This window comes from Rhodococcus sp. NPDC059179 (assembly GCF_042754885.1).
GTDB lineage: Bacteria > Actinomycetota > Actinomycetes > Mycobacteriales > Mycobacteriaceae > Rhodococcus_G.
This window is the reverse complement of record NZ_JBHZBV010000006.1, coordinates 141520-197144: the sequence shown is the minus strand read 5'-3', so window position 1 is coordinate 197144 and position 55625 is coordinate 141520. Positions and strand designations below refer to the sequence as shown.

Here is a 55625-nt window from a genome sequence, read left to right as displayed (position 1 = left end):
GGTGGCCTCGGGAGCGAGACGGGCGACCAACTCGGCCGTGTGATCGACACCGTCGACCGTCCAGTCCAGATCGAAAAGCACCGACACACTCGACATTCCCGAGTGTCCGGGCCGCGACAGGTTGTACACGCGCGGCTCACTGCCCACGCCGAGCTGTTTGCTCAACCATCCGACCAGTCGAGCCCGAAGATCATCCAGGTTCGTCTCGGTGGTCGTGATGTTCGCCTCGACACCTTCTGGCATCACACTTTCGGCGGTCATGCTGATACCTCCGTTCTTCTCGTTGTGTATTGACGGCCTCGGCCTCGGCTGAGTCACTGTCCCGGCCCGGCTGAGGCGTCGAGATCGGGTGACGGTCAGCTAGCGAGACCACTGCTGCAGCGCAGCGTTCTTTCGGAAGTCCCAGCTGACGATCTCGTCGGCCTTGATTCGTAGCCACGCGTGTCGGCCGTCGGCCATGAAGTGATCGCCGCCCATGTACTTGCGGGCAAAGAGCAACTCCGCATTCGCCACCCGATCGTCGGGCTCGGACGAACGGGGCACCTCGCCAACGACCTCGGCGTTGCCGCTGATCTCTACGCCGCGCAGCTCGTGGAACTGCTCGCCTGCGTCGATCACGATCGCGACCCGCGCGTCACGACGCAGGTCGGCCCACCGCTTGCTCCGCACGATGGAATTGAGCCACAGGGATTCTCCGTCCCAGACGAACCACAGCGGCGCCACGTGCGGGCGTCCGTCCGGCGCGGTGGTCGCCACCCGACATGTTCGCTCGGCCGCGAGGAACTCGTTCGCCTCGTCGACGCTCATCGCGATGGCCCTACCTCTACGTTGCGTCATCCCGACCTCTCGAAAGATGTTGTTTCCACTGCCTGTTTCGAGCTCACCGCCCCCGCCAGACCGGCCTACGCCGTTCGGCGAACGCCTCGATGCCCTCTCGAAAGTCGTCTGAGCTCATCACCTCGCCGAGCGCCTCCTCGGTGACCTTCCAACCGACGGAATCGATTTCCGCGCCGAGCGCACGCAACGCACTCAGGCTCGCGCGCACCGCGACAGGAGACGCCTCGCACACCCGCCCCGCCAGCACGATCGCCTCGTCGAGGGCGCGACCGGGCTCGGCGACGGTGTTGACGACGCCGAAGTGGTGCGCGCGATCGGCATCAAGCGTCCGACCCGTGATCAACAGTTCACGGGCCACGTTCACGGGGAGGGCGCGCGGCGCGCGGAACAGCGCGCCCGAGCTGGCGACCAGTCCCCGGCTGGTTTCCGGCAGTCCGAACTGCGCGGTGCGTCCGGCGACGATCAGGTCGCACGCCAGGGCCAGTTCGAAGCCACCTCCGAGTGCATAGCCCTCGACGGCGGCGATCAGCGGCTTGTTCCGCGGCCGTCGAATGAGGCCATACTCGCCTCCGTGAGGCATCCGTAGGTCCGCTCGCTCCCGGATGTCCGTGCCGGCCGAGAAGATGCCTCGGGTACCTGTCAGCACGCCGACCCACAGATCGGGGTCGTCCTCGAGCAGGTCGAATGCGGCTTCCAACCCCTCGGCGACCTCGAGGTTGATCGCGTTGCGCCGCTCCTCACGCTCGATGCGTACGACCAGGATTCGACCATTGCGCTGCCACTCGACTACGCCCACAGCATCCTCCATTCGAGATTTCCGCGCTGTTCCTCACCCCGACGAATCGTTCGTCATCGGAGGACGTTGCGTTGCAATTTATAGACTCGAAGCTAAAGATAGACGCTAGTCTATGAATTCGGGGGGATTCGCGGATCCCGGCTTGCCGACCCCGGAGTCCGGACGCAGGGCATCCAACCCACCGACAGATAGGGTCGCTGTGGAGTCACGAAGCGCGGCGGTGCCGGGAAACAACACAGTGGAGTCACGGGAGTCGATGGACGAGTACAAGGCGCTCAGCCGCCGCGAGCGGAACAAGCACGAGACACGCGTTCGCTTGATCACCGCGGCCCGCACGCTGTTTGCCGAACGTGGCGTCGGCGGGACCACGATCGATGACATCGCCGAGACCGCGGACGTCTCCCGTGCGACGTTCTTCAACTACTTCCAGAGCAAGGACTCGGTCCTCGCGGCGCTGCACGCCAGTCACATGACGGCGTTGTCGGGCGTGATCGACCGCATCCTCGATCAGGACCTGACGACCGCGGAAAGGATCCGCCTCGTCTTCGACGACGTCGTCCAGGCGACATACCGGTTCCCCGGCTACCTACGGGCCGTGACCGGGGAACTCGAGCGAGACCTGGCGAGTCCGGAAGTGAGCGTCGAACGAACCGAGCGTTTCAACGACGAGATCCTGCGCATCCTCGAGCCGGGCCTGCATCGCGGCGAGGTCCGCACCGACTACCCGCTCCGGTTCCTGGCGCAAATGGTCGCCGCGGTCTATGTGTCGGTGATCCGGTACTGGCGACAAGATCCCGACTACGAGCTCGAGGTCGGCTTCGGAAACGCCGCACGGTTCGTGGCCGAAGCCCTCGCCCCACGCTGACCCCAGGGTCAGCGGCCGCACGGGTCGGCGGGCGACACCCCAGGCGCTCCCGACGTTCCCGGTGCCCCCGGCACACCCGACGCGCCGGGCCCACGGGTCGACGGCCGTTCCGCCGGCTCCGGCTGCGACGGGTCGGGGTCACTGACCAACCGCACCGAATACCGGAGCTCGCCCGCACGCCAGGCCGCCGGCGCGGTGGTGGGTCCGGGCGAGGGCGCGCCGACCCGCGCACACGGATCGCCGGGATGTCCGGGCGGGCCGGGCGACGTCAGCTCGGCGACGTCGATCGGTTCGGGTGTGGTCGGCGCGACCGGTCCCTGCGTCGACGTCGGCGTCGCCACCACGGCCGCGAGACCGGTGAGCAGGACGGCGACGACCGCGGCCGCGCCTGCGAGCAGCCGGCCCTTGGGGAGTGCCTTCGCCTCCCCCTGCGGCGACGCGAACGCGGCAGGCACGGAGGTCTGGTCCGCCGCCGCGCTGATCGCCGCGCCGGTCGCGAGATGCCATCGACCGGCATACGGAACGACGGCGGCCAGGCCCAGCGCGCCTGCCGCGGTACGGATCACGCTCGCGTCGGAGGGCCGGATCCCGAGCACGACGACGACGGCTCGGCCGCGCGGGGCACCCGACCGCATCTCCTCCAGCAGCGCGGTGGTGGCGGCCACGTCGGTGAACGTCCCCGCGGTCACCCGCTCGACGCCTGCCTGTGCCGCACCGGACCGCAGGTCGACCGCGTGGGCGAGGACCTCGCCCGGCCACTCGGCCAGGACGAGCGCGGTCCTGGCGGCGGCCAACTCCGGCATCGAGCGCAGGAAGGCCAGCCGGGCCTCGGCCGCACCGACCACCGCGACGGGGGGCAGTCCGTCGCGGCGCAGCTGCGCCTCGATCGCGACCGCCGCCGCCGGGTCCGCCGCGACGACGCCGACCGCCACCGGATCCAGGCCGATGTGCCTGGCCCGGTCCACCATCTGGCCGACGGCCGAGGTTGCCCGCCCGACATCGTCGCCACCGCGGTCCTCGAAGCGGCTGTCCACCGGCCCGAGGCCGGGCACGTCGGCGTCGACGAGGACCGCCCGCACGCCCTCCTTGCCGAGGGTCACACCCACCGACTCCCGCACACGTCCTCCACTGGGTCCCGTCGACAGCGGCTCGCAGGTAACGGAAGTGACGCATGTGGTTTGCGGCCCCCCGAACTTCCTCACGCAGTCCGTCGAATCGAGGTCACCGTAGCGGACCGAACCCTTGGCCCGCAGCCGCACCCCGCCACGGGCGAGCGATCCGCTAACTCGCGACGCTCACCGGCACCGTGTCGGCCTCGACCCGACCGCCCCACCGCCCGAGCGCGGATCCCGGCGCGGCGAAGAAGCTCGCGTAGAAGGCGACCACCACCACGGCCATCACGCCGAGGATCAGCGGACCGAAAAGCACGGGGTACTCGGCGATCTCGACCGCCAGGTACCGGTAGCCGAGGAGCAGTGCGGCGAACGCGACCGCCCCGCCGACCACGAGCCGCACCCGGAAGCGCGCCCAGCCGCGCTCGGGATCGCGCAGCGCCGCCTCCAGGGTCAGGCAGAGCACCACACCCGCGACCAGGTCGACGCCGTAGTGGTAGCCGAAGCCGAGCGTGGCCATCAGCGTGCCCACCAGCCAGAAGGCGCCGCCCCAGCGCAGCCACCTCGGGCCACCCCTGGAATGGATGAAGATCGCCAGGGCCCAGGCGGTGTGCAGGCTCGGCATGCAGTTGCGTGGCGCGGGACTGTCGAACGGGATCGCCGCCGGGTCGACGATGGACGGCACCACGTTCGGCCAGTAGTTGCCGAGCTGGGAACCCTCACCGGCGGTGCCGAACGCGAAGTCCGGGCCGACCACCGGGAAGAGCACGTAGAACAGCGGGCCGATGAGCCCGATCAACAGGAAGGTGCGCACCAGGTAGTGCGACGGCCAGCCGCCTCGCAGCTGATACAGCGCGACCACGATCGCCGCGACCGGCAGCTCGATATAGACCCAGTGCAGCACCCCGTAGCCGACGCCGCCGAGCGAGTCGACCACGCCGCCCATCACCCAGGACGGATTGCCCAGTGCCCGGTCCGCCAGCAGCAGGTACTCGTCGAGCACCAGCGGCCTGGTCAGCACGGTGATCTGCAGCCAGACGTCGCCGACCTTGGTGGCCAGGATCAGCAGGGCGCCGAGCCCGACGCCGTGCAGCGCGCTGCGACGCTGCTCGCCGGTCCAGCGCACCGCCGCGTAGAGCCCGATCCCGGTCAGCACGAGGGTGGGGCCGTTCCCGATGGCCACCGGACCGTCGAGCAGCAGCCGGCCGACGGCGAAGATCAGATCGAGGGCGACCGCGATGACCAGCGCGCGGATCCGCTGCCGGTTCGTGAGCCCGACCAGGGCGAGCGCGAACCCCGCCCACGGCAGCGACATCGACTTGGGGGTACCGACGAAATCCTTGGCCAGGCTGTGCAGCGGGCCCTCGAAGCCGAACCGCAGCGCGACCAGTTGCAGTGCGATCAGCGTCGCGACGAGCACGACGCCTGCCGAGATGAGGATGGGGTGCGACCGCAGCGAGTATCGACCGGCCCCGGGGACCGGCGAGTCGTTGATCAGCACCGGTACATAGTAAACGGAGCGTGAACGGGGTCTTACGTGTCGAGCTCGTTCACCAGCGAATCGACGACCAGCGTCAGGTCGCCGTCGGACGCCGCGGCCACCTGACGCTGCCGGAGGTAGGACGCGCCGCGTCGGGGGATGTCGGCCACCCGCGCCAGCTCGTCGGCGCAGCCGAGCGACCTCGCCACCGGCGCCAATTGCTCGAGCAGATCGTCCAGGTCATCGGTGACGAGCCGCTCGTTGCTGTCGGCGTCGAGGATGATCTCCGCGTCGAGCCCGTACCGCGCGGCCCGCCACTTGTTCTCCTGCACGTGCCACGGCGGCATCCCCGGCAGCTCGTCGCCTGCATCGAGCCTGCGGTCGAAATACACCACCAGGCAGTGAATGAGGGCCACAATTGCGCCGAGCTCGGTCCTGGTGGAGATGCCGTCACAGACCCGCACCTCGATGGTGCCCCACTGCGGCGCGGGCCTGATGTCCCAGTGCAGCCCGCCGAGCTTGTCGATGACACCCGTCTTGAGCTGGTCGTGGGCGAATCCCTCGAACTGCGACCAGGTTTCGAACTGGAACGGCAGTCCGGCAGTGGGCAACTGCTGAAACATCAACGCGCGGTTGCTGGCGTACCCGGTGTCCACGCCGGTCCACATCGGCGACGAGGCCGAAAGTGCAAGCAGGTGAGGGTACTTCACGAGAAGTGCGTTGAGGATCGGGAAGACTCGCTCGGCCGAGGACACCCCGACGTGCACGTGCACGCCCCAGATCAGCATCTGCCTGCCCCACCACTGGGTGCGCTCGATCATCTCGTCGTAGTGCGGGCTGCGGGTCAGCTGCTGGGTGGACCACTCCGCGAACGGGTGCGTGCCCGCGCAGAACAGGTCGACGCCGAGCGGATCGGAGACCCTGCGCACCAGGTGCAGGGTCTCGCTCAGGTCGTCGATCGCCTCGCCGACGGTGTCGCAGATCCCGGTGACCAACTCGACGGTGTTGCGCAACAACTCCTTGTGCAGGCGGGGTGTCTCACCGCCCGCGAGGGAATGCGCCGCGTCAAATATCTGCCCCGCGGTGTTCGAGAGATCGCGCGTGGTCTTGTCGACCAGGGCGATCTCCCACTCCACGCCGATTGTCGGCCGGGGTGAACCGGCGAAGTGGACTCCCACGCTACGAATCCAACCACAGCAAACGGACCGTCGCCGCCACGGGGACCCGGCGCCGGAAACGAGACGAACCCCCACCGCGACGGTGAGGGTTCGTGTCGAGTTGCGGGTCCTACTCGATGATGCCGCAGGCGACGCGGCCGCCGGCGTCACCGGTGGCCAGCGTGGTCTGATCCGGAACCGGAGCGTTGTCCGGCAGGGTGTAGCGGTTCGGGATGTTGCCGAAGTTGTCCGCGCCGGCGTGCACGACGATCGCGGTGCCCTTGCCGTGGTTGCGCAGGTCCTCGAGGGTGAAGGCGTCGGTGCTGGTGACCAGCTCCGCGGAGCCGTCCTCGCGCACATGCAGGGAGGTCAGGTCGCCGCTCGCGGGGTGCCCGGTGTGCCCCTCCGCCTGGAAATGTCCACCCGCGGAAAGGAAGTCACCGGGCGCACCGCCGGACGGTGCCACCGAGTTCGCCTCACACTTGGCGACCTCGTGCACGTGCAGGCCGTGGAAGCCGGGTGTGAGGTGCTCCGCCTCGACGGAGACCTGGACGAACCCGTTGCCGTCGGTGAACCGGACGGTGCCGACCTCGGCACCCTTCGCGTCCTTGAGTTCGACGTCGACCTGGTCCTGCACGGCCGTCGACGCGCCGCCGTGGCCACCTTCAGCGGCTGCGCCGTGGCCTGCGGCCGGTGCGGCCGCGCCCGTCCACACCGCAGGCGTGGTGCCGGGGACATCGCTCGGCTCCTGACCGTTGGAGCACGCGGTGAGGCCAACGGCCGCTACCGCGACCATCGGGGCGACGACGCGCCAGGACGCGCGGGCGGGACGGCGTGCGTTCTCGGCACCGCCGAGGTGCGAGTCGCGTCGGGTAAGCAGGGCCATCAAACCGCTCCTTCTAGATGGGCTGGAAGTGAACTGATCATAGACAGGCGAGCGGATCGGCCGTCCGCCCCCTCGGACATGCCCTACGGGGCGGTGACGATCACGATGACGCCGGGCGAGGCGCTGACGATGCCCGCGAACCGCGGTTCGGCTGTCACTCCCAGCGTCGCGGCGATCTCCGTCGCGGCCTGCTTCTCCGCAGGCGACGAGGCCGAGTAGAAGACGGTGGTCGTGCTCACCGAGCCGTCGCTGTAGTTGCCGGTCTCGCCGACCGTCCAACCGTCGGACTCGAGCGTCGTCGCGGTCTTCGCGGCCAGGCCGCTCACCGTGCTGTTGTTGAGAACCCGGACCGGCACAGCCGACTTGTCCAGGATGGGCGCGGTCGTGCTGGTGACGGCGGTCGTGGTGGTCGCGGCGGCTGTGGTCGGCGCGATCGCGGCCGGCGGCCGCGCCGAGGTGACCGGGCTGGCGCCGTTGCCCGCCACCCGCGCCACGCTCGACGTGGTCTCGGGCTGCGGCGACTCGGAATCGGAATCGGAACCGGACAGCGACATGGCGCCGATGCCGGCGAAGGCGATCGCGAGCGCAATCAGGACCATCGCGAACGCACGAAGCGGCGGTCCGCTCGGCTGCTCGGGGGTGCTCACTCCAATGACCTTAGAGGCCGCGCCGCGTCCGTCGACACCTAGGTGATGTCGAATCCGAGGCGGCGGGCGGCGCGCGCCTTCTGCCTGCTCGCCCGCAGGCGGCGCAGCCGCTTGACCAACATCGGGTCGGCCGCGAGGGCCTCCGGACGGTCGACCAGCGCGTTCAGCACCTGGTAGTAGCGGGTCGCGGACATGTCGAAGAGTTCCTTGATGGCCTCTTCCTTGGCGCCCGCGTACTTCCACCACTGGCGCTCGAAGGACAGGATGTCGTGGTCCCGGCGGGTCAGTCCGTCCTCGCCGATCTCGTTCGCGTCCTGCGGGTCGGTCTGCTCGGAATTCCGGTTACGCGCCGCTGCCCCGTCCATCTCACTCCCTCAACTTCGAGCTCTCGCCCAACGCCACTGCTCATGCGTGATGCATCGAAACCAAAGTTCCCCGGCCACCCGGCTGGCTTCACATGACCGGGCAACGAATTACATATCTGTTCTTCTCAAGATTATTCAACCACGATCCGCTCGGGGCCGACCTGGTTGCGGTGCTGGCGCGTCGCGTCGGGCCGCCCCACTATCCTTGATCAAATGGCAATACTTCCGATCCGGATCGTGGGCGATCCGGTGCTCCACGAGCCCACGCGGCCCGTCACCCAATCGCCGGCGGAGATCGCCGAACTGATCGGTGACATGTACGAGACGATGGACGTCGCGAACGGTGTCGGCCTCGCGGCAAATCAGGTCGGTGTCGCGCTGCGTCTGTTCGTCTACGACTGCCCCGACATCGACGCCGACGGGAACTCGATCCGTCGGCGCGGCGCCGTGGTCAACCCGGTACTCGAGACCTCGGAGATCCCCGAGACCATGCCGGACCCCGACGACGACGAAGAGGGCTGCCTCTCCGTGCCCGGCGAGCAGTTCCCGACCGGCCGCGCCGAGTGGGCCAAGGTGACCGGTACCGAGGCCGACGGTTCGCCGGTCGAGATCGAGGGCACCGGGTTCTTCGCCCGGATGCTCCAGCACGAGGTCGGACACCTCGATGGGTTCCTCTACGTCGACATGCTGATCGGCCGCAACGCCAGGGCCGCGAAGAAGACCATCAAGCGCGCCGGCTGGGGCGTCCCGGGCCAGAGCTGGGTCCCGGGCACCGTCGAGGATCCGTTCGGCCACGATGACTGACATCGTGCTCGGAAGCCGGGTGGTGCTGCGATACAAGCTGCCGCCCGGCTATCCGCAGCCGCTGACCGACATCATCGGGGAGTTGGTGTCGCTCACCCCCGCCGTCGTCGTCCGCGCTCCGGACGGGCGGGTGGTCCAGGTCGTCCCCGACCAGGTCGTCGCGCTCAAGTCGATCGGTGCCCGGCCGATCCTGAGCCGGGAGATCCGCGCGCTCGAACTGGCAGCAGCCGACGGCTGGCCCGGCCTCGAGCAGAGCTGGATCAATGGGTGGCTGGCCCGCTCCGGTGGCGGGTTCACCGGCCGGGCCAACTCCGCGTCCCCGCTCGGCAAGGCGGACCGGATCGGCGACCTCTACAGCGGCGACACCCTCGAGAGACTGCAGAAGTGGTACGCCGACCGCGACCAGCCGCTGCGGCTGCTGCTGCCGGATCGGCTCGGCAACGCCCCCGACGACTGGGAGACCTCCGACGAGGTGCTGGTGATGGCCGCGGAAATCGCGAACCTCACGCTGCCCGACGGGGAATCGCTCGTCACCGTCTCCGGCGAACCGGACGATCAGTGGCTGCCGTTGTACGACCACAACGGTGCCGCTCTGCCGGACTGCGCGCCGGAGGTGCTCGGGGCGGTACGCGACGGTGAGCTCGGCTTCGGCCGGCTCGGCAGCCCGAGCACCGAACTGCTCGCGATCGCCCGCGCCGCCGTGACCGAGGCCCCCGACGGCAGGCGCTGGGTCGGCCTGAGCGCGGTGGAGGTGGCGGCCGCCCACCGTCGGCGCGGACTCGGGATGTTGATTTGCGCGGAGATGATCCGCTGGGGCCGGGACCGGGGCGCGACGCACGCGTACATCCAGGTGGTCGCCGACAACGAGGCGGCGATCGCGCTGTACCGGACCATGGGGATGCTCGACCACCACCGGTACCGCTACGCGGCCGCGCCTGGCACCGCCTGGTAACCCACCGGCATCCGCGCGACGACGGCGCCCTCCAGACCGACCGGAGGGCGCCGTTGCCGTCGCACTAGGCTGCCTTCAATGCGACTGGCGACGTGGAATGTGAACTCGGTGCGGGCCCGGACGGATCGGGTCGTGGACTGGCTGACGCGGACCGACACCGACGTGCTGGCGATCCAGGAAACCAAGTGCCGCGACGACCAGTTCCCCACGGAACGGTTCACCGACCTCGGCTACGAGGTGGCCCACGTCGGGCTTAGCCAGTGGAACGGCGTCGCGATCATCTCCCGCGTCGGGCTCGAGGACGTGCAGGTCGGCTTCGAGGGGCAGCCCGGCTTCGCCAAGCAGGCCGCCGACAGCCTGGACATCGCGACCCCGGTGGTCGAGGCCAGGGCCATCGGCGCCACCTGCGGCGGGGTCCGGGTGTGGAGCCTGTACGTGCCGAACGGCCGCGAGCTGAGCGATCCGCACTACGCGTACAAGCTGGACTGGCTGGCGACCTTGCGCGACGACGCCGCCAAGTGGCTGGCGCAGGACCCGAACGCGCAGATCGCGTTGGTCGGTGACTGGAACGTCGCGCCCACCGACGAGGACGTCTGGGACCCGGCGCTGTTCGAGGGCAAGACGCACACGTCGCAGCCGGAGCGGGACGCCTTCTTCGCCTTCGAGGAGGCCGGGTTCGTCGACGTCGCCCGTCCGTTCACCCCCGGCCCCGGCGTGTACACCTACTGGGACTACACCCAGCTGCGATTCCCCAAGCGTCAGGGCATGCGGATCGACTTCGCCCTCGGCTCCCCCGCGCTGGCCGAGCGGGTCTCCGGGGCCGCCATCGACCGCGAGGAGCGCAAGGGCAAGGGCGCAAGCGATCACGCCCCGGTCGTGGTCGAGCTGGACTAGCCGGAGACGCGGCGAGCGCGCAGCAGTTCGGCGGCCAGCCACAGCGCCCCCGCCGCCACGAGCACCCCGTGCGCGACCCGCATCCACGGGCTGCCGAAGAACTGCGGGATGAACAGGACGAACCCGACCGCGAGCGGGACCCCGCTCCATCGCGCCAGCACCCCGGAACGCCAGATCCCCACCGCCGCGGCGACCGCGCCCGCGGCGACCAGCAGCAGCCCCGTCGCGAACATGGTCATCTGGGTGCCGCCGCCACGAACGTTGTCGACCAGGTCGAGCAGCTCCGGGGTCCCCGCCGCGACCGCGCGTCCGCCGATCGCGTGCAACCCGAAGTCCTCGGCGCCGTAATAGGGCAGGGTCAGGCCGACCCCGACCCAGGTCAGTACCGTCGCGGCGACGCCTGCGCGATTCCCGTCAGTGCCGCGGAGGATCTCGCGTAGTGCCTGCACGGCGAGTCCGAGCAGCAGGAACCCGATCATCCCGAAGAAGTGCGCCGCGACCCACGCGCCGGACGCATAGGCCCGGGCGCCCTCCATGGTGGCCTGGTTCAGGTAGTCCGAGTAGGGCCGGACCGCGGGGTAGAGCAGGAACAGCACCCCTGCCGCTCCGAACGACGCCGCGGCCGCCGCCCGTGCGCGGTCGGTGCCCACCCGCTGTGCTGTGTCGACCATGTTCGCCTCCTCACTCGCGAGAGCAGCGCTCTCTCTTACGAGCAGTGTTCACCATGGCGGCCGAGAAAACAAGAGCAGTGCTCTCCAATTTCGGGGCGTTCGTCCGACCGGTCTACGATTCATCCACCGTGTCCGCCCGATCCGGGCGTGCTTCGCAGGCGTCGCGCCGCCCCCATCGCAAGGAGTCCGCCCGTGGAGACCCCGCGCGACCAGCTCGACCACATCGAGGTCGAATGGCTCGAGGACGGCGAACGCCGCTCGGCGCCGTGGCGGACCAACAGCAGCGGCAAGCCGCCGAAGAAGGTCGAGACCGCGGGCGACGAGCTGCGCGCCGACGACGCGCTGCGGCTGGCGTCCGAGGGCACCGCGATGCTCTGGCGCGGCGACTTCCTCGGCGCCAGGCAGCTCCTCGACGCGCTCAAGCGCCGGCTCGACCGCCTGCAGGTCAAGCCGGATCCCGACCTCGCCGTCACCTTCCACCGGCATCGGCAGGCCAAGGCGCACCGCACCCGCATCCTGAGCATGATCCTGATCGAGCTCGACGCGGACTTCGGCATCGATCTCCGCCGCGCCCCCGACATCCGGGAGGCGTGCCGTGAGGCGTACGGCGACGCGACCGGGCCGAGCGTGGTCTCGCTGCAGGAGCTGCTCGGGGCGGTCGGGGCGCACGAGTGGCGGCGGCGCGGCGTGATGATCCCGGCTCTGGACGCGCGGATCCACCCGCACTACGGCGTGTTCGCCCCCACCAGGAACGAGTACGTCGACCTGGTCGCGCAGGCGCAGTTACCCAGCACCGGAACGGCGTTCGACCTCGGCACCGGGACCGGTGTGCTCGCCGCCGTGCTGGCGCGGCGGGGCGTCGGACGGGTGGTCGCCACCGACATCGAACCGCGCGCGGTGGCCTGCGCGACGGACAACCTGCAGCGGCTCGGCCTCGCCGACCGGGTGGAGGTGATCCGCACCGACGTCTACCCGACGGGCCGGGCCGACCTGGTGGTGTGCAACCCGCCCTGGGTACCAGCCGCGCCGACGTCGTCAATCGAGCTGGGCGTGTTCGACCGCAAGGGGCACATGCTCACCGAATTCGTCCGGGGCCTGCCGGACCATCTCAACCCCGGCGGCGAGGGCTGGCTGGTGCTCTCCGATCTGGCCGAACGCCTCGGCCTGCGGACAAGGGCGCAGCTGACGGACCAGTTCGAGCGGGCCGGACTGACGGTGCTCGGCCGCGCCGACACCCGGCCGCGACACCCGCGCGCGAGCGGGGACCGCAACCCCGATGGTCCCGGCCGGCACGACCCGCTGGCCGCGGTCCGCGCGGCGGAGGTCGTCTCGCTCTGGCGACTCGGGGTCCGCGCGAACTGACTCCGCGCGGACCCGCGGACGCTATCGGACGAGTTGCTTGACCAGGCCGTCCGCGCAGCCACCGGCGAAGCCGGTCACCGCGCCCGAGGCGGCGCCTGCGGCCACCCCACCGACGAGGCCGGCCGGGCCCGCGGCCACTCCAGCGGCGGACGCCGCGGTCACCGCGCCGGTCAGCGCGCCCGCGATGGCGGGCTTCACCCCGGACTTCACGCACTCCTCGGCGAGGGCGCCCACCTGGTTGACGGCCTCCGATGCCACGACGCCGCCGATGGCGATCGTGGTGTCGATGACCGCCGACACCACCTTGCCGCCCTCGGAGATCGAGTAGGTGATGCCCTGGACCGCGCCGTCGACCTCGAGGCGCAGCGGCAGGTTCTCCAGGATCCGGCCCGCCTCGTTGACCGCGGCGATCGCGTTCGTCTGGGTGTCCCGGACGAAGCGCCCGGACTCGAGCTTGATCTGCGCGGTGCTCGCCTCGACCTGGGTCGCGACGAACTTCGCGAGCTCCCGGATCGGGCCCGCCTGCGCGGGCGGCGCGATGCCAACGGAGGCGATCCCGAAGGCCGCCACACCGAGCGCGACGGCCAGCGAGGCCGTCCCAGCCCTGACATCGGACGAGAGCCCGGCCACCCGAGCGGACTTGCACTGGGCGCCCTTGCGCGCAGCGACAACGATCGTCATTCTTCCCCCAGTTACACGGCGCGCCGACACGCGGAGCGATGGCATGCGCCCGTCACCGCCCGGGGCTGGGGAAGTCCAAACCTGTTCGAGATCCCCGTTTTCGAGCCCCGACCGCAACGGGTCAGGGGAAGCATAGGGGCAGTTGCCGCTTTACGGGTGGGCTACGTCGAATTCGGGAAGGGGCTGAAGTCGTCGTCGACGAGCAGGTCCAGTTCCTCGGGGTGGACACCCAGGTAACGCTGCACATATGTGCAGACCGGGCGCAGCCGCCAGCCGCGTTCCCTCGACAGCGCCAGCACGTCGCCGACCAGCACCGCGGCCCAGCCGCGACCGCCGAACTCCTCCTTGACGACCGTGTGCATGAGCGCGACCACCTCACCGCGGCCGCCGGCGAACTCGGTCGACTCCCCCACGCCGCGATAGCCGAGGATGCCGATCAGCTCGTCGCCGACCCAGAGGTCGAAGCGGGAATGCGAGGGGTTGTCCACGACGCGCGCCAGCGCCGGGTTCGCTGGGGCAGGGGCGGGCGCCGTCACCACCGCTGCCGGGACAGGATGCCGCTTGAAAATGTGAGACACCTCACCATGGAAGCAGTCCCGCCCCGGCTGGGTCGCCCGATTTGGGGCCGATGGGGCGATTTGTTGCCCAGTCACCATCCAATCGTGGCCTAATCGGCACCAGAAAGACTCACACCGGGACGATGAGGTCCCGGTACTCGGGGTTGTCGGCGACGAATCGCTGGAGATACGTGCAGACCGGCCGGACCTTCCAGCCGTAGCCGCGCGCCGCGTCGAGGGCGCGGCGCACCATCACCGCCGCGAGTCCCCGATGGCCGAAGTCCTCGACGATCACGGTGTGCATGAACGAGACGATCGGTGTCGCAGCCGATGGCCGCCTCGCCCCGCGCGTGTCCAAGTCGTAATAACCGAGGATGCCGACGAGGTCCCCGTTGAGCCGCAGCTCGAACCGGTTCTGACCTGCATTGTTCGTCACCTCTGCCGTCGGCGATTCCGTGATCATGTACCCGTCTCCTTGCCCGATCCGTAATCACAATGTGATTTCCGCCACTATAGGAGCGGGCCCCGTTCGCCGTGCCCGTTTGCGCCAAGAAGTCCCTGAGACGGATGCACCTGGTGAAACGATCGTCGTCCGGCAAGGCGGAAGAGGAGCCGTATACCGGGTTTGTATCGGCGACGATGACAACGCCGCCGGACGGCGATCGGGCGCCAGGCGCTAGGGTCATCGCGACAACTACACATCCCACGGGGGCTCGCACCAGCGGGCTGAGATGACGGCTAGCTCTTCGAGCGACAGGGCCGTCGACCGTTGAACCTGACCGGGTAATGCCGGCGTAGGGAGAGCACGCATGAGGGACACCTCTGTTTCCGGTACCACCGTCACCACCGGCCCGATCGAGGGCAGCTCCAAGCAGTACCTGAAAATCGATGGCCTGTCGGTGCCCGTCCGCCGAGTCCACCTGACCAATGGCGAGCACCTCGACCTGTACGACACGTCCGGCCCGTACACCGACGCCGACGCACACATCGACCTCGAGGCCGGCCTGCCGAAGACCCGCGACGACTGGGCCAAACCCGATGCGATCGACGGGGCCAGAACCCAGCTGGCCTGGGCCCGGGCCGGGGTCATCACCGCCGAGATGCGCTATTGCGCTGCCCGCGAAGGTGTTTCAGCCGAGATAGTGCGCGAGGAGGTGGCGGCCGGACGCGCCGTCATCCCAGCCAACCACAAGCATCCCGAGTCCGAGCCGATGATCATCGGCAAGCGGTTCCTGGTGAAGATCAACGCGAACATCGGCAATTCCGCGGTCACCTCCTCGATCGCCGAGGAGGTCGAGAAGATGGTCTGGGCCACCCGGTGGGGCGCGGACAACATCATGGACCTGTCAACCGGCAAGGACATCCACCAGACCCGCGAATGGATCCTGCGCAACTCGCCGGTGCCGGTCGGTACCGTGCCGATCTACCAGGCACTCGAGAAGGTCGGCGGCGACCCGACGGCGCTGACGTGGGAGATCTACCGCGACACCGTGATCGAGCAGTGCGAGCAGGGCGTCGACTACATGACCGTGCATGCAGGCGTGCTGCTGCGGTACGTGCCGCTGACCGCCAAGCGCGTCACCGGGATCGTCTCGCGCGGCGGCTCGATCATGGCGGCCTGGTGCCTCGCCCATCACCGAGAGTCGTTCCTGTACACGCACTTCGAGGAGCTTTGCGCGATCCTTCGCGAGTACGACGTGACCTTCTCGCTTGGCGACGGACTGCGCCCGGGGTCCATCGCGGACGCCAACGACGAGGCCCAGTTCGCCGAGCTGCGGACCCTCGGCGAGCTGACCAAGATCGCGAAATCCCATGGCGTGCAGGTGATGATCGAGGGCCCGGGCCACGTCCCGATGCACAAGATCGTGGAGAACGTGCGGCTCGAGGAGGAACTGTGCGAGGAGGCCCCGTTCTATACCCTCGGCCCGCTCGCCACCGACATCGCGCCCGCCTATGACCACATCACCTCGGCGATCGGCGCCGCCATGATCGCGCAGGCAGGCACCGCGATGCTCTGCTACGTGACACCGAAGGAACACCTCGGCCTGCCCAACCGGGACGACGTGAAGGTCGGCGTCATCACGTACAAGATCGCCGCGCACGCCGCCGATCTCGCCAAGCAGCACCCGCGGGCCCAGGAGCGCGACGATGCGCTGTCCAGGGCGCGATTCGAGTTCCGCTGGCGGGACCAGTTCGCGCTGTCGCTTGACCCGGACACCGCCCGCGAGTACCACGACGAGACGCTGCCCGCGGAGCCGGCGAAGACCGCGCACTTCTGCTCGATGTGCGGGCCGAAGTTCTGCTCCATGCGGATCTCCGCGGACGTGCGCGCCTACGCCGAGGAGCACGGCCTGACCGACGCCACCGCGATCGAGGCGGGCATGGCTGCGATGTCGGACGAGTTCACCCGCTCGGGCGCCCAGGTGTACCTGCCGGTCGTTCCGGCCGGTCGATAGGCTCTCACCCGTGAAATTGCTGCCCCTGACCCCGGACGGCCAGACCCCGATCCGCGTCCTCACCATCGCCGGAACCGACTCCGGCGGCGGCGCGGGCATCCAGGCCGACTCCCGCACGATGGCCATGTGCGGCGTGCACGCCTGCGTCGCCGTCGCCGCGGTGACCGTGCAGAACTCGGTCGGGGTGAGCGGGTTCCACGAGATCCCGCCGGAGATCGTCGCCGATCAGGTGCGGTCCGTGGTCGGCGACATCGGGGTCGGGGCGGCCAAGACGGGGATGCTCGCGTCGACCGCGATCATCGAGGCCGTCGCGCAGGTCTGCGGCGAGGTCGGCATCGGGCGTGGGCTGGCGGTGCCGCTGGTCGTCGACCCGGTGTGCGCGTCGATGCACGGCGATCCGCTGCTCCACGCCGAGGCGCTGGACGCCGTCCGGCACACGCTGATCCCGATCGCCTCGCTGGTGACGCCGAACCTCGACGAGGTCCGGCTCATCACCGGGATCGAGGTGGTCGACGACGCCTCGGCCCGCCGGGCGGCGGAGGCCCTGCACGGACTCGGGGCGCAGTGGTCGCTGGTCAAGGGCGGTCACCTGCGCACCTCGACGTCGAGTACCGACCTGCTGTTCGACGGGGACGTGTTCCACGAGTTCACCAGCGAGCGGATCGACACCGGCAACGACCACGGCGGCGGCGACACCCTGGCCGCGGCGATCGCATGCGCGCTGGCGAACGGCTACCCGATGCCCGAGGCCGTCGCGTTCGGCAAGGAGTGGGTGACGCGATGCCTGGCCGCGTCGTACGACCTGGGAGCGGGGCACGGTCCGGTGTCCCCGCTCTGGCGCCTGCACTGACGCGCCAGTGCGCGTCGCCCCTCAAACGGGGGGCGACGCGCACCGCATGCGCACCGTCAGCGCGAGTAGTCCCGGAATGTCATGACTCCGCCGACCAGCACAACCATCACCGCGAGGATGTAGACGGTGACGCGAAACCAGGCGGGCCCGTAGTAACTGACCGCCATCGCCGCACCGAGCGCCGCGAGAATCATCACGACCCCGTAGAAGGGCGTGCGTTGCTCCCTGTCAACCATTCCTCCAGTGTCCGCCGGTGGCACCACGGGTGGCAATGCCGCCGACCTCATTGCGCGTGGAGGGTGAAGATGCGCAGGCCTTCCGGAACCCCGCGCATCGGGGCGGCGAACAGCCCCCGACGGTAGGGCTTGGTCCTGACTCCGAGTTCCTCGATGAAGCCCGGCTCGAGCGCCGCGAGCGTGGCCTCGGAAACGATGACGTTGCCGTCCCCGCCGAGCTCCATCATCCGGGCCGCGACGTTCACGTCCACGCCCAGCCAGTCGGACGCCACCTGACGCGGCGACCCGGTGTGCACGCCGATCCGCATCCGCGGCCGATAGCCAGCCACCTCCACCTCCGCGAGTTGGGCGCGGGCGGCGAACATCGCCTCGAGGGCGCGGTCCGGGCGGGCGAAGACCGCCATCAGCCCGTCGCCCATCCGCTTGACCACCTGGCCGCCGCGGTCCACGATCGGCGCCTCGACCGCCTTCGCGACCTCGCGCAGCAGCTCGAGGGTGACCTCGTCGCCCGCGCCGAGCGACCAGCTCGAGAACCCGATCAGGTCGGTGAAGACGATGGTCACCTCGCGTGGTCCGCGACCGCGGCCGGTCCGCTCGAGCAGCGCCTGCCAGACCTGCAGCGCGCCGAGGCTCACCTCCCGTGAGGCGCCCGGGCCGTCGTCGAGGAACCGGTCCGCCGCCCTGGCCATCGCCCGCACCCCGCCCGGTCCCGCCGTGGACAGCGGGTCACCGAAGGACGGGTCGCCCGGCAGTGCCCGGCGGATCCGGCGGAACGCGTCGACCACCTGGGGTCGGGCGTTGACCCCGCGGATCCATTCGGCGACGGCCGCGGGCGTGCCGCGGCGCGTGGGGTCCCGGTCGCTCGCGTCGGTGGGTTCGACGCCCGGGGTCGAGGGGTCCTCGCTCACGAGCCGAAGTGTAACCCAGAGTTATAGATACAGGCCCGGTCCGTCACTGCCCGGCACCCGATCGCGCCCGTGCGCGGTCCGCGCGCTCGGGGACCCCGTCCGGGCCCTCGATGGAGTTCGCGTACGCGCCCACGCCGAACGCCACCGCGGCCGCGTTCTGCGCCAGCGCCTCCCGGTCCACGTTCGCCAGGGTGTCCTCCCGCGAGTGGTACCCGGGGTCGAAGTCCTCGCCCGCGGTGCCGCCCCACTTCTGCGCCTGCTCCTCGGACTTGCGGTCGTCCGCCCCGCTGTACACCCCGCCGGAGGGTATCCCCATCTCGATGAACGGGCCGTAGTCGGATCGGCCGTCGAAATCCGTTCCGTCCGCGATGATCCCGCGCCACGCCAGGTAGCCGCGGAGGGTTCGCTCGATCGCATCGGAGCCCTCCGGACCCGGCCCGGCACCGGCCAGGTCGGAGTCGTCGCCGTCGAGGGTCAGGTACCCCGCGTTCCGCGAGCCGATCATGTCGAAGTTCAGGTACAGCGCGATGTCCTCGCGTTCGCCTGCGTCGAGCCCCTCGGCGTACCGTTCCGACCCGACCAGGCCCAATTCCTCTGCGCCCCACCAGGCGAAGCGCACCGCGTTCGTCACGTTCGGCGCGCTGCCCAGCCGCAGCGCGGTCTCGAGCACCGCGGCCGACCCGGTGCCGTTGTCGTTGATCCCGGGGCCCTCCTCGACGCTGTCCAGGTGCGCGCCGACCAGGACCACGTTCTCGGTCGACCCGGTCGTGGTCTGGGCGATCACGTTGCGGCTCCTGGCGGTCTCGGTGGCGGCCTCGAGTGTCAGCGACAGCTCCGGCGCGGCCGCGAGCTCCGCGCCCTCGGAGCCGGGCGCACTCACCGCGGGGATCCGCGGATCCGAGTCCTCGCCCAGGGTGCCGCCCGCCAACGGGCCGTCCTCGTTGTTGAACACGACGAGGGCGGCGGCGCCGTGGTCGGCGGCCACCCGTTCCTTCGTCGAGAACGGGCAGACCCCGCGCCGGACCACCACGATCGCGCCGGTGGCGCCCCGCCCGTCATAGTCGGACGCCTCACAGCCGGGGCTCCCGTCGTCCGGCAGGGCGACGGTCCGCGCGGTGATCCCCTCCGGCGGCGTCGCGGGCGAGTACTGCAGGGTGCGCGGGGTGAACTTCCTGTCACCCGCCCTCAGCTCCACCGGTCCGGCGATGAAGCGGTCCAGCTCGAACTCGGGGGTGGACACCTCGAAGCCGGCATCCCGGAGCCGGCCTGCGACGTAGTCGACGCTGGCGTCGTAGCCCTCGGTGCCAGCGGCCCGATTGCCGCCGTGGTCCGTCGCGATCTGCTCGAGCGCCTCCAGGTGCGCGGCGACGGCGTCACCGTCGATGGCCGCCGCAAGCGACTGCCCGTCGACCGGCGGTGCGGGCGGCTGTTCCTCCTCGTCCCGGCCACAGCCGGATACCAGCAGGATCCCGGCCAGTACTGCGGCGGTCAACGCTCCGACTCGTGCCCGAATGGACTGTCGCATTTGCCGAGCGTACTTCGCTCGGGGTCCGGAACGACACAAAAGAACCGTGCGCGATCGGTACCCCGGTCGGGGTACCGATCGCGCACGTGCGGCGCAGCTGCCTCAGGCGTCGCGACGGTTCACCGTGAACAGCGCGAACCCGAAGATCACCGCCACGAAGAACGCGAAGTACGCCAGGCTGCCCCACGGGCCCCAGTGGAAGTCGACGCCCTGCGGCGCGCCGAGGAAGTTGTTCGCGTTCATGAAGGGCAGGAACGGCTTGACGTTCTCGCCGAACCGCCCGAACAGGCCGAACAGGTTCTCGATCAGCAGCGGCCAGAGCAGCAGCAGCGCGATCGCGCCAGCCGACTGCCGGAGCAGGGTGCCCACCGCCACCGCGAGCACCACGCACAGGAAGGCGTAGATCGGCACGCCGTAGATCGCCCGCCAGGCCTCGGCGCCGGAGAGCTTCAGCGCGGCGCCCGCGGCGGTTCCGGCGGTCGCCTTGGCGATCGCGTACGCACCGAAGGTGAGCACGAAGGTCAGCAGAGCGCCGAAGCCGCCGATCAGGCCGGCCTTGGTGATCAGCACCGAGTCACGCTTCGGCACCGCCTGGAAGGTGGTGCGGATGATGCCGAACCGGTACTCGCTGGTCACCGCGAGCGCCGCGAGGATCATCAGGATCAGCACACCGAATCCGGAGACCCCACCGACCGCGTCCGCGAGGGTGGGCAGGAAGGGCTCGAAGTCCGGCTTCTCCCCCTGCGCGACCTCGTCCGCAAAGGCGTTCAGGCTGGCCTTGGCGCTCAGCCCGATCACCGCGGCCAGTCCGAGGCCGAGCACGATGATCGCGACCGTGCACCACCAGGGCGACCTGGTCGAGGTGAGCTTGATCCGTTCTGCGTTCACGACACCCATCAGAGCGCCCCTCCCATCACGTCGTCGACGCCTGCGGCGTGGTACTGCACATCGTCCCCCGTCAGTTTCATGAATGCGTCCTCGAGCGAGCCCTGCTGAGCTGCCAACTCGTGCAGGACGATTCCGTTGCCGCCCGCGATCTGCCCGACGACGTCGGTGGTCGCCTCGAGCACGATGAGCGCGCCGCCGAGCTCGGAGGTGCCGTCCTCCCGGACCGTGAGCCCCTGCGAGGTCAGCGCGCTGCGCAGCGCGTCCAGCTGGGGACTGCGCACCCGCACCGTCGATTCGGACGACCGGTCGACGAAGGCCTTGACGGTCGTGTCCGAGATCAGCCGGCCGCGTCCGATCACCACGAGGTGCTCGGCCGTGAGCGCCATCTCGGAGAGCAGGTGGCTGGACACCAGCACCGTGCGCCCCTCGGCCGCCAAGCGCTGCATGAACTTTCGGATCCAGACGATGCCCTCGGGATCGAGCCCGTTGACCGGCTCGTCGAACAGCAGGACCTTCGGGTCGCCGAGCAGCGTGGCCGCCAGCCCGAGCCGCTGGGACATGCCGAGGGAGAAGCCGCCCGCCTTCTTTCCCGCGACCTCGGTGAGGCCGACCAGCCGCAGCACCTCGTCGACCCGGGACATCGGGATCCCGTTGGACGCCGCCATCCACTGCAGGTGCGCCTTCGCGGACCTGTTGGGGTGCACCCACTTCGCGTCCAGCAGCGCGCCGACGGTCCGGAGCGGCTGCTTCAGGTCGTGGTACGGCTTGCCGTCGATCAGCGCGGTTCCCGCGGTCGGCCGGTCCAGGCCGAGGATCATCCGCATCGTCGTGGACTTGCCCGCGCCGTTCGGTCCGAGGAAGCCGGTCACCATGCCGGGCTGGACCGTGAAGGTCAGGTCGCTGACCGCCTTCGTGGGCCCGAACTCTTTCGTCAAACCCCTCACTTCAATCATGAGGAGAAGGATTCCTCAATCCGCGGCGGCGCGCATCGCCCGCAGGTCGTGTCGGGTGTCATACCTGGGGATGACACGACCCTGAGAGGGCGCGGGCCATCCGTCGGGGTCGCACCCGGCGAAGGGTCAGAGGTCAGGCGAGGACGCCTGCGCCCAGAACCGCTTCGGGATCCGTCCGGCGCGGCGGGCCTGGTATCCCGCGGTCACCGCGGACGCCATCGCGGACGCCATCAGCGCCGGATCCTTGGCCCGCGTCACCGCGGTCGCGAGCAGGACGGCGTCGCAGCCGAGCTCCATCGCCAGCGCCGCGTCGCTGGCGGTGCCGATGCCCGCGTCGAGGATCACCGGAACCCCTGCGGCCGCCACGATCATCTCGATGTTGTGCGGGTTCGAGATACCGAGGCCGGTGCCGATCGGCGCACCGAGCGGCATCACCGCCGCGCATCCGACGTCCTCGAGCCGCCGCGCCAGCACCGGATCATCGGTCGTGTACGGCAGCACGGTGAAGCCGTCGTCGACGAGTTGTTCTGCGGCGGAGACCAATTCGATGGCATCGGGCAGGAGGGTGCGCTCGTCGGCAATGACCTCGAGCTTGACCCAGTCGGTCTCCAGCGCCTCCCGGCCGAGCTGCGCGGTGAGCACCGCCTCGGCGGCGCCGCGGCAGCCGGCGGTGTTGGGCAGCGGGGCGATGTCCAGCTTGCGCAGCAGGTCGAGCACCCCCGTGCCGCCGACCGCGTCGACGCGGCGCATCGCCACCGTGGTGAGCTCGGTGTCGGACGCGACGAGCGCCTCCTCCAGCACCGCGAGGTTCGCCGCGCCGCCGGTGCCCATGATCAGCCGGGAGCCGAAGCTGCGGCCCGCGATGGTCAGCCGGTCGGCGGTGAGGGGCTCAGCCACCCTGCACCGCCGTCAGGATCTCGATCTCCCAGCCCTTGCCGACCGGGGTGTCCCAGGACGCCCGCGGGAACACCGCGCCGTCGACCGCGACCGCGATGCCCTTGCACGGCAGGCCGAGGTGCTCCAGCAGCTGGGCCACGGTCAGCGGCTCGGACAGCTGATGGTCCTCGCCGTTGACGGTGATCCCGATGTTCACCGGTGTGTTCGTCATCGAGTCCTCACTCATCGTTGAAGTTGAACCGTTCCGGGGAGGCGCTCTTGGCCTCCGCCAAGGGTGCGCCGTCGAGCTCGGCGACCACCGCGTCGGCGGTCAGCGGGGTCAGCAGGACGCCGTTGCGCCCGTGCCCGGTCGCGAGCACCACCTTGTCCGACACCCGGCCGATGATCGGCAGGTTGTCGGGGCTCATCGGTCGCAGTCCCGCGGCGCATTCGTGCAGCTCGTACTCCCCGACGCTCGGCATCAGGGTCTGCGCGTCGGCGATCAGGTCGCGGACCCCGGCGACGGTGACCTGGGTGTCCTCCCCCGACTCGTGCTGGGTCGCGCCGACCACGAGACCGTCGCCGCGCGGCACCAGGTACACCGGCCGCCCGTGCACGCTGCCGCGGATGGTCATGGTCGGGGCGGGCGCGACGCCGGGACGGCGGTGCAGCCGCAGGATCTCGCCCTTGACCGGACGGACCGGCAGCCCCGGCCACAGCCGCGCGGACGCGGTACCGGCGGACAGCACCACCTGGTCCGTGTCCAGCGCCGCCGGGTCGGTGACGGCCTCGGCGACGAACGCCACCCCCGCCGCGACGCAGGCCGACCGCAGCGCCAGGACCAGGGCGCGGTTGTCGACCGCGGACTCGGTGGCGGCCAGCAGGGCCAGCCGGATGTTCGGGGCGAGCGACGGTTGCGCGGCGCGGATCTCGGTGCGCGAGAGCAGTTCCAGCCGGTAGCCCTGGCAGGCGATCCACTCGGCGACGGTCCGCAGGTCGGCGGCGTCGGCCGCGTCCAGCGCGACCGTGAGCGAACCCTGGGAGGTGAACAGTGTCTCGCCGGACAGGGCCTCGAGCTCGCCACCGAAGTCGGGCCAGCGGGCCAGCGAGTCCGCCCCGACCTGCAGCACCGCGTCCTCGCCCGGCCACCCCTCCGACAACGGTGCCAGCATCCCGCCCGCCACCCAGGACGCCCCGGACGCCGGTGCCGGATCGTGGACGGTGACCCGCCAGCCGGCCTGGGCGGCGCGCCACGCGACCGACAGCCCGATCGCGCCGCCGCCGATCACCGCGACAGTTCTGCTCACAATTCCACCTCACTCCCTGCGCCGGCATGATCCGGGTCAGGTATGACGGTCGGGGCTCGCGGCCCCCTCTCAGCCCCGCGCTCGCCGGGACTCCCGTGTCACTTCTCTATGCGTAGAGACTACCGTTGAGAGCGTGCACCCCTCGCATTCCGGTAAGCACCTCACCCCACGCGAACGCCTCGCGACCGCCCGTCTCTATCTCTGCACCGACGCCCGCCGCGACAAGGGCGACCTCGCGAAGTTCGCCGAGGCCGCGCTGTCCGGCGGCGTCGACATCATCCAGCTGCGCGACAAGGGATCGGCTGGCGAGAAGAAGCTCGGCCCGATGGAGACCCAGGAAGAGCTGGGCGCGCTGGCCGAGCTCTCCGCGGTCGCCCGCAGGCACGGCGCTCTGCTGGCCGTGAACGACCGCGCCGACCTGGCACTGGCCGCGGGCGCGGACGTCCTGCACCTGGGCCAGGGCGACCTGCCGGTGCACTACGCCCGCCGAATCCTCGGCCCGAACGTGGTGATCGGCCGCTCCACGCACAGCCGGGCGCAGGCCCAGCTCGCCTCGATCGCGGACGACGTCGACTACTTCTGCACCGGACCGGTGTGGGCGACGCCGACCAAGCCCGGCCGGACCGCGTCGGGCATCGACCTGGTCCGCTCGACCGCCGACTCGCACCCGACCCGGCCGTGGTTCGCGATCGGCGGCATCGACGAGGAGCGGCTGCCCGAGGTCCTCGAGGCGGGCGCCGACCGCATCGTGGTGGTGCGCGCGATCACCGAGGCGCGCGACCCGCAGGCCGCGGCGCGGTCACTGGCCGACGCCCTGGCCCGCAACGCCGACCGCCGCTGACCCCCGGCCAGCCCACCCTCCCCGCCCCGACCTCCCCGCCCCACCTCCCCAATGTCACATTGATTCGGCTCAGTCGAATCAATGTGACATTGGGGAGGTCGGGGCAGGGGTACAGACTGATCGGCGGGGGGTCAGTCCAGCCAGCCGAGGACCGTCGACGGCGACAGCTGCACGACCGTCTCCGGCAGGCGCTCGCGCAGCCCACGGTCCGCGGTGACCACGGCGGTGAGGTGCTCGTCGACGCCCCCGAAGGCCGGATGCCCGACGACGCCGCCCGCGGCCATCGCCAGCTCGGTGCCAGCGCCCGCCAGCAGCGCCAGCTCGTCGTCCCCGCTGCCCGCGGCGACGTGCACCGGAATCCTGGCGTCCACCTCGGCGACCGCGCGAGCCTGACCCTCGAGCACCGCCTCGATCCGCGACAGCCAGCCGAATCCGCCGTCCGGCAGCTCGATGGTCCGGGGCAGCGTCCCGGCCAGCGCCGCGAGCAGTTCGCCGGTCGCGCCCGCGCGGTCCCGCCACCAGCCGTTCGGCCGCGAGCCCAGCACGTTCGCGGTGTCCAGCAGCAACCGGACCGGGGTGCTCCGCAGCTCCGGCCAGCTCGCCGCGAAACCCGGATGCAGCAGCAGCCCCGACACCTGGTCCTCCGGCACCCAGCGCAGTTCCGTGCTCTCGCCGTTCGGCACCGTCGTGAGCGGGCCTGCCGCGTCGGCGATCACCGTCGTATACGTCCAGCCGCTGCTCGCCCGCGCGGTCACCCGTTCGGCGCGCACCCGCAGGTCGGAGCCGGGTATCCCGGCCTCCTCCTCGGCCTCGCGAACGGCGGCGTGGACTGTCGACTCGTGGCTGTCGCGGGCGCCGCCGGGCAACGCCCAGGTGCCGCCCTGATGGCTCCACTGCGCGCGGTGTTGCAAGAGCACGGTCGGGGTTCCGTCGGCCGCGGGGGCGCGCAGCAGCAGCCCGGCCGCGCCGAACTTGCCCCAATGCCGACTTCCGTCGTCGCTCTTGGCCCAGCCGTCCCCGTCACCGCGCATCGACTTCGTTCACCTGCCCCACATCCGGCCACGTCGCACCCCACGCGGTCCTTGCGCCTCGTCATCTTCTTCTCGACCGAACTTAGGCCAGTCGCGCACAACAAAGCTCAGTTACTGCTTATATGCTCCCCCTTGACTGGCATCCGGGCCAGCTGGGAAGGGTGCGTGGTGGCCGTTCGGGAAGCACCGTCGACGGAACCCCTCGGCGATGATCTCGCGCCGCGGTCCGTCGCGCCAGCCGATCGCCCTGGCCGGTACAGCCAGTTGTCGGAGTTCCTCGGGACGACCCCGGCCAAGCTGATCGGCCTCGGCGTCACGCTGATCGTGCTGGCACTGTTCGCGGGTACGGTCGCCGCGGTCCAGGTCGCGGACCGACAAAGCACCCTCGACACGCTGCTCAACCGGGTCGAACCCCAGGCCAACGCCACCCAGAATCTCTACAGTGCGCTCTCGATCGCGGATGCAGCCGCGACCACCGCCTTCATCTTCGGCGGCATCGAACCCGCCGCGGTCCGCGACCGGTACACGCAGTCGATCGGCGAGGCCGCGGCCGACCTGGTGGGCGCGTCGAGCGGCATCACCGACACGAACGCGCCTGCCCAGCGGCTGCTCACCGAGCTGTCCACCGGGCTGCCGGTGTACACCGGACTGATCGAGACGGCCCGCGCCTACAACCGCAGCGGCTACCCCGTCGGAACGGCCTATCTGCGCGAGGCCTCGTCCATGATGCAGTCCACCCTGCTGCCGATCGCCGAGGAGCTGCACGGTCAGCAGGCCGAGGCCGTCGTGCAGAACCAGGACGAGTTCGCGACCCCGCCCTGGCTGGCGATCGGGCTGCTCCTGCTGTCCCTGATCGCGCTCATCGCGGGTCTGGTCCTGCTGGCCGGGTGGACCCGACGGCTGCTGAACCCGGGACTGATCCTGTCCGCCGTCGCGGTCGCCGCGCTGCTGGGCTGGCTGCTGATCGCGGGCCTGATCTCCTCCACCTCCACCGGGCGGGCGCTCGAGCAGGGCGCCCGGCCGTTGTCGCAGCTGACCACCGGACGCATCCTCGCGCAGCAGGCCAGGGCCGACGAGACCCTCGGCCTGGTCCGCCGCGACATCACGGGCGGCTACGCGGACGCGTTCGGCAAGCACCTGACCCGCCTCGAATCGATCCTCGCCGACTATCCGGACGGCGGCCGCGTGAAGGTGGCGACCGACCTGGTCAGCGCGGCCGCCGAATCCGGAAGGGGCTGGTCCGCCGCGCACCAGCGGGTGCAGCGCCTGCTCGACAACGGCGACTGGGCGGGGGCCGCGGCGGTGGCGACCGGTCCGGGCGAGAAGGACTCCTCGGCGTTCTTCGCCCGCGCCGACGCCGCGCTCAGCGACGCCATCGTGGCGACCAGGACCGAACTGCGCGCCGACATCGACCGCGCCCACTCGACCCTGTACGGCCTCGGACCTGGCGCGCTGGTGCTGTCCGCGCTGGCCGCGGCTGGCGTCGGGGTCGGCCTGTGGCCACGGCTGCGGGAGTACCAGTGACGAGGGGCGGATCCACAGTGCCCGGGCTGCGGCTGCGCCGACCCGGATGGCGAACCGTCGGGTCCGCCCTGCTCGTCGCGGTGTCCCTCTTCGCGACCGGCTGCACGCAGACCGAGCCCGGCGCCGTCGCGGACAAGAGCGGCTACACCGAACCGCCCCTGCCTGAGGGCGCCACGGTCGCGCCGCCGCCGACCGGCCCGCCTGCGAACGAGGCGAACTGCGGGGACCCGACGGCGAGCCTGCGTCCCTTCCCAGGCGTCCCGCCCGAGCCGCCGCCGCCGAGCGCCTCCCTCGCCGAGATCCATGGCAGGGGCAGGCTCGTCGTCGGGCTCGACACCGGCAGCAACCTGTTCAGCTTCCGCGACCCGGCGACGGGCGAGATCGAGGGCTTCGACGCCGATATCGCCCGCGAACTGGCGCGCGACCTGGTCGGCGACCCGAACCGGGTGGAGTTCCGGATCCTGTCCTCCGCCGACCGCATCCCGGCGCTGATGAACAGCACGGTCGACGTGGTGGTCAAGACGATGACCATCACCTGCGAGCGCCGCGAGAAGGTGAACTTCTCCACGGTGTACTTCCAGGCCCAGCAGCGGGTGTTGGCGGTCAAGGGATCCGGCATCACGGGCACGGCCGACCTGGCTGGCAGGCGGGTCTGTGCGGCCGAGGGGACCACCTCGGTCGGGCGGATCCAGCAGGTGCAGCCCGACGCCACCGTGGTGACCGTCCAGAACTGGGGCGACTGCCTGGTGGTGTTGCAGCAGGGCCAGGTCGACGCGGTGAGCACCGACGACTCGATCCTCGCAGGCCTCGCGGCGCAGGACCCGTACCTGGAGATCGTGGGCGAGGGCCTGAGCGTGGAACCGTACGGAATCGGGATCAACAAGTCGGACCACGACCTGGTGCGGGTGGTCAACGGAAGCCTGGAGCGGATGCGTCAGGACGGCACCTGGACCCGGATCTACGATCGGTGGCTGCGGGTGCTCGGTCCGTCGCCGGGCCCGCCGGTCCCGCACTACCTGGACTGAGAGCGAGACAATGGCTGGAACGCAAGGACATCCGAGGCCGGAACCGTCGGTCCCGTCGCCGCCGTCCGCGTCGACCGAGGGGTCCGAACGCACCCAGGCCTCGGTACCGGAAGCCTCCGGCCGTACCCAGGCCTCGGTACCGGAAGCGTCCGGCCGCACCCAGGCGACGGCACCGGATCAGTCCGCGCCTGCCCGCACCACCGGCCGTGGGAGCCGCTCGCAACGGTCACGGACGAGCGTGCGACGCCGCCTCGGCGCCGGGCTCGTCGAGGTCCCGCCCGTCACCGCGATCGACCCGGCCACGGCGGTGATGGCGGATCCTGTTGTCGCGGAGAACAAGCGGTTCTGTTGGAAGTGCGGGAAGCCGGTCGGCCGCAAGGGCCCCACCGGTCCCGGATCGTCCGCGGGAACCTGCCCGTCCTGCGGCACCGTCTTCGACTTCACCCCGCTGCTCGAGTCCGGCGACATGGTCGGCGGGCAGTACGAGGTGCAGGGTTGCATCGCGCACGGCGGGCTCGGCTGGATCTACCTCGCGATCGACCGGAATGTGAGCGACCGCTGGGTCGTACTCAAGGGCCTGCTGCACTTCGGGGATGCCGAGGCGCAGGCCGTCGCGCTCGCCGAGCGGCAGTTCCTGGCGGAGGTCGCGCACCCCAGCATCGTGAAGATCTTCAATTTCGTCGAGCATCCACGGCCCGATGGCAGCCCGATGGGCTACATCGTCATGGAGTATGTCGCCGGGCACTCGCTCCGCGACGTGCTGAGCACTCATAAACGGCCGGAACGGATTCCGATCGAACAGGCGATCGCGTATGTCCTCGAGATCCTGCCCGCGCTCGGGTACCTGCATTCGGTCGGCCTCGTCTACAACGACCTCAAGCCGGAGAACATCATGGTCACCGACGATCAGCTCAAGCTGATCGACCTGGGCGCCGTTGCGGGCATCGAGGACTACGGCTACCTCTACGGCACGCCCGGTTACCAGGCGCCGGAGATCCTGAAGACCGGACCGACCATCGCCTCCGACGTCTACACGGTCGGCCGGACCCTCGCCGTTCTCACCCTCCAGATGCCTTCCGACAAAGGCAAATACCTCGACGGACTGCCCACCCCCGAGCAGGCACCGCTGCTCGCGGAGTACGAGTTCTTCCATCGACTGCTGCTGCGGGCAACCGCCGCCGATCCCGACCATCGATTCCGGTCAGCGGACGAGATGGCCAGCCAGCTCACCGGGGTGCTCCGCGAGATCCTGGCCCAACAGACCGACGAGGAGCGGCCAGGGCTCTCCGAACTGTTCAGCCCACAGCGCACCACATTCGGCACCGACGAGGCGGTGCTGCAGACCGATGTGTACGCCGACGGACGCCTTCACGAGCCGATCCTGTCCCCCCGCGACATCACTGCCGCGCTTGCCGTTCCGTTGATCAACCCGTCCGACCCGAGCGCCGTGCTGCTGGCTGCCGCGGTGCATGCGGAGCCGGACCAGACCCTGGACTCGATCCGCCATGCCAGGGCGAACGGACTCGAACGAACGGTCGACGGTGGCGCCGGGTTCACCGCGGAGATCGCGCTGGCCGAGGCGAAGGCACACCTCGACCTCGGCGACCCGATCGAGGCGGCCCGGGTGCTCGGCTCGCTGAGCGCCGCCAAGGGATCGAACTGGCGTGTCGACTGGTACAGCGGCATGGCTTCCCTGCTCGGCGCCGAGTACGAGCAGGCGATGGGCCACTTCGAGGCCGTCCTCCAGGCGCTCCCCGGCGAGGTGGCTCCGAAGCTGGCACTGGCGGCGACCGCGGAACTCATTCTCCAGCACTGGGACACCGATGAGCCCCAGCAGTGGCGTGAGTTCGCCGAAAAGTACTACCGGACCGTCTGGCGCACCGACCGCAGCCTGGTCAGTGCGGCGTTCGGGCTCGCCAGGCAGCTCGCCGACCGGGGCGACATCAGCGGTGCGATCGTGGCCCTCGACCAGGTGCCGCCGAGCTCACGGCATTTCAATGTCGCCAGGATGACCTCGGTACTCACCCTGCTCTCCGGTGCACCGATCGAGAAGATCGGCGAGACCGCGATCCGCGAGTCCGCCCGCCGGGTGAACTCGTTGCCGCCCAACGAGGGTCGCGCGCTGCAGATGCGCACGCTTGTGCTCGGCACCGCGCTGGACTGGGTGCTGCTCGGCCATGTCGCCAAGTCCGAACTCGAGCCGATCCTCGGCGTCGCCTTCACCGAGCGAGGACTGCGCGCCGGCACCGAGGCCGGGCTGCGTGCCCTCGCACGCAACGCCGAGGACCGCAGGCACAGGTACGCACTCGTGGACCTGGCCAACTCGATCCGCCCGAAAAGCCTGGTCTAGCCGGCCGGTCGGTAGGTGCACACGTGCACGCCCGCGGGGCTGATGACCGTGGAGACCAGCTCGAGCGTGTGCAGCGCGCCGCCGTCGGGGAAGATCGACTTCCCGCCGCCGAGGAGCACCGGCATGACCATGAGCCGGAGCTCGTCGACCAGACCCTCGTGCAGGAGGGTGCGCACGAGGGTGGGGCTGCCCATGACCACCAGGTCGCCGCCCTCGGTCTCGCGCAGCTCCCGAATACGGGCAATGGCCTCGTCGCCGGCGAGTCGCGTGGTGTTCTCCCACGTCAGCTCGCCGTCGCTCAGGGAGTCGGACACGACGTACTTCGCGATGGCGTTCATCCGGTCGGCGAACGGGTCGCCTGCTCGCTCCGGCCACGCCCCGGCCATCGTCTGCCACGTGCGGCGCCCGAACAGCAGCGCCTCGGCCTTGCTCAACGCGTCGTCGAAGGCGCCACCCACCACCTCCGGATCGAAGAACGGGTGCGACCAGCCACCGTGGGCGAAGCCGCCGTCGGTGTCCTCCTCGGGTCCGCCGGGCGCCTGCACGACGCCGTCCAGGCTGATGAACTCACTGATCACGATGCGCATGGGGTCTCGCTTCTCTTCGGTGTTGTCGGATTCTGCTGTGTAGACCTTCGGGCCGCTCGAAAATCATCGCGGCGGCGGATCACCGGCTCCATCCGAGGCCAACGTGCGCGCCGCCCTTGCGATCGCCAACTCCTCGTTGGTCGGCACCACCAGCACCGTGACCTTGGAGTTGTCCGTCGAGATCACCCGGGCGGTGCGGTCTTTCGCCGCGTTGCGCTCGAGGTCGATCTCGATGCCGAGCCCCTCGAGGCCTGCGAGGGCGTCGGCGCGGACCTCGACCGCGTTCTCCCCCACCCCGGCGGTGAAGGTGATGGTGTCGACCCGGCCGAGGGTCACCAGGTAGGCCCCGATGTACTTGCGCAGCCGGTGGATGTAGACGTCGTAGGCCAGCCCGGCCGCCGCGTCGCCCTCGCCGATGAGACGGCGGAGCTCGCGGAAGTCGTTGACCCCGCACAGCCCCTTGAGCCCGGAGCCGCGGTTGAGCAGGTCGTCGATGTCATCCACGTCCAGGCCCGCGCTGCGCCGCAGGTGCATCACGATGCCCGGATCGATGTCGCCGCTGCGGGTGCCCATCACGAGACCCTCCAGCGGGGTCAGACCCATCGAGGTGTCCATCGCCCGGCCGCTCGCGATGGCCGACGCCGAGGCACCGTTGCCCAGGTGCAGCACGATCTGGTTGAGCTCACCCGGGTCGCGGCCGAGCAACTCCGCCACCCGCTCGGAGACGTACTCGTGCGAGGTGCCGTGGAATCCGTAGCGGCGCACCCCGTGTTCCTTCGCCACCTCCGCGTCGATGGCATACGTCCGGGCAGGCAGCGGCAGCGTGTGGAAGAACGCGGTGTCGAAGACGGCGACGTGCGGGATGTCGGGGAACACTCGCATCGCACTCTCGATTCCGGTCACGTTCGCCGGATTATGCAGCGGTGCAAGGGCGGACAGCCGGGATATCTCGGCGACCACGTCGGCGGTGATCAGCGTCGGGCGGTAGAACACCTCGCCGCCGTGCACCACCCGGTGCCCGACCGCGGCAATGCCGGCCTCCGCCAGGTCCATGCCCGCCTCCGCGAACATCCCGAAGGCCAGCCGCAGGCCCTCGGCGTGGTCGGCGATCGGGCCACGATGCTCGCTGTCCGCGCCGCGGTGCCGGTGGCCGATGATGCCGTCCGGCTCGCCGATCCGCTCGACGAGCCCGGACGCGATGGCCTCCCCGCCGTCCGGGTCGATCAGCTGGTACTTGATCGAGGACGAGCCCGAATTGATGACCAGCACCGGACCGTTCACTGCCGAGCCCCTTCCGCCGCGACGCTCTGCGCCTGGATCGCCGTGATGGCGACCGTGTTGACGATGTCCTGGATCAGCGCACCGCGCGACAGGTCGTTCACCGGCTTCTTCAGCCCCTGCAGGACCGGTCCGACGGCCACCGCCCCTGCGCTGCGCTGCACCGCCTTGTAGGTGTTGTTCCCGGTGTTGAGGTCGGGGAACACGAACACCGTCGCCCGGCCCGCCACCTTCGAGTCGGGCAGCTTCGTGCTGGCCACCGTCGGCTCGATCGCCGCGTCATACTGAATCGGCCCCTCCACCAACAGGTCCGGGCGACGTTCGCGGACCAGCACGGTGGCGTCACGGACCTTGTCCACCTCAGCTCCGGAACCCGAATCACCGGTGGAGTACGACAGCATCGCGATCAGCGGGTCGATACCGAACTGGGCGGCGGTCTGCGAGGAAGAGATCGCGATGTCCGCCAACTGTTCCGAGGTCGGGTCGGGCACCACCGCGCAGTCGCCGTAGGCCAGCACCCGGTCGGCCAGGCACATCAGGAAGATGCTGGACACGGTCGAGACACCGGGCGCGGTCTTGATGATCTCGAACGACGGCCGGATCGTGTGCGCGGTGGTGTGCGCGGCGCCGGAGACCATGCCGTCCGCTATTCCCAACTGCACCATCATCGTTCCGAAGTAGGAGATGTCGGCCATCACCTCGCGGGCACGCTCGAGGGTCATCCCCTTGTGCGCCCTCAGCCTCGCGTACTCCTGCGCGAACTCGTCGGTGTACTCGCAGTTCGTCGGGTCGAGCACGGTTGCGGCGCTCAGGTCGACGCCGAGCTCCGCCGCGCGCCTGCGCACCGGGCCCTCCTCGCCGAGGATGGTCAGGTCGGCGACCTTGCGCTGCAACAGCCTTCCGGCGGCCCGCAGGATCCGGTCGTCGTCGCCCTCGGGCAGCACGATGTGCTTGCGGTCCGCACGGGCGCGGTCGATCAGCTGATACTCGAACATCTGCGGGGTCACCACCTCTGGCCTGGCCACCTCGAGTCGGGCCAGCAGGTCGGCGGCGTTCACGCGCTGCTCCATCAGGCTCAGCGCCGTGTCGACCTTGCGCTGTGAGCCGACCCCGACGCGTCCCCTTGCCTGCGCCGCTGCGCTGGCGGTGTCGAAGGTGCCGAGGTCGGTGGTGAGGATCGGCAGCCGCGGTTTGAGACCGGCGACGAGCTTCGCGATGGCCGGGTGCGGGGCGATGCCGCCGTTCATGATGATTCCGGCGAGCGACGGAAATCCCTCCGCCTCATGGGCATTGACCATCGCCAGCAGCACGTCGGAGCGGTCCCCTGGAGCGATCACCACGACGCCCTCCGAGAGCCGCTCGAGGATGTGCTCGGCGGTCATGCCGCCGACCATGACTCGCAACGCCTCCCGCTGCAGCAGCTCGGGGTCGCCGCTGTACAGCTCGCCGTCGACCGCGGTCAGCAGCTCACCCATGGTCGGCGCGATCAGCAGCGGCATCTCCGGCAGGGACCACGCGGGCACCCCCATCGGCTCCAGCGCAGCGGTCACCTCGCCGAGCCGGGCCGGATCACAACGGTTGGCGACGATGCCGACCAGATGCGCGTGCTGGGCGCGCAGCTCGGCCGCGCAGATCTGCGCCAGCTGCAGGACCTCGTCGGGGGTGCGGCCTGCACCACGCAGCGCCAGCAGCACCGGCGCGTCCAGGTTCACCGCGATCCTGGCGTTGAACTCGAGCTCGCTTGGGCTGGCCACGTCCGTGTAGTCGCTGCCGATGATCACCACGGCGTCGCACTCCTCCGCGACATCGTGGTAGCGCGCGACGATCTCGCTGAGCGCGAGCTCCGGGTCGGCGTGCACCTGCTCGTAGGAGACGCCGAGGCACTGCTCGTAGCCGAGGTCGGCCGAGGTGTGGTCGAGCAGCAGCTCGAGGATGTAGTCCGGCTCGTCGGTGGAGCGGGCGATCGGCCGGAACACCCCGACCCGGGCCGCCGAGCCGCTGAGCATCTGCAGCACGCCGAGCGCGATGGTCGATTTCCCGGTGTCCCCCTCCGGGGAGGCGATGTAAATGCTCGAGACTGCCGACTCTGCGGATGCCATGCGGTCAGCCTAGTGGCCGACGCCGCGGCACTGGCGCCGGTACGCGCGCATCGGACTCAGCCGCGGGCCTCCGGACGGTCCAGGACCCGCAACCAACTGCCGTCGGGCTGGCGCCGCACGACCTGAACCCTGCCCCCGGTGTCGTCGGCCGGACGCGTCGAGGTCATCGCGAGGTCCCCGCTGCGCACGGTCGGCATCGCCTCCTCCACTTCGAAGTGTGGCCGGTCCGCGAGGAGCTTCTCGAGGACGCCGCGGATCGCCTCCCGTCCCACGGTCTCGCTGCCCGGTGGGAACGCCAGCACAGCGTCGGGCTCGTACAGCTCGGCGATCCCGGCCGCGTCGCCCGCATTGGCCAGTTCGACGAAGATTCGAGCCAGATCCTCAGGGGTGGTTGCTTTTTCGCGCGTTGCGGTCATTCCGGATCTCCCTCTTTCGCGCTCCACACGGAGCTGGTCTGCCTGACCACTCCATCGTGCGAGCATCGCGGCGATAAGTCCAAGAGCTGGTTTGTCTCGTAGCTAGAATCATCAGTTATGGAACTTCGCCAGTTGGAGTACTTCGTCGCCGTGGTCGAGGAGTCGAACTTCACCCGGGCGGCCGAGCGGGTGCACGTCGCGCAGCCGGGCGTCAGCGCGCAGATCCGCCGGCTCGAACGCGAGCTGGGACAGGAGCTACTGGACCGCACTGGCCGCACGGTCCGGCCGACGGCCGCGGGCGAGGCGGTGCTCCCACACGCCAGGGCCGCCCTTGCCGCGGTGGCCGCGGCGCGGACCGCGGTCGACGAGCTGGCCGGGCTGGTTCGCGGGCACGTGTCTGTCGGGATGGTCACGGCAGGCCCGACGGGCACCGTCGCGGACATGTTGGCGGGCTTCCACGCCGAGCATCCCGCCATCGGCATCTCCCTCTCGGAGGACACCTCCGAGCGGCTCCTCGCCGCGCTGCGCGACGGCCGGATCGACGTCGCCCTCGTCGGGCTGGCCGGCCCGCCGCCAGCGGGTGTCGCCACTGCGGTACTGGTGGACGAACCGTTCGTCGCCGCGGTCCCACCCGAGGACCGGCTGGCCGCCCACGATGCCGTCACCCTCGAGGCACTGTGTGAGCGCGAGCTGATCGCCCTGCCGCGCGGCACCGGATTGCGCACCGCCCTCGACAATGCCAGCGCCCGATCTGGATTCACCCCCCGCGTCGCGTTCGAGGCGAGCGACCCGAACGTGCTCGCCCGGCTGGCCGCACGCGGTCTCGGGGTGGCGATCCTGCCCACGACGGTCGCGACCGCGCACGCGACCACGCTGCGATCGGTCACCATCACCCGGCCCGGGCTACGCGGCCGTATCGCACTCGCCTGGCGCTCGGACGGCCCGGCCAGCTCGGCGGCCTCGGCGCTGGTCGCGCACGCCCGCCTGACCCTGCCCCGCCCCTGAACCCCTCAGACCACCGGCGCGCGATCGATGTCCGACACGTCCGCGCCGGACTCCTCGAGCCGCCGGAAGAGCTGATCGGTCCCGTTTGCTGACGAGAACTCGAGCTCGCTGTCGCTGATCGGCACCGCCTGCAGCCAGGTGTCGACGCTCTCCTCGGTGTCGACCAGGATCTCGAGGTCCGGCCAGATGAACGGCACCACCAGGAGCACGTGCTTCATGGTCCGCGCCGGGTCCACCTCGCGGATCGCGTTCGGGATGATGCAGTTCGGGGTCAAGTGGAACGAGCCGGACGCCACCGCGAAGGCGCACTGCGCGAGCACGTCGGCCAGCGCCCGGTAGTCCGCGCGGCCGACCGTGACCAGCTCGGTGCGGATCGGCCTGCCGTCGTCGGTGGTGACATTCGTCGGGAAGCGGGACATGTCCAGCGTCGCGTACGAGGCGTAACCCGGCCCCGGGCAACCGTCCCCGACCGCGATCGACACCTCGTCCGGGGTCTCGCCGTCGGTGTCCGACTCGACCGCGGCCCGGAATCGCAGCACCTGCGGCAGCCCGCCGAACACCGCCCCGATCCGGCGGGCGGCTTCCATGACCTCGTCGCTGGCATCCATGACGGGCAAGCCTAGTGCGCGGCGGGTGCCGCGCCCCCGACGCCTACCACCGGGCCGCGGCCATCGGGGCGAGGCCGAGATCGGCGAGCTCGGCCGCCCCGCGGGCAGCATGGTCGCCCCCGGCCAGCACTCTGGTCCGCGCCGACTGGTACCGGCAACCGGCCGCGTCGAACGCATCCGCCGTGGCGAGCAGCCGCTCCCGGTCCTCGGCGAGCAGCGCGTCGGCCCGCTCCACAATGGCACCGGCGACGGGGTTCCCTGCCACGATGGCCCGGGCCTCGGCAAGGCGGTCGCCCGCATCGGAGTGCCCGGCGAGCACGGCGGCTTCGGCGCGCAGCGCCACATACCAGTGGAGCCAGATCCAGGTGACCCATCGCCACACCTCGCCGGGCTCCGCCGTCCGGTCCAGCGCCGCGCCTGCCTGTCCGTTGTGCAGCATCAGGATCGCGTCGAACACCGCCTGGTAGCCGTGGCCCTGCTCCGACGGGATGCCGAGCCGGCCCTGGACCGCGTTCCATTCGGACCGGGCATCGTGGTCATCGCGGAGGCCATGGATCATTGCCACTCCGGCCACCGCCGGGCCGAGCGCAGATCCGGCGGGGCTCCCGGCCCGCTGCCATGCCTCGAGGAATCGGGCGCTGCGGGTGCGGACCTCGTCGACGTTGCCCGCCAACGCATCCGCCACCAGGAGCTGGCTCGTCGCGCGGTGGCCGACCTCGGCCAGCAACGGATGATCGGCTAGTTGCTGCGCCCACCGGCGGGCACCCGGCAGGTCCCCAGCGCCGAGTCCCGCCTCGGTGGCCTCACCGAGCGCCTCGATCAGCTCGTGGGTGCCTGCCGGACCATCCGGTGCGGACGAGAACAGCGCGATCCGTCGCCGTGCCGTGGCCGCGGCGGCGAAGGTGTCCCCGGCCCAGCTCTTGGCGCCGGTGAGTGTGTCAAGCGCGGCGGACTCCGCGAGCGAGTCGCCCGTGCGGTGCGCGAGCTCGACCGCCCGTTCGGCGCGCGCGATCGTCTCCGGCACGGCATCGTCGGCTGGGCCCTGGGCGGCACCGAACGCGTCGGTGAGCGCCCTCCCGGCCTCGGCCAGCGCCACCGCGGCCTCGGCGGCCGGGTCATCGCCTGCCAGCTCCCGTGCCTCGGCGATGAGCGCGATCGCCTCCTCCGGCGGCAGGATCCGCACGAACTTGCTCGAGAACCGGTACGCGTTGGCGGCGGCGGTCGCCAGGTCGGCTGCGGCGCCCGCGGTGTCCCCCGATCGGCGGGCGGCGGCCGCGGCCTCGCGGCTGAAGCGGTACATGTCGTCGCCGCGCATCAGGCACCCGGCGACGGCTGCGGCATGCCGGAGCATCGAAGCGGCTGCCGCGTCGTCCGCGAGCGCGGCCGCCTGCTCGTACCGCAGCTGGGACTCGCCGATCAGGTGCCGGGCGAAGGTCAGCTCCGCCAGGTGCCGGGCGAGCTCATACGCCTGCGCACGCCGCTCCGGCCGGTCGGCAGCCCACGAAAGCGCGGCGCGAAGGTCGTCGGCCACCGCGTCGAATCGTGCCCGCCGGTCCGCTCGTGCGACCGCCAGATCGGTCGCCTCGGCCAGGCACCAGCGGAGGTGCCGCACCCGGACGTCGTCGCGCTCACCGGCCACCGTGAGCCGCTCCATCCCGTATTGGCGGATGGTTTCCAGCGCCCGGTACTCGGTGCCGCCGCCGGACGCCGTCACCACCAGCAGACTCTGCTCGGCGAGCCGGGCCAATCCGTCTGCGACGACGCCGGTCTCGGCCCCGGCCACCTGCGCCGCCGCCTGGGCTGTGAACGACTTCATGAACACCGAGACCTGACGCAGGAGCACTCGATCGTCCGGCTCCAGCAGGGCGTGGCTCCAGTCCAGCGCCGCTCGCACCGAGCGGTGCCGGTCCTCGGTCCTTGCGCCGCCTGCGAGCATCCGGAGCTGGTCGGAAAGGCCTGCGGTGAGGCCATCGAGCCCGAGCGTGGTCCAGCGGGCCGCGGCCAGCTCGATCGCCAGCGCCACACCGTCGAGCCGCTCGCAGAACGCCGAGACCTGATCCCGCAGTGCGTGATTCGGCGGCCAGCCACCCGCAGCCGCGCGGTCCATGAACAACGCGACCGCGTCCGACTCCCCCTCACCCGCCAACGACATCGGCGGCACCGTGAACACCCGCTCGAACGGCACCATCAACCGGGCCCGGCTGGTCGCCAGCACCGTCACCCGGGGGCACGCGGCGAGCAGCCGTTCGATGAAGGGCGCCACGCCATCCCGCAGGTGTTCGCAGTTGTCCAGGACCAGCAGTGCGTGACGGTCGGCCAGCGCGTCCAGCACCGATTCGTCCATGCCCCGGCCGGGCTGCTCGCCGAGGCCGAGGGCGACGGCGACGGCGCCTGCCACCACGGCCACCTCCGGGCTGGTGATCGGCACCAGGTCGACGAACCACACCCCGTCGGAGTAGTCACCGGCCGCCTCCGCGGCGACCGTCAACGCGAGCCGGGTCTTGCCGACTCCGCCGGGCCCGATCGCGGTCACCTGCCGCTGGCCCTTGATCAACTCGGTCAGCTCGGCCCGTTCCCGCGTCCGGCCGATGAACGAGGTCAGCGGCGCAGGCAGGACGGGCGCCGGGTGCGGCCGGTCGGTGGTAGCCAGCTCGGACGCGCGCTGAGCCAGCCCGCGCCGATCCGGAACCCCCAGCTTGCGCAGGAGCGAGGAGACGTGGCTCTCCACGGTCCGCACCGAGATGAACAGTCGCGCACCGATCTCGGCGTTGCTGAGGTGCTCCCCCAGCAGCGCCAGCACCTCGGCTTCCCGCGCCGAGATCTCCACCGTCGCCGTCATGGGCCCCATCCTGCCGTATCCGCCTCGTGCTCAGACCGATCGGCCGGATTCCGTGGTGGCCACCGCGGGCCCGATCAGTGGACGGTTCCGTGGTCGCCACGGATGTGGCCCGGCCCGCAGGCGGAGATGCTGTGAACACGTCCGATTCACCTCGACAGACGGACCAACCGGGTCGATGCGGCCCACGACTTCAGGAGTGATCATGACCAGCTCTCCCACCCAGGGAATCAAGACCGTGCTGTTTCCCGTGTCCGACCTGACCACGGCCAAGGCGCTCTATTCCGCCCTGCTCGGCGAGGCGCCGCAGGCCGACTCGCCCTACTACGTCGGCTTCGAGTCCGAGGGCCAGCACATCGGCCTGGTGCCGGGTGGTGGGCCGCAGGGCATGACCGTGCCGGTGGCCTACTGGCACGTGCCGGACATCGAGGCGAAGCTGGCCGAGATGACCGCGGCGGGCGCCACCGTGACGGAACCCGCGCACGACGTCGGTGCAGGCCGCCTGGTGGCCACCGTGACCGACACCGACGGCAACACCCTCGGCCTGATCCAGGACCGCTGAGTACCCGGGACCGAGCGCACTCAACGACACCGAGCATCAGCCCGGACACCGACCCCACCTCACCGAAGGAACTGCCATGACCTCCATCGAACCCATCACCCTCGAAGTACCCGACGCCAAGGCCGCCGAGGCCTTCTACACCGCCGCCTTCGGGTTGGGCGACAAGGTGAGGGTCCGCGCGTCTGAGGAACCGACGACCGGCTTTCGCGGATTCGTCATGTCGCTCGTGGTGTCCCAGCCGAGCACCGTCGACAGCCTCCTCGGCACCGCGCTCGAGGCCGGCTTCACGTCGCTGAAGCCGGCCAAGAAGAGCTTCTGGGGGTACGGCGGCGTGGTCCAGGGCCCGGACGGAGCGATCTGGAAGGTCGCGACATCGAAGAAGAGGGACACCGCCCCGGTCACCCGTGAGGTCGACGACGTCGTGCTGCTGTTGGGGGTCGAGGACGTCAAGGCGAGCAAGCAGTTCTACGTCGACCGCGGCCTGGCTGTGGGAAAGAGCTTCGGCAGCAAGTATGTCGAGTTCGCCACCCCTGGGTCGCCCGTCAGGCTGGCGCTCTACGGGCGCCGGGCCGCAGCGAAGGATGCCGGCGTTTCCCCGGAGGGCACCGGATCGCACCGGATCGTCATCGGCAGTGACGCCGGGACCTTCACCGACCCCGACGGGTTCGCCTGGCAAGCGGCCTGACGCGTCAGTTCCCGAGCAGCGAGTTCGTTCCCACCAAGCAGGAGGAGACCGGCTGATGAACGCTCAGAAGTCGACAACACGCACCACCACGAAGACCAAGTCCGCCGTCGGATTCACGGACGAAGAACGCGCCGCGATGAAGGAGCACGCCCAGGAGCTGAAGACGGCAGTCCGCCGCGGCCCGCGCGCGACCAAGGCCGACGGGGAGAAGGACGTGCTGGAGAAGATCGCCGCGATGGCGGAATCCGATCGCGCCATGGCCGAACGGATCCACGCCATCGTCAGGGCGGGCGCGCCGGACCTGACGCCGAAACTCTGGTACGGCATGCCCGCGTACGCCAGGGACGGCAAGGTCGTGTGTTTCTTCCAGAGCGCGGAGAAGTTCAAGGCGCGGTACGCCACGCTCGGCTTCAACGACACGGCACACCTCGACGACGGCGCCATGTGGCCGACCGCGTTCGCTCTGACCACGTTGACCGCCGCCGACGAGACACGGATCGGCGAGCTCGTGACGAAGGCTGCGGGCTGAGAAGGACTGCGGGTTCGGAGTCGTGCCTGCCACCGCACCCGGTGGCAGGCACAGCTCGCGTCGAGCGGGACCTAGCCGAGCGCGCGCAGCCGCGGAGCCAGGTCCCGTTCGAACAGCTCCAGGAACCGTCGCTGGTCGTGGCCGGGCGCGTGGAACACCAGGTGGTTCAGGCCCGCGTCGACGTACTGCTTGACCTGCTCGACCGCCTCGTCGGGATCGGAGGCGACGATCCACCGCTTGGCGACCTGCTCGATGGGCAGCGCGTCCGCGGCGGCCTCCATCTCGATCGGGTCCTCGATGCTGTGCTTCTGCTCGGCGGTCAGCGACAGCGGCGCCCAGAACCGGGTGTTCTCCAGCGCCAGCGCGGGATCGGTGTCGTAGGAGATCTTGATCTCGATCATCCGGTCGATGTCCGCGGTCGTGCGGCCGACCTTCTCCGCCCCCTCGGCGACGGCGGGCATCAGCTTCTCGGTGTAGAGGTCCATGCCCTTGCCGGAGGTGCAGATGAAACCGTCGCCTGCGCGGCCCGCGTACCGGGCGACGACCGGGCCGCCCGCCGCGATGTACACGGGGATGCCGCCCTCGGGCACGTCGTAGATCGAGGCGCCCGCGGTGCGGTAGTACTCGCCCTCGAAGTCGACCCGCTCGCCGGTCCACAGCTTGCGCATCAGCTGCACGGACTCGCGCAGCCGCGCGAACCGCTCCTTGAACTCCGGCCACTCGCCCTGGTAACCGGTGGCGATCTCGTTGAGCGCCTCGCCGGTGCCGACGCCGAGCATGATGCGTCCCGGGTACAGGCAGCCCATCGTCGCGAACGCCTGAGCCACGACGGCCGGGTTGTAGCGGAAGGACGGGGTCATCACCGAGGTGCCGAGCTGCAGCGTGGTGGTGCGCTCGCCGACGGCGGTCATCCAGGCGAGCGAGAACGGCGCGTGCCCGCCGTTGTGCCGCCACGGCTGGAAATGATCACTCACCGTTGCGCTGTCGAGGCCGTGGGCCTCGGCCAGGACGGCGAGTTCCACCAGCTCGCGCGGACCGAACTGCTCCGCGGACGCCTTGTATCCGAGCTTGAGAGCCACCGTTCCTCCTAGCGAGTGCTACCCGTCACGACCGAGACTCACTATGCACGGCACACATACGGCGCGCCGCGTGGGGTCACGCACGGCGTCTGCCCGCCCCGCTCAGAGCGCGCCGATCACCGTCACCACCGCGGTGAACGCCGCGACCAGCGACACCGTGACTGCGAACAGCCACAGGTCTCTGGCCTCAGGCATCGGAGCGCCGCTCTCGAGCGCGTGCCGGACCTGCAGCCAGCGCCGCATCCCGACCAGCGAAGCGGCCACCGCCAGCATGATCAGGGTGAAGCCCAGGAGGGTGCGCACCCAACCGGTGCTGAACTCCGGCACCAGGTGGACCATGGCGATGCCGCCTGCCAGGAAGCCGAGCGAGGTCCGCATCCAGGCCAGGAACGTCCGCTCGCTCGCCAGGGTGAACCGCTCGTCGGGCCGCTCGATTTCCGCCACCGGCTGATCTTCGCACCGGCCGACGCATCAGGGTCGTCGAATCCTCGGCGGTTCACCCCGAACGGTCGCGGTTTGGGCCACAATGGCGTGTGACTTGTAACACTCCGTGACTGTTTCGTGATTCAAGGTCAGAGATCCATTCCAGGTGCCAGCCGAGGAGGACTTTTCCGTGACCCCATCGCCAGCGAACGGCAGAACCAGCAAGAACCTGCGCAGGGCGCTCGCCGCCACCGCCCTCACCGCCTGCGTCGTGGCCCTGCCCGTCGCCCCCGCCCTCGCCCAGCCCGGCAGCTCGGGGAGCGCAGGCAGTTCGGGGAGCGCAGGCAGTTCGGGGAGCGCGGGGAGCGCCGAGTTCGCCCTGCCCATCTCGAGCCCCGCCGGCCTCATCGCGCTGGCGGCGGCCACCACCCAGACCGGCAAGCCCTACGTCTGGGGTGGCACCGGACCGCACGGCTGGGATTGCTCCGGCCTGACCCAGTGGGCGTTCCGGCAGGCCGGGGTGAAGCTGCCGCGGGTCAGCCAGGACCAGGCCTGGGCGGGCACGCCCGTCCCGCAGTGGGCGATGGCACCGGGCGACATCATCACCTTCCGCGCCGCCAACGACCACGTCGGCATCTACGCCGGCTTCGGTGAGGTCTTCAACGCCAACAGCGCCGGGATACCGATCGGGCTGACCCCGTTGTCCGACCTGCCCCCGATCAACCAGGTCCGACGGTTCTGAGCCGCGCGCCGGGCACGGCGAGGGTCCAGGTCACCGAGCCCTGACCTGCCCTGGGTAGTTTGGGTGCTCCACCGCGCCCGAACCGACCCCGAAGGACCCGCTCATGACCCCCTCGACGGCGGACGGCCGACGGGGCGCTCGGCTCCGGACCGCGCTCGTGACGACGGGGTTGATCACCCTGACCGCGTGCGCCGTGGTGATCCCGCCCGTCCTGGCACGGTCCACCACCAGCAGCCTCGACGCCGCCGCCGCCGGATCTGCCCAGGCCCCCGACGCGTCCGCAGCCGCCGAGCTCGCCAGATCGAGCCCGGCGGGGCTGGCCGCGCTGGCCGCGGCCTCCACCCAGGCGGGCAAGGCGTACCGGTGGGGCGGCACCGGCCCGGACGAGTGGGACTGCTCGGGCCTGGTGCAGTGGGCGTTCCGCCAGGCGGGCGTGGAACTGCCCCGGGTCAGCGAGGACCAGGCCCTCGTCGGCAGCCAGATCCCGCTCACCGCACTGGCACCCGGCGACGTCATCACCTTCCGCACCGCCGACCACGTCGGCATCTACGCGGGTTCCGGCCTGGTGTTCAACGCCTACGACGCCGGGGTGCCCATCGGATTGATGCCGCTCGCGGAGCTGCCGCCGATCAACAACATCCGCCGTTTCTGAGGGCGTCACGGCACCGACGTGTGTGCATCGCACACCCGGCGGACCCGATCGCGCACACTTGACGGGTGAGCATCGAGCGGAGCGCCGGCTGGACCTACCTGATGGACATGGACGGGGTTCTCGTCCACGAGGACCACCTGATCCCGGGTGCCGACGAGTTCCTGGCCGAACTGCAGGCGGCGGGAGCCCCGTTCATCGTGCTGACCAACAACTCGATCCGCACTCCCCGAGACCTGCGTGCCCGCCTCCTCCAGACCGGACTCGACATCCCCGAGAAGGCCATCTGGACCTCCGCGCTGGCCACCGCGACCTTCCTGCGCAGCCAGCGTCCGAACGGCAGCGCGTACGTGGTCGGCGAGTCCGGCCTCACCACCGCGCTGCACGACATCGGATACGTGCTCACCGAACGCGATCCGGACTACGTGGTGCTTGGCGAGACGCGCACCTACTCGTTCGAGGCGATCACCACCGCGATCCGGCTCATCGAGCGCGGCGCCCGCTTCCTCGCCACCAACCCCGACGCCACCGGGCCCTCCCGTGACGGTTCGCTGCCCGCGACGGGGTCGGTCGCGGCGCTGATCACCAGGGCCACCGGCCGCGAGCCGTACTACGTCGGCAAGCCCAACCCGCTGATGATGCGATCGGCGCTGCGGGCGATCGGAGCGCACTCCGAGCACACCCTGATGATCGGGGACCGAATGGACACCGACGTCGTCTCCGGACTCGAAGCGGGGCTGCAGACCATCTTGGTGCTCACCGGCATCTCCACCCGCGAGTCCGTCGAGATGTTCCCCTACCGGCCGACGCTGGTCCTCGACTCGGTCGCCGACCTGGTTGGCCGGACCCACGACCCGTTCAGCTGACCCCCGCCCACTTCCCCAATGTCACATTGGTTCAGCCTGGCCGAACCAATGTGACATTGGGGAGTTCGGCGGCGATCGTCTAACGAAGGCGGACGGGGCGTCCGGCGACGACCAGGACCACCGACTCGGACCCGGCGGCGACGGCGGCGTTGAGGCGGCCCAGCAGGTCCCGGAACCGGCGACCGGACGCGGTCGCCGGGACCACCCCGCTGCCCACCTCGTTGCTGACGGCCACGACCGGCACCGTCACAGCTCGCCACACGGCGACCAGCTCGCCAATATCGGATTGCACTGCCGCCCACCCCGATTCGTCTGCCCAGGCGCCGTGTGCGTCGATGCGCCGGGTGAGCCAGGTACCGAGGCAGTCGACCAGCACCGGCCCGGTGGCCCCACGCAGCACCCCGGCGACGTCGTCGGTCTCGACGACGGTCCACGACGCCGGCCGCGAGGCCCGGTGCGCGGCGATCCGCGCCGCCCACTCCGCGTCGCCGTCGACAACTTCGCCGGTCGCCAGGTAGGTGACGTCGTCGCGGTCGGCGAGCATGCGCTGCGCGTGGGTGGACTTGCCCGCCCGCGCGCCCCCGAGCACCAGGGTCCGGCGCGGCGACTCGTCGCGCACCGGCGCCTGCCCGAGGGACACCACGGTGCCATCGGGGACGACACGAACGCCCCACGGCCGCAATCGGTCCGGGAGGTCGGCCGGATTGTGGTGGCCGAGGTGGACCGCGATCACGTCGGTTCCGTCGACGATCGCCCCGGCCTCGCGCAGCGCGGCGAGCGCGCGCGGGAAGGTGCGCAGGTCGAGGTGATCGTCGTCGTGGTCGCCGAGGTCGCCGAACGTCTCCTCGAGGAACACCGCGTCGTAACGGGCGCCGCGCACCGAGTCCAGCACCGACGCCGGAAAGGGTCCGGTATCGGTGGCCCACAACAGTTTCCGGCCACCCCGCCCGCCGATCTCGTAGAGCACCGAATCGCCCTCGCGCATCACCCTGTGCGCCGCGGGCAAGACCCGGACGTCGTACGAACCGACCCGCACCGCATCGCCAGGCGCCACCGGCACCCAGCGGACGGGGTCGTCGGGCCCGACCCAGTCCCGGCACAGGTCCAGCGCCTCCGCGGGCCCGACGACGTCGAGCGGTTCCCGGCGCCCCGCCCACGACCGCATCAGCAGGGCCAACGGCCCGACATGGTCCGGATGGGCATGGGTGAGCAGCAGGTGCCGCACCCCGGCCAGCGTCCGCCCGGCCGCCACGGCGGCGCGCGGCACCTCCGGACCGCAGTCGAGCAGCAGCACGTCGTCGACCAGCGCCGCGGTCTGCGCGCGATTCTCGCCGCGCCGCAACACGGTCAGGCAGGAGGCGCACCCGCAGAACGGGTTCGGCCAGCCGTCGGCCGCGCCGGTGCCCAGCAACACGACCTCCATCACGACTCCCCCGTATTCGCCTCGTCCGGCCCCACCGGCAACACCACCGGCCCGCTCGGTCGATCGAGAACCTCCACCCTTGCCCCGTACACCTCGTTGATCCGGTCCGGCCGCAACACCTCTCGCGGTGTCCCGTCCGCGACCACCCGGCCGCCGTCGAGCATGACGATTCGCCTGCCGTACTGGCCTGCGAGCGTGAGGTCGTGCATCGCCGCCACCACCGTGATGCCGTCCTCGGCGCGCATGCCCTGCACCAGGTCCAGCACCTGCTGCTGGTGGCCGATGTCGAGGGCGCTGGTCGGCTCGTCGAGCAGCAGCACCCGGGGCTGCTGTGCGAGCGCGCGGGCGAGCACCACTCGCTGCAACTCGCCGCCGGACAGTTCGGTGGCCTGCCGACGGGCCAGCCCGGACAGGTCGAGCCGTTCGATCACGGCCTCGACCACCTCGCGGTCCCGCCCGGTCTCGGTGCCGAAGCGCGGCAGGTGCGGGGTGCGGCCGAGCGCGACGAGTTCGGCCACGCTCACCCCCTCGGGCACCACGGGACGCTGCGGCATCAGCGCGACCGCCCGCGACATCGCCCGCCGGGCGGCCCGGCCGGGATCGTGCCCGGCGACGGTCACCGTTCCGGTGGACGGCACCAACCCGGCCAGCGCGTGCAGCAGCGTGGTCTTGCCCGCCCCGTTCGGTCCGACCACCGCGACCCACTCGCCCTGCCGGACACGCAGATCCACGCCGTCGAGCACGGTCACGCCGCCGCGATCGACCCGCAGTCCCGCGCACTCGATCACGACGCCTGCCGCCCTCGGCGCAGGATCAGCAGGAAGAACGGCGCGCCGATCGCGGCCGTCACCACCTCGATCGGGAGCTCGGCAGGCGACATCGCCGTGCGCGCGACCACGTCGGCCAGCACCAGGAACGCGGCGCCGAGGATCACCGACAGCGGCAGCAGTAGCCGGTGCCCTGGCCCGACGATCAACCGAATCGCGTGCGGCACCACGATGCCCACGAATCCGATCAGCCCGCTGACGCTGACCACCGCGGCGGTGCCGAGCGTCGCGGCGGCCACCAGCGTCAGCCGCACGCGGGCCGGGTGCACGCCGAGGCTGGCGGCCTCCACGTCGCCGACGGCCATCACGTCCAGCACCCGCCGGTGCAGCCCGATCACCGCCGCAGACACCACCACGTAGGGCAGCACCACCAGCACCTGCGTCCAGCCGTCGGTGCTCAACCGGCCCAGCAGCCAGCTGTACACCTGCCGCAGGGTCTCGTCGTGGCTCTGCTGCAGGAAGGTCTGCACCGCGTTGGCGAACGCCGCCACCGCGACCCCGGCGAGGATGATCACCACCTCGCTACGGGCGCCCCCGACGCCGCGGCCAAGCGTGTACGTCGCGGCGACCGCGAGGACGCCGCCCGCGAACGCCGCGACCGGAATCCCGAAGGTGCCCAACGCCGCGCCGGAGACGATCGCCGCGGTGGCGCCGAGACCCGCGCCGCTCGACACGCCGAGCAGGAACGGGTCGGCGAGCGGGTTGCGGAACACCCCCTGGTAGGCGGCGCCGGCCAGGGCCAGGGTGGCCCCGACGAGCGCGCCGAGCACCACCCGGGGCAGCCGGATCTGCCACAGGATCGCGTGTTGCTGCGCGGACAACCCCGAGTCGAGGTGCACACCGGGAATCGCGTCCAGCAGGTCCACGATCACCCCGCGCGCGGTCAGTCCCGCAGGCCCGGTGACGGCGCCGATCAGCAGCGCCGCCATGAGCACGACCACGGCGCCACCGATCGCCGCCGCCGTGCGCCGGGTCGCGCTCACCCGGCCGGGGCTGGCTGCGCGGCGGCGGCGATACTGCGCACGAGATCGACCACGCGCGGCCCCCAACGGCTGGCAAGGTCCTCGTCGAGCACGTGAATCTGCTTGTCGCGCACCGCGGCCAGGCCAGACCAGCCAGGACGCGCCGCGACCTTGTCGGGCGTGATGCCGCAACACTGGCTGTCGGCGAGGAAGATCAGGTCCGGATCGGCCGTGACGACATACTCCGCCGACAGCTGTGGGTAGTCGCCACCCGAGCCGCCGCCGTCGGCGATGCTCCGCAGCCCGACCATCGCGTAGATCTCACCGAGGAAGGTCCCGTCGGTGATGGTGTACAGGGTGTCGTCGAGTTCGTGGAAGTAGGTCCGCGGCTGCGACTGCGGCACCGACGCCACCGCTTCGGCGATCTCCGTGCGCATCGACGCGGTCAGGGCGGTCGCCTCCGGCGCGTGCCCGGTGGCCGACCCGACCCGCTCGATCTGCCCGTAGGCCTCGTCGAGGTTCGCCGCGGCGGGCACCAGCAGGGTGGGCACGCCTGCCGCCTTCAACCCGGAGACCAGGCCACCGGTGTCGTCGGAGGCGATGACCAGGTCCGGTCCCTTGCCGATGATCGCCTCGACGTTCGGGGAGAACCCCGACAGGTCGGTGGTGGGGACGCCCGCCGGGTAGTCGGACTTGTCGTCGACGGCGACCACCTGATCGCCCGCACCGACCGCCCACAGCGTCTCTGTCGCGGACGGGCTCAGCGAGACGATCTTCGTCGGACGGGCACCGATGGTGACGGCAGAACTCGAGTCTGCCGGCCCCGACTGCACCGTCACCGGGAAGGCGCCGTCGCCGGTCGGGGGCGGCGACTGCTCCTGCGAACCGCTCGCACAGCCGGTCGCGAAGGCGAGCACCGCCGCGCCGAGAAGTGCCGCAGCCACCGCGAATCGGGGTCGGCGACGGCACGCCGACCCCGAAAGATCTTCCGACACAGCCGATCTTGCCATTTCCGTTACGCCGCTAGCGCAGCGCACCGTCCAGGTCCGCGAGCAGGTCCTCGGTGTCCTCGAGCCCGACGGACAGCCGGACCACGCCGTCGGTGATCCCGACGGCCGCACGGCCCTCCGGACCCATCGCGCGGTGCGTGGTGGTGGCCGGATGGGTGATCAGCGACTTCGCGTCGCCGAGGTTGTTCGAGATGTCGACCACCCGCAGCGCGTCGAGCACCTCGAAGGCCCGCTTCTTGGCCTCCCCCTCCGGCGCATCGAGCTCGAACGTGACGACGGTGCCGCCGCCGCTCATCTGCCGCTTCGCCAGCTCATGCTGCGGATGCGACTCGAGGTACGGGTACTTCACCCAGCGCACCGACTCGTGCCCCTCGAGGAACCGGGCGATCTGCAGCGCCGAATCGACCGAGTGCCGCACCCGCACCGGCATCGTCTCGAGACCCTTGAGCAGGGTCCACGCGTTGAACGGGCTCAGCGCGGGGCCGGTGTGCCGCATCAGGTTCTGCACCGGACCGTCGATGTAGTCCTTGGGCCCGAGGATCGCGCCGCCGAGCACCCGGCCCTGGCCGTCGATGTGCTTGGTGCCGGAGTACACCACGATGTCCGCACCGAGGTCGAGGCTGCGCTGCAGCAGTGGGGTGGCGAAGACGTTGTCCAGCACCACCTTTGCGCCCGCGGCGTGGGCGAGCTCCGCGACCCGCTGCACGTCCACGAGCGACTGCATCGGGTTCGACGGGGTCTCGAAGAACACCGCGGTGGTCGGCACCGACAGCGCCTGCTCCCACTGCTCGAGGTCCTCGCCGTCGACGAAGACCGTCTCCACACCCCAGCGCGGCAGGATCTCGTTGCACACCACGAAGCAGGAGCCGAACAGGCTGCGCGCCGCGACCAGCCGGTCGCCGGCCTTGAGCAGCGCGCCGAGGGCGGTGAACACCGCGGACATGCCGCTGGCGGTGGCGAAGCAGGCCTCCGCGCCCTCGATCAGGCGCAGCCGCTCCTCGAACATCTTCACGGTCGGGTTGCCGTACCGGGAGTAGACGAAGTGGTCGACCTCGCCGGTGAACGCCTGCTCGGCCGCGCCCGCCGACTCGTAGACGAAACCGGAGTTGAGGAACAGTGCCTCGGAGGTCTCCTCGAACCCGGTGCGCATGACGCCGCCGCGCACGCCGAGCGTGCCGAGGCCGACGTTCGGCGGGAGCTCGCGCCGGAAGGCCCCGCCCTGCGGGATGCCGCCACTCACGACTGCCTCCAGGGGAGTCCGAGCGCGCGCCAGCCGACCGCACCGCGGTGGCCGTCGGCGTCGATGCCGCCCTCGAAACCGTCGAGGACGTTGTAGGACGGTTCGATCCCGGCCGCGGTCGCGGCCTCGGCGGCACCGATGGAGCGCTGGCCGGACCGGCACAGGAACACCGCGGGGCCGCCGGCGATCCCGGCCTCCTTGAGATGGTCGACGAAGTTGTCGTTCCTGGCTCCTCGCACGCTCACCCACTCGATGAACACCGGATGTTTGCCGAGGTCAGAGGTGTCGGGGACACCCACGAACTTCCACTCGGCATCGGTGCGGACATCCACGAGTACCGCCTCGGGATGCTCACGCAGCAGGTCCCATGCCTGCTGCGGGGTGATGTCGCCTGCGTAGCTCATGGCATCAGTTTTTCACAGCCAGGGAAACCGTTCACGCCGCGGCAGCCACCTTGACCGCGCGGCCGACCTCCGCCCGCAGCGCCGCGTACTCGGCGGACCCCCTCAGCTCGTCCGCCGACACCCCGGACCGGGGCAGATCCACCGTCAGGTCGAGCGCGATCCGGCCCGGCCTGGCGGTCAGCACCACAATCCGGGAACCGAGGAAGACTGCCTCCTCGGCGCTGTGCGTGACGAACACGGTGGTGCGCCGGGACGAGGTGCTCATCTCCCGCAGATCCTCCTGCAGCCGCTCGCGGGTCAACGCGTCCAGCGCGGCGAACGGCTCGTCGAGCAGCAGCAGCGAGGTCGGCGCGGCGAGGGCCCTGGCAATCGCCACCCGCTGCTGCTGGCCGCCGGAGACCTCCCAGATCTGGCGGTCCGCCATCCCGTCCAGGCCGACCCGGGCCAGCAGCTCCTCCCGGCGTGCGGCCCGGGCCTGCCGCGGCACGCGCGCGTACTTGAGCGCGAGGTCGACGTTGCCGCCGACGCTCTTCCACGGGAACAGCCGCGGGTGCTGGAACACCACGCTCGAGGTGACCCCGGGCGCGGGGTCCGCCCCTGCGACGCGGACCTCGCCCGCGGTGGCCGCCTCGAAGCCGGCGATCAGCCGCAGCAGCGTGCTCTTCCCGCAGCCGGAGGCCCCGACGAGAACCAGGAACTCCCCGGCCGGGACGTCCAGCGAGACCGGGCCGACCGCGGTGACGTCGCCGTACGCGTGCGCGACCCCGTCGAGCCGGATGTGCGGCTCCGCCACCCGTGAGTCCTTCTGGTCCACCAGTGGGCCAGAAGGACTCACAGGGCTACTGAACGGCACCGGGCAGGCCCTTCACGTAGAGCGCGCGCTGGAAGGTCGCGAGGTCCGGCGCGCTCGAGATCTGCTTCTGCTCGGCGAGGAACTGGGCCGCGCTGTGCAGATTGTTCGCCAGGTTGCCCGGCGCGCCCTCGGTGCCCAGCCACTCCGGCGACGACAAGGCGGCGGGGCGCAGGAACACGCCCTGCCTGAGCTGGCCCGCCGCGTCCTGCTCGGTGGTGCCGGTCTCCGCGGCCACGGACTTCGCCGCGGTGGCCGGGTCGTCGGCGATGGTGGTCAGCGCGCGGGACTGCGCCGTGCGCCAGGCGTCGACCACCTCCGGGTGCTCGGCCGCGAACGTGGCGGACACGACGCCGAGGTCGAGGGTCGGCTTGCCCGCGGCGGCCAGCTCCCTGCTGGTGATCAGCGTCTTGCCGTCCTTCCTGATCTCGTCGAGGGTGGGCAGCCAGGTGTAGACGGCGTCGATGTCGCCGCGCTGCCACGCCGCGAGCGAGGCCTGCGGCTGCAGGTCCACCAGTTGCACATCGGACGGGGACAGCCCTGCCTGGTTCAGCGCGGCGAGGAGGCTGTAGTGCGCGGTGGACGCGAACGCGGTGCCGACCTTCCTTCCGCGCAGGTCCGCGACGGTCTCGATACCGGTGCCGTTGCGCGCGACGAGGGCCTCGTTGTCGCCTGCCACGTCCAGCACGAAGGCGACCTGGTACGGGATGTTCAGCGGCGCCGACAGCCCGCGGGCCACCGGGCTCGAGCCGAGCGCGCCGAAGTCGAGCTCGCCCGCGACGAAGGCGGTGTTCACGTCGGCGCCGGAGTCGAACTTGGTCCACCTCACGTTGTAGTCGGGCAGCGCCTCCTCCAGCCAACCCTGGTTCTTGACGACCAGGTCGCCGCTCGGAAAGGTCTGGTAGCCAACGCGAATGGTGGGCTTGCCGTCGTCCTGCCCTGCGGCGTCCACCGAGCAGGACGCGGCGGTCAGGGTGAGCGCTCCTGCGACGGCCGCGACCAGGATCCGGCGACGCCGGCGTCGGGGGTGACTCATAGTTTTCCTCTCCATGGGACCGCGCGCCGTTCCACGGCGCGCAGCACTGCGTCGATGACCAATCCGGAAAGCCCGATCGCAAAGATGCCGACCAGCACGACGGGGGTGTTGTTGTAGTTCGAGGCGTCCTTGACCATCCCGCCGACGCCGGGGATCCCGTTGAAGAGTTCGGCCGCGACCACGGACGAATAGGCGATCCCGACCGCCAACCGGATGCCGGTGAAGGTCTCGGGCAGCGCCGCGGGGACGACGACGTCGCGGATCACCTGGGCCCGGCCGGCGCCGAGCGCCCGCGCCGCCTCGATCAGCGTGACGGGCGCCGCGAGCACGGCCGTCGTCGTCGCGACCGCAGCGGGCGGCAGCGCCGCGAGCGCGAGCAGGGTGATCTTGGGCGCCTCGTCGATGCCCAGCCAGATCACCAGCAGGAAGAAGTAGGCCAGCGGCGGCAACGCCCGCAGGAACGTCAGCCACGGTTCGAGCACGTGCCGCACCCATCCAACGGTGCCCATCGCCAGCCCGAGCGCGACGCCGGCGGCCACCCCGATCACCACTCCCGCGAGGACGCGCCGCAGCGTCATGTAGAGGTGCTCAACCAGCAGATACCCCTGGTAGCCGCGAACCCCGTCGTGGGTGGTGGAGGCGTCGACGGCGGCGTTCCACACGGTGCGCGGGTAGGGGACGAAGACCTCGTTCCACAGCCCGCTGGCCGCGGCGAGCTGCCAGAGCCCGAGGAACACCAGCACCGAGAGCGCGGGCAGCCCGAACCGGCCCACCCGGTCCCCACGCCTGGGGCGGGCGGGGACGGGGCGGAGCGGGGCGGGGACATCGGTGTCGATGTCGATCACTGCAGACACGAGCGCAATTTCTAGCCGCGGCGACCGGTTCCGACAATGATTTCGCTCAGCCTGATCGGCAGGGTTGCGCACCGACCGCCCGACCCCGTAGTGAGGGACACAAGCAACGGTTGTGACCCCCCAACCGGGGGCTGCCTAGCGGTGGCGCGCCGATAGGCGCAGGATTGACAGTTGCGGTTCGGGGCTCTCGCCTCGGACAACCGGTCAGGGTGTGCTTAGCCTAGGCTGGAACCCGTTCGGCGGGCCCGAGAATGGCCTGACCACTTGCTTTAATCCGACTGTCCGCACATCGAAAAGGTAGTTCGCACCCGATGACTCAAACCCGCCCGCTGCGCGTGGCCATCGTTGGTGCCGGCCCCGCCGGTATCTATGCCGCCGACGCCCTCATGAAGTCCGATACTGCCTCCGGACGCGGCGTGTCGATCGACCTGTTCGAGCGGATGCCCGCCCCGTTCGGCCTGATCCGCTACGGCGTCGCCCCCGACCACCCGCGGATCAAGGGCATCATCACCGCCCTGCACAAGGTGCTCGACAAGCCGCAGGTCCGCCTGCTCGGCAACATCGACTACGGCACCGATATCACCCTCGACGACCTGCGCAGGTTCTACGACGCGGTGATCTTCTCCACCGGAGCCAACGCCGACCGTGACCTGAACATCCCGGGCATCGACCTCGACGGCAGCTACGGCGCCGCCGACTTCGTCTCCTGGTACGACGGCCACCCCGACGTCGCCCGCAGCTGGCCGCTGGAGGCCGAGAAGGTCGCCGTGCTCGGCGTCGGCAACGTCGCCCTCGACATCGCGCGCGTGCTCGCCAAGACCGGCGACGAGCTGCTGCCGACCGAGATCCCGGCGAACGTCTACGAGGGCCTCAAGAACAACAAGGCCGTCGAGGTGCACGTCTTCGGCCGCCGCGGACCGGCCCAGGCCAAGTTCACCCCGCTGGAGCTGCGCGAGCTGGACCACTCCCCCACCATCGAGGTCATCGTCGACCCCGAGGACATCGACTACGACGAGGGCTCGGAGGCCGCGCGCCGCGCGTCGAAGCAGGTCGACATGGTCGCGAACACGCTGCAGGACTGGGCCATCCGCGACGCAGGCGACCGCCCGCACAAGCTGTACCTGCACTTCTTCGAGTCGCCGACCGAGGTGCTCGGCGAGGACGGCAAGGTCGTCGGCCTGCGCACCGAGCGCACCGCGCTGGACGGCACCGGCAACGTCAAGGGCACCGGCAAGTTCAACGACTGGGACGTCCAGGCCGTCTACCGCGCCGTCGGCTACCTGTCGCAGAACATCGCGCAGCTGCCGTTCGACGACCAGGCAGGCACCATCCCCAACGAGGCCGGACGCGTCACGGCGGACGACGGCTCGCACCTGGCAGGCACCTACGTCACCGGCTGGATCAAGCGTGGTCCGGTCGGCCTGATCGGTCACACCAAGGGCGATGCCAACGAGACCATCGCCTGCCTGCTCGAGGACGCCCCCCACTTCGTGGGCGCGGCGCAGCCCGAGGAGGACGCGGTCGTGACGTTCCTCGAGGGCAAGCAGGTCCCGTTCACCACCTGGGACGGCTGGTACCGGCTCGACGCCCACGAGCGTTCGCTCGGCGAGCCCGAGGGCCGCGAGCGCATCAAGGTCGTCGAGCGCGAGGACATGCTGCGCGCCTCGCAGCAGTAGAAGTAGTTTCACAGTTTTAGGTGGCGTGGGGGGCGCGGAGCGGGGGCCCCCCCACACCCCGCTGGACCGCAAGGCCGAGAGATTAAATGTTTTTAGGCCACCCTCTAAAAAAAACAAACCCCCGGCAGCGGGGGGGGGGAGAG

At 70.6% G+C, this 55625-nt stretch carries 58 protein-coding genes and 2 riboswitches (1 of these 60 running past the window's edge); of the genes, 19 read left to right on the top strand and 39 right to left on the bottom strand.

All coding sequences use genetic code 11. The annotated features are described in order from the left end of the window. From ACFXMV_RS14965 to ACFXMV_RS14955, 3 genes are all read right to left on the bottom strand, one after another. Positions 1 to 261: the 5' portion of a phosphotransferase family protein gene (locus ACFXMV_RS14965; RefSeq protein WP_378502326.1), read on the bottom strand. Its footprint begins 888 nt before the window's first position; the window shows 261 of its 1149 coding nt (coding positions 1-261); it begins with the start codon at positions 259 to 261; its stop codon lies beyond the left edge, outside the window. Between the two features lie 99 nt (positions 262 to 360). Continuing rightward, complete coding sequence (locus ACFXMV_RS14960; protein ID WP_378503611.1) at positions 361 to 837, bottom strand: pyridoxamine 5'-phosphate oxidase family protein; 477 nt, start codon at positions 835 to 837, stop codon at positions 361 to 363. A gap of 43 nt (positions 838 to 880) precedes the next feature. Next, entirely contained in the window at positions 881 to 1645 is a 765-nt protein-coding gene (locus tag ACFXMV_RS14955) for an enoyl-CoA hydratase-related protein (protein ID WP_378503610.1), read from the bottom strand. Positions 1646 to 1889: 244 nt separating this feature from the next. On the opposite strand from ACFXMV_RS14955, the gene ACFXMV_RS14950 reads away from it, so the two are divergent. Further along, positions 1890 to 2498, top strand: coding sequence for a TetR/AcrR family transcriptional regulator (locus tag ACFXMV_RS14950; RefSeq protein ID WP_378503609.1), 609 nt, complete (start codon positions 1890 to 1892; stop codon positions 2496 to 2498). Between the two features lie 8 nt (positions 2499 to 2506). Here the strand turns inward: ACFXMV_RS14950 and ACFXMV_RS14945 are convergent, their stop codons facing one another. The 6 genes from ACFXMV_RS14945 to ACFXMV_RS14920 all read right to left on the bottom strand — a co-directional run bounded on the left by ACFXMV_RS14945 (position 2507) and on the right by ACFXMV_RS14920 (position 8145). Next, on the bottom strand, positions 2507 to 3616 hold the full coding sequence (locus ACFXMV_RS14945; RefSeq protein ID WP_378498382.1) for a hypothetical protein: 1110 nt from the start codon (positions 3614 to 3616) through the stop codon (positions 2507 to 2509). A gap of 163 nt (positions 3617 to 3779) precedes the next feature. Then, positions 3780 to 5111, bottom strand: coding sequence for a DUF5933 domain-containing protein (locus tag ACFXMV_RS14940; protein ID WP_378498381.1), 1332 nt, complete (start codon positions 5109 to 5111; stop codon positions 3780 to 3782). Positions 5112 to 5143: 32 nt separating this feature from the next. Beyond that, positions 5144 to 6268, bottom strand: coding sequence for a glutamate--cysteine ligase (locus ACFXMV_RS14935; protein WP_378503608.1), 1125 nt, complete (start codon positions 6266 to 6268; stop codon positions 5144 to 5146). A 109-nt stretch (positions 6269 to 6377) separates the two neighbouring features. Beyond that, a complete protein-coding gene (locus ACFXMV_RS14930; RefSeq protein WP_378498386.1) occupies positions 6378 to 7043 on the bottom strand; it encodes a superoxide dismutase family protein in 666 nt (221 codons plus the stop codon). A gap of 173 nt (positions 7044 to 7216) precedes the next feature. Then, a complete protein-coding gene (locus ACFXMV_RS14925; protein ID WP_378498379.1) occupies positions 7217 to 7780 on the bottom strand; it encodes a LytR C-terminal domain-containing protein in 564 nt (187 codons plus the stop codon). Between the two features lie 38 nt (positions 7781 to 7818). Next, positions 7819 to 8145 (bottom strand): DUF3263 domain-containing protein, encoded by a 327-nt coding sequence (locus tag ACFXMV_RS14920; protein WP_378498378.1) that lies wholly within the window; start codon positions 8143 to 8145, stop codon positions 7819 to 7821. A gap of 213 nt (positions 8146 to 8358) precedes the next feature. Here ACFXMV_RS14920 and ACFXMV_RS14915 point away from each other — a divergent pair, with 213 nt between their 5' ends. The 3 genes from ACFXMV_RS14915 to ACFXMV_RS14905 all read left to right on the top strand — a co-directional run bounded on the left by ACFXMV_RS14915 (position 8359) and on the right by ACFXMV_RS14905 (position 10795). Continuing rightward, positions 8359 to 8949 (top strand): peptide deformylase, encoded by a 591-nt coding sequence (locus tag ACFXMV_RS14915; protein ID WP_378503607.1) that lies wholly within the window; start codon positions 8359 to 8361, stop codon positions 8947 to 8949. Continuing rightward, on the top strand, positions 8942 to 9901 hold the full coding sequence (locus tag ACFXMV_RS14910; RefSeq protein WP_378498376.1) for a GNAT family N-acetyltransferase: 960 nt from the start codon (positions 8942 to 8944) through the stop codon (positions 9899 to 9901). Before ACFXMV_RS14915 ends, ACFXMV_RS14910 begins: the two co-directional genes overlap by 8 nt. Positions 9902 to 9979: 78 nt before the next feature. After that, positions 9980 to 10795 carry an exodeoxyribonuclease III gene (locus ACFXMV_RS14905; protein ID WP_378498375.1) on the top strand — a complete coding sequence of 272 codons (816 nt, stop codon included), beginning with the start codon at positions 9980 to 9982 and terminating at the stop codon, positions 10793 to 10795. Here ACFXMV_RS14905 and ACFXMV_RS14900 read toward each other — a convergent pair. Further along, positions 10792 to 11466 (bottom strand): hypothetical protein, encoded by a 675-nt coding sequence (locus tag ACFXMV_RS14900; RefSeq protein WP_378498374.1) that lies wholly within the window; start codon positions 11464 to 11466, stop codon positions 10792 to 10794. The genes ACFXMV_RS14905 and ACFXMV_RS14900 overlap by 4 nt on opposite strands. Positions 11467 to 11658: 192 nt before the next feature. Between ACFXMV_RS14900 and ACFXMV_RS14895 the strand changes: the two genes are divergently transcribed. Continuing rightward, entirely contained in the window at positions 11659 to 12828 is a 1170-nt protein-coding gene (locus tag ACFXMV_RS14895; RefSeq protein WP_378498373.1) for a methyltransferase, read from the top strand. A 21-nt stretch (positions 12829 to 12849) separates the two neighbouring features. Here ACFXMV_RS14895 and ACFXMV_RS14890 read toward each other — a convergent pair whose 3' ends face one another. The 3 genes from ACFXMV_RS14890 to ACFXMV_RS14880 form a co-directional block, all read right to left on the bottom strand. After that, complete coding sequence (locus tag ACFXMV_RS14890) at positions 12850 to 13509, bottom strand: hypothetical protein (RefSeq protein WP_378498372.1); 660 nt, start codon at positions 13507 to 13509, stop codon at positions 12850 to 12852. Between the two features lie 161 nt (positions 13510 to 13670). Next, positions 13671 to 14048, bottom strand: coding sequence for a GNAT family N-acetyltransferase (locus ACFXMV_RS14885; protein ID WP_378498385.1), 378 nt, complete (start codon positions 14046 to 14048; stop codon positions 13671 to 13673). Positions 14049 to 14196: 148 nt separating this feature from the next. Then, entirely contained in the window at positions 14197 to 14529 is a 333-nt protein-coding gene (locus tag ACFXMV_RS14880; RefSeq protein ID WP_378498371.1) for a GNAT family N-acetyltransferase, read from the bottom strand. A gap of 232 nt (positions 14530 to 14761) precedes the next feature. Further along, a riboswitch (TPP riboswitch) is annotated at positions 14762 to 14884 on the top strand. Here ACFXMV_RS14880 and thiC point away from each other — a divergent pair. Both thiC and thiD read left to right on the top strand, forming a co-directional pair. Continuing rightward, a complete protein-coding gene (thiC, locus tag ACFXMV_RS14875; RefSeq protein WP_378498370.1) occupies positions 14876 to 16522 on the top strand; it encodes a phosphomethylpyrimidine synthase ThiC in 1647 nt (548 codons plus the stop codon). (Overlaps the previous riboswitch by 9 nt.) 10 nt (positions 16523 to 16532) lie before the next feature. Next, on the top strand, positions 16533 to 17372 hold the full coding sequence (gene thiD / locus ACFXMV_RS14870) for a bifunctional hydroxymethylpyrimidine kinase/phosphomethylpyrimidine kinase (RefSeq protein ID WP_378498369.1): 840 nt from the start codon (positions 16533 to 16535) through the stop codon (positions 17370 to 17372). A 56-nt stretch (positions 17373 to 17428) separates the two neighbouring features. Here thiD and ACFXMV_RS14865 read toward each other — a convergent pair whose 3' ends face one another. From ACFXMV_RS14865 to thiO, 8 genes are all read right to left on the bottom strand, one after another. Further along, entirely contained in the window at positions 17429 to 17608 is a 180-nt protein-coding gene (locus ACFXMV_RS14865; RefSeq protein WP_378498368.1) for a hypothetical protein, read from the bottom strand. A gap of 47 nt (positions 17609 to 17655) precedes the next feature. Beyond that, positions 17656 to 18420 carry an adenylate/guanylate cyclase domain-containing protein gene (locus tag ACFXMV_RS14860; protein WP_378498384.1) on the bottom strand — a complete coding sequence of 255 codons (765 nt, stop codon included), beginning with the start codon at positions 18418 to 18420 and terminating at the stop codon, positions 17656 to 17658. Between the two features lie 139 nt (positions 18421 to 18559). Continuing rightward, the gene (locus ACFXMV_RS14855) at positions 18560 to 20041 is read right to left on the bottom strand and encodes a M28 family peptidase (protein WP_378498367.1); all 1482 of its coding nucleotides are present in this window, start codon (positions 20039 to 20041) and stop codon (positions 18560 to 18562) included. Positions 20042 to 20143: 102 nt separating this feature from the next. Next, complete coding sequence (locus ACFXMV_RS14850) at positions 20144 to 20938, bottom strand: ABC transporter permease (RefSeq protein WP_378498366.1); 795 nt, start codon at positions 20936 to 20938, stop codon at positions 20144 to 20146. Further along, positions 20938 to 21882: an ABC transporter ATP-binding protein gene (locus ACFXMV_RS14845; protein ID WP_378498365.1), complete on the bottom strand. Its 945-nt coding sequence runs from the start codon at positions 21880 to 21882 to the stop codon at positions 20938 to 20940. Before ACFXMV_RS14845 ends, ACFXMV_RS14850 begins: the two co-directional genes overlap by 1 nt. A 126-nt stretch (positions 21883 to 22008) precedes the next feature. Beyond that, positions 22009 to 22779 carry a thiazole synthase gene (locus ACFXMV_RS14840; protein ID WP_378498364.1) on the bottom strand — a complete coding sequence of 257 codons (771 nt, stop codon included), beginning with the start codon at positions 22777 to 22779 and terminating at the stop codon, positions 22009 to 22011. Beyond that, positions 22772 to 22990, bottom strand: coding sequence for a sulfur carrier protein ThiS (gene thiS / locus ACFXMV_RS14835; protein ID WP_378498363.1), 219 nt, complete (start codon positions 22988 to 22990; stop codon positions 22772 to 22774). The genes ACFXMV_RS14840 and thiS overlap by 8 nt, the downstream gene beginning before the upstream one ends. Before the next feature lie 7 nt (positions 22991 to 22997). Then, a complete protein-coding gene (thiO, locus tag ACFXMV_RS14830) occupies positions 22998 to 24065 on the bottom strand; it encodes a glycine oxidase ThiO (protein ID WP_378498362.1) in 1068 nt (355 codons plus the stop codon). Further along, positions 24062 to 24172, bottom strand: a riboswitch (TPP riboswitch). It overlaps the preceding gene by 4 nt. A 26-nt stretch (positions 24173 to 24198) precedes the next feature. Between thiO and thiE the strand changes: the two genes are divergently transcribed. Next, positions 24199 to 24906, top strand: coding sequence for a thiamine phosphate synthase (gene thiE, locus ACFXMV_RS14825; protein WP_378498361.1), 708 nt, complete (start codon positions 24199 to 24201; stop codon positions 24904 to 24906). 131 nt (positions 24907 to 25037) lie between these two features. Here the strand turns inward: thiE and ACFXMV_RS14820 are convergent, their stop codons facing one another. Beyond that, positions 25038 to 25937, bottom strand: a complete 900-nt coding sequence (locus ACFXMV_RS14820; RefSeq protein WP_378502460.1) for an NUDIX domain-containing protein — start codon at positions 25935 to 25937, stop codon at positions 25038 to 25040. Between the two features lie 168 nt (positions 25938 to 26105). Here ACFXMV_RS14820 and ACFXMV_RS14815 point away from each other — a divergent pair, with 168 nt between their 5' ends. From ACFXMV_RS14815 to ACFXMV_RS14805, 3 genes are read left to right on the top strand one after another with little or no spacing between them, the layout of a single operon-like run. Next, entirely contained in the window at positions 26106 to 27461 is a 1356-nt protein-coding gene (locus tag ACFXMV_RS14815) for a hypothetical protein (protein ID WP_378503660.1), read from the top strand. Between the two features lie 26 nt (positions 27462 to 27487). After that, on the top strand, positions 27488 to 28486 hold the full coding sequence (locus ACFXMV_RS14810; protein WP_378502029.1) for a glutamate ABC transporter substrate-binding protein: 999 nt from the start codon (positions 27488 to 27490) through the stop codon (positions 28484 to 28486). A 10-nt stretch (positions 28487 to 28496) separates the two neighbouring features. Next, entirely contained in the window at positions 28497 to 30836 is a 2340-nt protein-coding gene (locus ACFXMV_RS14805) for a tetratricopeptide repeat protein (protein ID WP_378503661.1), read from the top strand. On the opposite strand, the gene ACFXMV_RS14800 is transcribed toward ACFXMV_RS14805, so the two are convergent. From ACFXMV_RS14800 to ACFXMV_RS14785, 4 genes are all read right to left on the bottom strand, one after another. Next, complete coding sequence (locus tag ACFXMV_RS14800; RefSeq protein WP_378502231.1) at positions 30833 to 31423, bottom strand: dihydrofolate reductase family protein; 591 nt, start codon at positions 31421 to 31423, stop codon at positions 30833 to 30835. The two genes, ACFXMV_RS14805 and ACFXMV_RS14800, sit on opposite strands and share 4 nt — an antisense overlap. 63 nt (positions 31424 to 31486) lie before the next feature. Next, positions 31487 to 32704 carry an acetate kinase gene (locus tag ACFXMV_RS14795; protein WP_378503662.1) on the bottom strand — a complete coding sequence of 406 codons (1218 nt, stop codon included), beginning with the start codon at positions 32702 to 32704 and terminating at the stop codon, positions 31487 to 31489. Then, a complete protein-coding gene (pta, locus tag ACFXMV_RS14790; protein WP_378499975.1) occupies positions 32701 to 34800 on the bottom strand; it encodes a phosphate acetyltransferase in 2100 nt (699 codons plus the stop codon). Before pta ends, ACFXMV_RS14795 begins: the two co-directional genes overlap by 4 nt. A gap of 56 nt (positions 34801 to 34856) precedes the next feature. After that, positions 34857 to 35216 (bottom strand): YybH family protein, encoded by a 360-nt coding sequence (locus tag ACFXMV_RS14785; RefSeq protein ID WP_378499976.1) that lies wholly within the window; start codon positions 35214 to 35216, stop codon positions 34857 to 34859. A 117-nt stretch (positions 35217 to 35333) separates the two neighbouring features. Here ACFXMV_RS14785 and ACFXMV_RS14780 point away from each other — a divergent pair, with 117 nt between their 5' ends. Then, the gene (locus ACFXMV_RS14780; RefSeq protein WP_378499977.1) at positions 35334 to 36221 is read left to right on the top strand and encodes a LysR family transcriptional regulator; all 888 of its coding nucleotides are present in this window, start codon (positions 35334 to 35336) and stop codon (positions 36219 to 36221) included. A 5-nt stretch (positions 36222 to 36226) separates the two neighbouring features. Here the strand turns inward: ACFXMV_RS14780 and ACFXMV_RS14775 are convergent, their stop codons facing one another. After that, the gene (locus ACFXMV_RS14775; RefSeq protein ID WP_378499978.1) at positions 36227 to 36829 is read right to left on the bottom strand and encodes a suppressor of fused domain protein; all 603 of its coding nucleotides are present in this window, start codon (positions 36827 to 36829) and stop codon (positions 36227 to 36229) included. A gap of 43 nt (positions 36830 to 36872) precedes the next feature. Further along, positions 36873 to 39668, bottom strand: a complete 2796-nt coding sequence (locus ACFXMV_RS14770) for an ATP-binding protein (RefSeq protein WP_378499979.1) — start codon at positions 39666 to 39668, stop codon at positions 36873 to 36875. 202 nt (positions 39669 to 39870) lie between these two features. On the opposite strand from ACFXMV_RS14770, the gene ACFXMV_RS14765 reads away from it, so the two are divergent. The 3 genes from ACFXMV_RS14765 (at position 39871) to ACFXMV_RS14755 (ending at position 41441) form a co-directional block, all read left to right on the top strand. Beyond that, positions 39871 to 40227, top strand: a complete 357-nt coding sequence (locus tag ACFXMV_RS14765) for a VOC family protein (protein WP_378499980.1) — start codon at positions 39871 to 39873, stop codon at positions 40225 to 40227. A gap of 76 nt (positions 40228 to 40303) precedes the next feature. Continuing rightward, a complete protein-coding gene (locus ACFXMV_RS14760; RefSeq protein ID WP_378499981.1) occupies positions 40304 to 40912 on the top strand; it encodes a glyoxalase in 609 nt (202 codons plus the stop codon). 55 nt (positions 40913 to 40967) lie between these two features. Continuing rightward, positions 40968 to 41441, top strand: coding sequence for an iron chaperone (locus tag ACFXMV_RS14755; protein ID WP_378499982.1), 474 nt, complete (start codon positions 40968 to 40970; stop codon positions 41439 to 41441). Positions 41442 to 41512: 71 nt separating this feature from the next. Here the strand turns inward: ACFXMV_RS14755 and fgd are convergent, their stop codons facing one another. Then, positions 41513 to 42520: a glucose-6-phosphate dehydrogenase (coenzyme-F420) gene (gene fgd, locus ACFXMV_RS14750; RefSeq protein ID WP_378501514.1), complete on the bottom strand. Its 1008-nt coding sequence runs from the start codon at positions 42518 to 42520 to the stop codon at positions 41513 to 41515. Positions 42521 to 42622: 102 nt separating this feature from the next. Beyond that, complete coding sequence (locus ACFXMV_RS14745) at positions 42623 to 42964, bottom strand: YidH family protein (RefSeq protein ID WP_378501513.1); 342 nt, start codon at positions 42962 to 42964, stop codon at positions 42623 to 42625. 169 nt (positions 42965 to 43133) lie between these two features. On the opposite strand from ACFXMV_RS14745, the gene ACFXMV_RS14740 reads away from it, so the two are divergent. The 3 genes from ACFXMV_RS14740 (at position 43134) to ACFXMV_RS14730 (ending at position 45200) form a co-directional block, all read left to right on the top strand. Next, positions 43134 to 43685 (top strand): C40 family peptidase, encoded by a 552-nt coding sequence (locus ACFXMV_RS14740; protein ID WP_378501512.1) that lies wholly within the window; start codon positions 43134 to 43136, stop codon positions 43683 to 43685. Between the two features lie 103 nt (positions 43686 to 43788). Then, positions 43789 to 44337, top strand: coding sequence for a C40 family peptidase (locus tag ACFXMV_RS14735; protein ID WP_378501511.1), 549 nt, complete (start codon positions 43789 to 43791; stop codon positions 44335 to 44337). A gap of 101 nt (positions 44338 to 44438) precedes the next feature. Further along, positions 44439 to 45200, top strand: a complete 762-nt coding sequence (locus tag ACFXMV_RS14730) for an HAD-IIA family hydrolase (protein ID WP_378501515.1) — start codon at positions 44439 to 44441, stop codon at positions 45198 to 45200. Between the two features lie 79 nt (positions 45201 to 45279). On the opposite strand, the gene ACFXMV_RS14725 is transcribed toward ACFXMV_RS14730, so the two are convergent. From ACFXMV_RS14725 to ACFXMV_RS14685, 9 genes are read right to left on the bottom strand one after another with little or no spacing between them, the layout of a single operon-like run. Continuing rightward, positions 45280 to 46623, bottom strand: a complete 1344-nt coding sequence (locus tag ACFXMV_RS14725; protein WP_378503663.1) for a bifunctional adenosylcobinamide kinase/adenosylcobinamide-phosphate guanylyltransferase — start codon at positions 46621 to 46623, stop codon at positions 45280 to 45282. Further along, entirely contained in the window at positions 46623 to 47411 is a 789-nt protein-coding gene (locus tag ACFXMV_RS14720; RefSeq protein WP_378503664.1) for an ABC transporter ATP-binding protein, read from the bottom strand. Before ACFXMV_RS14720 ends, ACFXMV_RS14725 begins: the two co-directional genes overlap by 1 nt. Further along, positions 47408 to 48379 carry a FecCD family ABC transporter permease gene (locus tag ACFXMV_RS14715; RefSeq protein WP_378500930.1) on the bottom strand — a complete coding sequence of 324 codons (972 nt, stop codon included), beginning with the start codon at positions 48377 to 48379 and terminating at the stop codon, positions 47408 to 47410. The genes ACFXMV_RS14720 and ACFXMV_RS14715 overlap by 4 nt, the downstream gene beginning before the upstream one ends. 50 nt (positions 48380 to 48429) lie before the next feature. After that, the gene (locus tag ACFXMV_RS14710) at positions 48430 to 49422 is read right to left on the bottom strand and encodes an ABC transporter substrate-binding protein (protein WP_378500927.1); all 993 of its coding nucleotides are present in this window, start codon (positions 49420 to 49422) and stop codon (positions 48430 to 48432) included. A gap of 13 nt (positions 49423 to 49435) precedes the next feature. Beyond that, positions 49436 to 50674, bottom strand: a complete 1239-nt coding sequence (locus ACFXMV_RS14705) for an O-succinylhomoserine sulfhydrylase (RefSeq protein ID WP_378500929.1) — start codon at positions 50672 to 50674, stop codon at positions 49436 to 49438. Then, positions 50659 to 51066, bottom strand: a complete 408-nt coding sequence (locus ACFXMV_RS14700; protein ID WP_378500926.1) for a rhodanese-like domain-containing protein — start codon at positions 51064 to 51066, stop codon at positions 50659 to 50661. Before ACFXMV_RS14700 ends, ACFXMV_RS14705 begins: the two co-directional genes overlap by 16 nt. Before the next feature lie 31 nt (positions 51067 to 51097). Beyond that, positions 51098 to 51859 carry an ABC transporter ATP-binding protein gene (locus ACFXMV_RS14695; RefSeq protein ID WP_378500925.1) on the bottom strand — a complete coding sequence of 254 codons (762 nt, stop codon included), beginning with the start codon at positions 51857 to 51859 and terminating at the stop codon, positions 51098 to 51100. A 46-nt stretch (positions 51860 to 51905) separates the two neighbouring features. After that, the gene (locus ACFXMV_RS14690) at positions 51906 to 52952 is read right to left on the bottom strand and encodes a glycine betaine ABC transporter substrate-binding protein (RefSeq protein ID WP_378500924.1); all 1047 of its coding nucleotides are present in this window, start codon (positions 52950 to 52952) and stop codon (positions 51906 to 51908) included. After that, positions 52949 to 53806, bottom strand: a complete 858-nt coding sequence (locus tag ACFXMV_RS14685; RefSeq protein WP_378503665.1) for an ABC transporter permease — start codon at positions 53804 to 53806, stop codon at positions 52949 to 52951. Before ACFXMV_RS14685 ends, ACFXMV_RS14690 begins: the two co-directional genes overlap by 4 nt. 311 nt (positions 53807 to 54117) lie before the next feature. Here ACFXMV_RS14685 and ACFXMV_RS14680 point away from each other — a divergent pair, with 311 nt between their 5' ends. Then, positions 54118 to 55482, top strand: a complete 1365-nt coding sequence (locus ACFXMV_RS14680; protein ID WP_378503666.1) for an FAD-dependent oxidoreductase — start codon at positions 54118 to 54120, stop codon at positions 55480 to 55482. The last annotated feature ends 143 nt before the right edge of the window (positions 55483 to 55625 follow it).

Coding starts and splice junctions, on each gene's coding strand:
- ACFXMV_RS14960 (WP_378503611.1), bottom strand. CDS start 837: ATGACGCAACGTAGAGGTAGGGCCATCGCGATGAGCGTCGACGAGGCG.
- ACFXMV_RS14955 (WP_378503610.1), bottom strand. CDS start 1,645: ATGGAGGATGCTGTGGGCGTAGTCGAGTGGCAGCGCAATGGTCGAATC.
- ACFXMV_RS14950 (WP_378503609.1), top strand. CDS start 1,890: ATGGACGAGTACAAGGCGCTCAGCCGCCGCGAGCGGAACAAGCACGAG.
- ACFXMV_RS14930 (WP_378498386.1), bottom strand. CDS start 7,043: ATGGTCGCGGTAGCGGCCGTTGGCCTCACCGCGTGCTCCAACGGTCAG.
- ACFXMV_RS14920 (WP_378498378.1), bottom strand. CDS start 8,145: ATGGACGGGGCAGCGGCGCGTAACCGGAATTCCGAGCAGACCGACCCG.
- ACFXMV_RS14915 (WP_378503607.1), top strand. CDS start 8,359: ATGGCAATACTTCCGATCCGGATCGTGGGCGATCCGGTGCTCCACGAG.
- ACFXMV_RS14910 (WP_378498376.1), top strand. CDS start 8,942: ATGACTGACATCGTGCTCGGAAGCCGGGTGGTGCTGCGATACAAGCTG.
- ACFXMV_RS14905 (WP_378498375.1), top strand. CDS start 9,980: ATGCGACTGGCGACGTGGAATGTGAACTCGGTGCGGGCCCGGACGGAT.
- ACFXMV_RS14900 (WP_378498374.1), bottom strand. CDS start 11,466: ATGGTCGACACAGCACAGCGGGTGGGCACCGACCGCGCACGGGCGGCG.
- ACFXMV_RS14890 (WP_378498372.1), bottom strand. CDS start 13,509: ATGACGATCGTTGTCGCTGCGCGCAAGGGCGCCCAGTGCAAGTCCGCT.
- ACFXMV_RS14880 (WP_378498371.1), bottom strand. CDS start 14,529: ATGATCACGGAATCGCCGACGGCAGAGGTGACGAACAATGCAGGTCAG.
- thiC (WP_378498370.1), top strand. CDS start 14,876: ATGAGGGACACCTCTGTTTCCGGTACCACCGTCACCACCGGCCCGATC.
- ACFXMV_RS14865 (WP_378498368.1), bottom strand. CDS start 17,608: ATGGTTGACAGGGAGCAACGCACGCCCTTCTACGGGGTCGTGATGATT.
- ACFXMV_RS14855 (WP_378498367.1), bottom strand. CDS start 20,041: ATGCGACAGTCCATTCGGGCACGAGTCGGAGCGTTGACCGCCGCAGTA.
- ACFXMV_RS14850 (WP_378498366.1), bottom strand. CDS start 20,938: ATGGGTGTCGTGAACGCAGAACGGATCAAGCTCACCTCGACCAGGTCG.
- ACFXMV_RS14845 (WP_378498365.1), bottom strand. CDS start 21,882: ATGATTGAAGTGAGGGGTTTGACGAAAGAGTTCGGGCCCACGAAGGCG.
- thiS (WP_378498363.1), bottom strand. CDS start 22,990: ATGACGAACACACCGGTGAACATCGGGATCACCGTCAACGGCGAGGAC.
- ACFXMV_RS14820 (WP_378502460.1), bottom strand. CDS start 25,937: ATGCGCGGTGACGGGGACGGCTGGGCCAAGAGCGACGACGGAAGTCGG.
- ACFXMV_RS14805 (WP_378503661.1), top strand. CDS start 28,497: ATGGCTGGAACGCAAGGACATCCGAGGCCGGAACCGTCGGTCCCGTCG.
- ACFXMV_RS14800 (WP_378502231.1), bottom strand. CDS start 31,423: ATGCGCATCGTGATCAGTGAGTTCATCAGCCTGGACGGCGTCGTGCAG.
- pta (WP_378499975.1), bottom strand. CDS start 34,800: ATGGCATCCGCAGAGTCGGCAGTCTCGAGCATTTACATCGCCTCCCCG.
- ACFXMV_RS14785 (WP_378499976.1), bottom strand. CDS start 35,216: ATGACCGCAACGCGCGAAAAAGCAACCACCCCTGAGGATCTGGCTCGA.
- ACFXMV_RS14780 (WP_378499977.1), top strand. CDS start 35,334: ATGGAACTTCGCCAGTTGGAGTACTTCGTCGCCGTGGTCGAGGAGTCG.
- ACFXMV_RS14775 (WP_378499978.1), bottom strand. CDS start 36,829: ATGGATGCCAGCGACGAGGTCATGGAAGCCGCCCGCCGGATCGGGGCG.
- ACFXMV_RS14770 (WP_378499979.1), bottom strand. CDS start 39,668: ATGACGGCGACGGTGGAGATCTCGGCGCGGGAAGCCGAGGTGCTGGCG.
- ACFXMV_RS14765 (WP_378499980.1), top strand. CDS start 39,871: ATGACCAGCTCTCCCACCCAGGGAATCAAGACCGTGCTGTTTCCCGTG.
- ACFXMV_RS14760 (WP_378499981.1), top strand. CDS start 40,304: ATGACCTCCATCGAACCCATCACCCTCGAAGTACCCGACGCCAAGGCC.
- ACFXMV_RS14755 (WP_378499982.1), top strand. CDS start 40,968: ATGAACGCTCAGAAGTCGACAACACGCACCACCACGAAGACCAAGTCC.
- ACFXMV_RS14735 (WP_378501511.1), top strand. CDS start 43,789: ATGACCCCCTCGACGGCGGACGGCCGACGGGGCGCTCGGCTCCGGACC.
- ACFXMV_RS14730 (WP_378501515.1), top strand. CDS start 44,439: ATGGACATGGACGGGGTTCTCGTCCACGAGGACCACCTGATCCCGGGT.
- ACFXMV_RS14725 (WP_378503663.1), bottom strand. CDS start 46,623: ATGGAGGTCGTGTTGCTGGGCACCGGCGCGGCCGACGGCTGGCCGAAC.
- ACFXMV_RS14715 (WP_378500930.1), bottom strand. CDS start 48,379: ATGGCGGCGCTGCTGATCGGCGCCGTCACCGGGCCTGCGGGACTGACC.
- ACFXMV_RS14710 (WP_378500927.1), bottom strand. CDS start 49,422: ATGGCAAGATCGGCTGTGTCGGAAGATCTTTCGGGGTCGGCGTGCCGT.
- ACFXMV_RS14700 (WP_378500926.1), bottom strand. CDS start 51,066: ATGAGCTACGCAGGCGACATCACCCCGCAGCAGGCATGGGACCTGCTG.
- ACFXMV_RS14690 (WP_378500924.1), bottom strand. CDS start 52,952: ATGAGTCACCCCCGACGCCGGCGTCGCCGGATCCTGGTCGCGGCCGTC.
- ACFXMV_RS14680 (WP_378503666.1), top strand. CDS start 54,118: ATGACTCAAACCCGCCCGCTGCGCGTGGCCATCGTTGGTGCCGGCCCC.